The organism is Listeria kieliensis (assembly GCF_003369925.1).
Classification (GTDB): Bacteria; Bacillota; Bacilli; order Lactobacillales; family Listeriaceae; genus Listeria; species Listeria kieliensis_A.
The window spans coordinates 1-57,671 of the sequence record NZ_LARY01000001.1 but is presented as its reverse complement, the minus strand read 5'-3'; the positions used below and the strand labels follow the sequence as shown (position 1 = coordinate 57,671).

Sequence of the window (57,671 nt, the reverse complement as noted above, 5' to 3'; positions counted from 1 at the left end):
TTATGTATTTCTTCTTTAACAATGATTTTCCCTGCTTGACGTTTATCCATGTAGCGTTGCCAGAAATAATGAGCGACCGCCATCACAAGAATCGTTGGAATCGAAATGAGCGCGTGATTTAGGAAGACGTAATCAAAAAGCGAGTATCCCAGTGTCTTCGAAGCAATCACATTGTCCGCTCCAAGCGGCGTTGGTACAACTGTTGCTACAGTCGCAATCACACCGCCGATCGTGAGCGGACTTAATCCTACTTTTCTTAAAACGGGGTAAAGCACAGCCATTAAAATCACCGCTAAACTCGACGAACTTGGAATAAACAAGCAAAGCAAATTCCCTACGAGAAATACAATCGGTATTAATAAATATTTGGCTCGAATTCTTGAAAGTGGTTTGGTTAAAATCCCTACCACTACGTCGGTTGCGCCAAGATAATTCATATAGGAAGCGTAACCGAATAAAGTCATAATCGTAATGCCGACCACGCTAAGCTGGTCAACAAACGTCAATTCAAGTTGCTTAAAAACATCTAAAAAGCCTAATCCTGTTGTTTCTTTCGGTTCCAAAATCGGATTTCCAAGTAACAGTGCAACGAAAAACAAAATGAGTCCGGCTAAAAGTAGTACAAGTGCCGGCTGGTATTTCTTCACAATCAAGTAAAACACCATCGCAACAATGACAACTGCCGAAATAAGTTCAATCACGTGCAACACCCTTGTACTCTTTTTCTTGCTTGATTCTGTTCATTCGCCTCTATTCCCTTCGTTATAAGATGATGAGGGAAAGTCCGATGACCATAATAATACCGATAATCACTGGCACACTTGTCCGTTTGACCACTTCGATTGGATTGACTTTCATCACACTTGCAACCACCATGATAACTGCGGCTACTGGTGAAATCGAGCGTACCAAGTTTGCAATCAGTTGCATTGGTAACGCGAGCAAAATCCCGTCGATGTGTGCACTTGCTGCAATATGTGGAATGAGTTCAATCGTTGCATAGAACATCGCAAGCCCGCCACCACTTACAAGACCGAGTAAGAAAGTTGCACCGCTAAAGATAAATGTCAAGATTGTTCCCGCACTTTGCACATGTTGGACAGATTGTGTCAGCATATCAATTACGCCGATCGTTTGCATCCCCTTAGCAAATAATACACCACCAACGACAAGTACGACAACCTGCGTGAAACCTTGCCCCATTCCCTTAAAGAATTCAAAGGATTGATTGAGCACATCTTTGAGCTTTCTTTTGCGAATAAATTCAATAATCAAAGCAATAAAGAACGAAATAAAGGTAAGAACAACCACATCCGCTTTAATATCGCGGAAGAAAATACCGATAATAACAATGAATAATAAAGGGAGCATTGGTAAGATCGCATAATATTTAGGTGGAAGCTCTTTTTCTTCTTGTTCCACTTTCGACTCATCAATATCTACATAAGCTTTCGCACCTTGGCGTTTATCCATATATTTTTGCCAGAAATAATGCGCCACAGCCATCACAACAAGGGTTGGAATGGAGATGATTGCATGATTTAAGAAAACATAGTCGAACAAATCATAGCCAAGCGTTTTGGCCGCAATGACATTATCGGCTCCTAGCGGCGTTGGCATGATCGTTGCGACCGTTGCAATAACCCCACCAGCCGTCAGTGCACTTAAGCCTACTTTTTTCAAAACGGGATAAAGAATTGCCATTAAAATAACGGCTAAGCTAGAAGCACTCGGAACAAACAAACTTAAAATGTTACCGATGATAAAGACAACGGGAACAAGCACATATTTGGCTTTAATTTTCCCAAGTGGTTTCGTAATCATGCTTACTGCAACATCGTTTGCTCCTAAATAGTTCATATAAGAAGCAAATCCAAACAGCGTCATGATCGTAATCCCAACAACGCTTAGTTGATCAATGAACGTCAACTCAAGTTGTTTAAAAATATCTAAAAAGGCAAATCCTGTCGTGTCCCCACTCCCCAAAATAGGTTTTCCAAGGATAAAAGCCAGTAAAAATAAAACCAGTCCAGCCGAAAGAAGTACAAGTGCCGGCTGATAATTTTTCACGATTAAATAAAAAACAAGTGCAATGACAATGACCGCAAGAATAATCTCAATCATTTTCTAGAAGTCCCCCTTTTATTTTGTTTGTTCGAGCATTTCAAGAAACCATTCTCTAAATTTTTCTACGTGGACATCAAGGGCTACTGTTGAATTTGTTTCCCTATGATACTTCATTTTCAAATCGGCTACCGTTGCCCCATTTGCAGGTCCTTTACCCGTTTCGATTTCAACGAAGGTATCCGCAAAGTCGAACAACTCCGGCTCAACAATCGCTGCTAGTGCACAAACATCGTGCATTTTGAGCCCGGTTTTCATACTGCCGCCGCGATAATGTGAAAAGAGTGCTGCAAACATTTCACCTGCCCGGTTCATCGTCTTGATTTGTTCCACTTCTTTTTGCATCAAGACAGCTCGACTTGTGACATCTAGTCCAATCATCGTGATTTTCACGCCAGATTCAAACAAAATCGCAGCTGCTTCTGGATCAGTAAAAATGTTGAATTCCGCCGCAGTTGTCGTGTTTCCGCGACTTAAACTACCACCCATCAGTACAATTTCTTTCACTTTGCTTTTAGTTTCAGGGTACAGTTTGAATAGTAAAGCGATGTTCGTTAAAGCGGCTATCGGCATGAGCGTAACTGGTTCTTTACTTTCTAATAACGTTTTTCGTAAAGCTTCGACTGCATGCTCAGGAATAACTTTGCGAGTTGGCGTTCCAAAATCAAATCCGTCCATTCCTGATTCACCGTGAATTTCGCTACTATCTTCAAGCGGCTTAAGTAGTGGCTCTTGACAGCCCCGTGCAACCGGAACATCACTTCCAAAAAACTCGACTAGCTTCAAGGCATTTTCCGTCGTTTTGTCAACGCTTACATTTCCAGCAACCGTTGTAATCAATTTTAAATCGACTTTGGGATGAAACATAGCAAAAGAAATCGCGACTGCATCATCAATTCCAGGGTCCGTGTCAATAATCAAAGGTATTTTCCGCATCTTCTTTACCTCCAGTTAAACGTTTAATTTAATAACCAAAAAGAAAGCGCATTCTTTAAAGAAAATAATATCATTAAACGTTTAATTAAACAAGTACTTTTTTTAAATTTTTTATTTCCATAGAAAAACCGCTTTTCTCATTAAGAAGAAAAGCGGCTTAATTTCCTTTACTTACCGAAAAAATCTTGAATCGCTTTTTGATTCGCAGCAATATCAATTCGCAGAACCGATCCAGCCCCAGCAACCCGTTGATTTTCCCAAGTTCCTTTCACTGGAACCGTAAGAGTTTTGAGGTCATCCGTACGACCTAGTACAAAATCTGCTCCTGTTTTTAAAACAAGTGAAGTTGGTAAATCTGTCGATGTGTAACCCTGCACTGTCCCAAGCACGCTTGGCATTTTGAAAATACTTGTCGCAGTGATCGCTTGTTCTTTCACCGCGCTGAGTACTTGTTGTTGCCTACGGACACGTCCGAAGTCGCCTTCCGCATCGTGACGGAACCTAGCATATTGTAACAACGTGTGCCCATCCATTTTTTGCTTTCCAGCCTTGATGTTCGCATCAATGTTTTCCGACATATCCTTCTCCGCATCAATTTCAATGCCGTCTGGCGCAAGGACATCAATAATCTTCGCGAAACTATCAAAATTCGTGACTACATAATAATTACATTTCACACCAAAATTTTCTTCAACCGTTTGTCTAACAAGTTCCGGTCCCCCATACGAATAAGCTGCATTAATTTTGTTTTTTCCGTGCCCAGGAATATCAACATACGTGTCTCGCATCAAAGAAACGAGTTTGGGCTTTTTCGTTTTTTTATCGTAATGCGCAATCATCAGTGAGTCGGAACGACCTTGGTCCGCCCCACGCGAATCACTTCCGATGAAAAGTACATTAATATCATTTCCTTCCGTTTTCGCTCCGTTAAATTCAAAGCTCTTCATTTGACTGGCATTTTCAGCCTTTTTCAAACTTGATTTATATTGGAAAAAGCCGATTACACCAAACACCAACGCTAGAATAAGTAGCAACACTAAAATCGTGCCGAAAACCCGCCCTTTTCTCATTTTTTTTCGCTCAGCATGTCGTGCCATAACTTCCACCTCAACTCATTTTTTGCAAAGCTTTGCATTTTCTTTCTTCATCTTACACTAAATCAAATCAAAAGGTGAACAATAAACTTATAAGAATTATTAAAGAAATTTAAAAATACGCTTTTCTGGGCGGAATTTTGCTATATTATTAGTTGTAAAGAAGAATCGATTCGAAAAAACCAACCATTCAGTTTCTTGAAAAAAGGAGGAAAAACGGGTGAAACAACCAATTTACAAACGAAAAGGCTGGCAAATCACTTTTGGTAGTATCGTGGTCCTTTTGATTGCTGCAGCAGTGCTTTTCTTTGTTTTCTTGAATCAGTCTGCAGACAAAAAGGCCAAGCGAGTAGCGGAATCCTTCACAACGAACTTAAAAGAAGGAAAATATAAGCAACTCGCGCAAGACGTCACTACAGATTCTTTAAAAGAGGTCGGTTTTACGAAAAAACGCCTGCAAGAAAAATATCAAGTCGTGTATGGCGGTGTCGGGGTTCAGGATATTACCGTTAAAAATTTAAAAGTCAAACCTGGCGCGAACAGCCGAATTTATGACCTCAGCTATGAACTTTCCATGCGAACGAGCCTTGGAAAACTAAAAACCCAAACGTATAAAACGACAATTTCGAAAGCCAAAGATGAAGATGAGTGGAAAATCAATTGGAAACCAGCACTCATCTTTCCGGGGATGGTAGCTGACGACAAAGTTCGCCTTGAAACAGATGAAGCTCGTCGCGGTGATATTGTCGATCGAACTGGGAAAAAGCTCGCGACCATGGGGAATTTTTATGAAGTCGGAGTTGTCCCAAAACTGCTTGCAAGCGGTGATGAAAAAGCAAAACGAATCGCCGCAATCAGCAAAGAAATCAAAGTTCCTGGTTCTGAAATCGAAGAAGCGCTCGAACAAAAATGGGTGAAAAAAGATAGTTTTGTTCCGTTAAAAACTGTTTTTGATGGCGTAACCTCTGACTTAACTGGGATTGCTTACTCACAAAAAGTATTGCGCACTTACCCGCTCAATCAAGCCTCTGCTCACTTGCTTGGTTACGTTGGTGAAGTGAGCGCCGAAGATATCGAAAAAAATCCCCAATTAAAAGTTGGTGATGTAATCGGAAAAACAGGTCTTGAGCGTTACTATGATAAAGATTTACGCGGGGAAAGCGGCGGAACTATTAAAATCGTTAATGACCGCACGAAACACGAAACGACCTTGCAAAAAGTGGCAAGAAAAGACGGAAAAACGATTAAACTTACGATCGATGCCGATTTACAGCAAAAAACTTATGCAGGACTAGCCAAAGAAACAGGAGCCGCTACTGTGATTAATCCGCAAAACGGGGAACTGCTCGCTCTTGTCAGCACACCTTCTTATGATGCCAACCAAATGGCAGCGGGAATTCGCACGGAAGATTATAAAAGATACAATGAAGATAAGCGGATGCCATTTCTTGCGCGTTACGCCGCTCGCTACGCACCGGGCTCCACTTTTAAGACGATCACAGCAGCAATTGGACTCGATCTTGGTGTGACTAAGCCAGATAAGGTACGTGACATCAGCGGATTGAAGTGGCAAAAAGATGCTTCTTGGGGCAAATATTCGGTAACGCGCGTGCATGAGAAAGCTCACGTCAATATGGTGGATGCGCTCGTTTACTCGGATAATATTTATTTTGCGCAAGAAGGATTGGAGATTGGTGCCGAGCGATTTGAAAAGGAACTCAAGAAATTCAATTTTGGCGAAAAATATGCTGACTTGCCAATCGAAATGAAAGCTGCCCAAATTTCAAATGAGGGACTGAAATCTGAAATTCTCTTGGCAGACACAGCTTACGGCCAAGGTCAACTCTTGATGAGCCCGATTGAGCAGGCTGCACTTTATTCTGCCATTGCAAACGGAGGCAAAACGGTTTATCCAAAACTCACCGTTTCACAAAAAGCCAAAGCGCCTCAGCAAGCCGTGAAAAAAGAAGCCGCAGATACTGTGAAAGAAGCACTCATTAAAACGGTTTCTGATCCAAACGGAACGGCACATGGCCTTGCGGTAAGTGGCAAGAATTTGGCGGCAAAAACCGGGACAGCCGAGTTGAAGCAAAAACAAGGTGAAGATGGCGATGAAAATGGCTTTATATATGCCTTTAACGCAGATCAGCCAGATGCGCTACTCGTCGGCATGGTTGAAGATGTGAAAGGCCGAGGCGGAAGTAGCCTTGTCATTGATCGACTAAAATTCGTGATTGCAGACTTTTAAAAAAGAAGCGTTCAAACTCACGTTTGAACGCTTCTTTTGGTTTATTTTTCAGCTAGAAATTGGATAATCATTTCTTTGTAGACTTCAATCATATCCGTATAATTTTCGATGGCTACATATTCATCAATTTGATGCGCGGTTTCAATGACACCAGGACCGAAAATAATCACTGGGAACTCTTTTTTCGCTTTAATGAACTCGGCCGCATCGGTTGTTCCGGGTGAAGTGACTAAGTCAATTTTTTGACCTGCTTGTTTTTCATATGCAGCTTGACCAATTTTCGCAATATCCGAATCTTTATCACTAAAGACTGGAAGCTTATCGTAATCCCAAACAAGTTCCAATTTCACATTTTTTTCTGCATTTAACTTATCCACGATTTTCGCAAATACATTTTTAATTTCGTCATTATCTACTTCAGGTATCGTCCGAATATTTCCTTGCATTTTCGCAAGTTCAGGAATACTATTCACTTGGTTCCCGCCGGAAATCACCGTTGCATTGTGCGTAAAGTTTCCAAGTAAGGGATTCGTTTCCTTAACGGAAGCCACAAATTTTTCTACTTCGTTGTAAAACAAGGCTAAATTATCAATGGCATTGACCCCAAACTCTGGCATCGAACTATGTGCATTCTTGCCGTAAGAAGTGACTGTATAATTCATTGAGCCTTTGTGGGCATACCAAATCCGCGGACCGCTTGGTTCCCCAATGACGAGGGCATCCAAATCATCCGCATAACCTTCCGATGTAAGCTGTTCTGCTCCTAGCTCTCCAACTTCTTCCCCGACGGTGGCTAACAGTTTTACCTTTCCTGGTAAATTTTTCTTTTCATCTTTCAGTTCAATCATCGCGATCACCATCGCCGCAAGTCCTGATTTCATGTCTGTTGAGCCACGTCCGTAAAGTTTTCCATCTTTTTCTGTCGCTTCAAAAGGTGGGTACGTCCATTTTTCAGGATCCCCAGCATCCACGACGTCCATGTGACCAGAAAGTCCCAATACTCGGTTCCCGCCATCGCCAATTTCACTGACTAAGCTAGCGCGCTTTTCCGCGTACTGAACTTTTTTCGAGTCAATTCCGTGTCTTGAAAGTAATTCCCCTAAATAGTTGGCCACTGCTTCTTCGTTTCCATTCGTTGAATCAATGTTTATGATGTCCTTTAGAATCTGCAACCTTTCTTGTTGTTCCATGTGATTACCTTCTTTCTTTTAGTCTCCTTTCTACTTCCCCACTCACTCATTTCTAAACCTATTTACCGTATATTTTTTAATGCTTTGCGCAAGAAATAACCGCCGAATTTTTCTAACTTTTTTATATTAGCCAATACGATTTTATTTCTCTTACCTTTGCTGTTTTCAAAGTACTAGCGAATAAATAAACATAACAAAAATCGACCACTTGCTCGTTCGCCAAAAAAAGTTGCCCGTTAATCGCCGATCCTTTCCCATGTGTCAAGACTTGATCTACTTCCACTCGGCGGATTTCATTTGTTCTTTTCTTTCGCAAATAATTAAGTACATCATCAATTCCCACAATCGTTCGTTTTTCATGAAGATATTTAATCTGAATATTAGGAGCTGCGTGTTCCTTGATCGCTTCCTCTGTTTGTTTTAATAAAGCGATCGTAAAGTCAGCCACGATTTTTTTCCGAGGTGCATTTTCACAACTTTTTGGTAAATAAATTTCCATTTTCCAACCCCCTTACTTTCTTGCTATTAAAAAACAGCTTAGAGTTTTTCTAAGCTGTTCGGCGGTTATTTTTGCGTTTTTTAAAGTGTCGAAATAGCCAAAAACATATCAAAGTTCCAACTGTCGCTCCGCAAAAATCTAAAATCACGTCCTGTACAAGCGGCGTTCGTCCACCTGTAAAATGCTGATGAATTTCATCACTTGCCGCAAATAAAAGTGGAACGAGAAGTGCAACAAGAAATGCCAAACGTTTTCTACCTTTTAAGAGATAGATGCCAGCAAATAGCCCCGCTCCCATAACAAAATACGTCATAAAGTGAGCGCCTTTTCGAATGAAGAATTCCAAAAATTTGCTGTAACCTAAGTTCGAAATACTCACTTCTTCTCCAGCGTACATGAATGAGACATGAGACAACGCTCCTTCAAAAGGCTTTCCTGCCAAAACTTTGTCCATCATCGGAACAAGTGATTGCTCATCATAAGTTTGCGAGGAAGACTTCAAAAGTGTGCCCATAATCAATAAAACACAGGCAAAACTTACTATAATCCAAAATTTCTTCGTTTTTAACATCTAATTTCTCGCTTTCAACAGATTCATTTTTTTATTATACCATCTGTTTATGAAAGATCGAGGAAAACTAACTAAATTTTTCTTTTGTTTGTTTGCGTCGGTACACGAAGAAATAAATCGAAAGTGGCCACCATAAGACTCCGAAAATAGGATAGATCGCCCAAATGGTTTCGTGTGAAGTAATCACATTAACAACAATGAAAAAGATACTAAACAATAATGTCGAAATAATCGAATAAGCCAGCAGATACCGTGCAAGCAAGAGCGAAAGTGGCCAAAACAAACTAACAAACGCAGGATAAATCCACCAAATCACATCTGTTGTGACCGTATTGGCAACAATGAAAAACAAAATCAGCCAAATAGTAGCAACGACTGAAAAGCCGCGTGGGAAATAGTTGATGCCGACTGAAAGAGGCCACCACATGATCACGAACGTTGTGAAAATGCTGAAAGGAAAACTCGGTTCGAAATAAACATTTAGCAAAATATAACTAAGGACAAGCAGCAAGCTCGCAAGTGTCGAATAAATAAATGATGCCGCCCGTTCTCCCATTAAAGTGACAAGCGGCCAAGTGAAAACTGCTGGAATCGCATATAGTACCCACAAATAATTTGGTGTTTCTCTTAAATTCGTGATCGTAAGCACTACTAAAATGAGCACACTGCATAAAACAGAAAACAATTTCAAATGACGACTGCCATTAAGCAAAAAGAATAGAGTCGGGATTAAAAGTAAAATAGCCGTATAAAAAGACCAATCTCCTCCAGGAAAAACAAGAAAATTAAGGGCTATCAAAAAAATGGCGACAAGAAATGCACTAAACGCTAAAAATCCTCTTGTGCTTTTATCCATATTATTTCAGCTCCTCTTTTTTGCGATTTAAATAATAAAACATAGCAAGTGGCCACCATAAAACAGCAAAAGTTGGATAAATGAACCAAATCACTTTAGGTGTATAGTAAAAATTGATAAAGACCATCAAAGCAATGATAAGGATACTGCCCCAAATTGAAAACCCTAAGTTTAGCCTTGCAAAACCTAGCTTCTTACTTCCGCCAATTTTTAGTTCCTCTTTAATTTCATCAAAATCACCAAATTCAATAATCACCTTATTGATTGCATCTTCTTGGGATTTACCTTCGTGCATCAAGTCATATACCTTTTCTTCCATGTCTTGCATAATTTCTTCTTTGACTTGCTCAGATCGTTCCGTCTCAGGTACATCATCAAATAACTTTTCTACAAATTCATATATTCTTCTCAATTTTCCCTCTCCTCCAAAAAGACGTTAATCACTTCTTTAATTTCTTGCCATTCTTCAATCATTTCATTCAAATAAAGTTCCCCGCGCCGCGTTAACGAATAATACTTTCGCTTACCGCCATGGCTGCGATCTCCATAATAGCTTTTTATCAAGCCCTTTTTTTCGAGCCGTTGAAAAACCGCATAAAGCGTCGCTTCCTTAATTTGAAATTTTTCTTTCGTCCGATCGCTAATTTCCTTCGAAATCGCATATCCATAGGAATCACCATCCGAAAGAATCCGCAAAATAATCGAATCCACGTGGCCTCTTAAGATATCACTGCGGATTTTGACCACCTCCCCAAATTACTCTTCCACACATTACTCTATCAGATAGAGTTGATAACATAAAAAAGTTTACCATGTATTACTCTATCTGTCAAAGTAATTTTTATTTTCTTTTACATCCCCCTGCTCAAACAGTATCACAACAGGCTTACATACAAAAAAAGCAGAAACCTCAAAAAGTTTCTGCTTCCCATAATAATTATTCACACGGCTTTTTCCTGAGTGGCATCAAAATACTCATGACCAATCTCTAATTTTTGATTCAAAAGCTCACTAACCGTAACAAACTCGTAGCCTTGCTTTTTCAGCTGCTTAAGCGTCTCCTCAAGACCATCCGCCGTTGTTTCGTGGATATCATGCATCAAAATGATTCCCCCATCACGCGCACTTTTTAGCACTTTATTCGTGACAAGGCGACCACTTTTATATTTCCAATCCTCCGTATCGACCGTCCACTGCGCAAGCGGCAGCCCAATAGCAAGCGCCGTATCGTGATGAACCGCCCCATAAGGAGGCCTCATGAGCTCTGGAAAATAGCCCGTTTGTTCATACACAGCCATTTGCGTCTTCAAAACTTGCTCTGAAACCTCAGCGTTCGAAAGCTTCGTCAGTTGCGGATGACTCCACGAATGATTACCGATCTCGTGTCCGGCCATCAGTTCCTGCTTCACAAGCCCCGGATTTTCAACCACCTCAGAACCCAACACGAAAAAAGTCGCTTTCGCATGATATTTTTTAAGCAAAGCAAGAACCCGCGGCGTGACTTTTCTGCTCGGTCCATCATCAAACGTCAGTGCAATTTTCTTCCCCGAATTTGCAGATCTTAGTGGTTTTTCCCCTTCAGTTCCAGGTGCTAAATATTTCGATTTCACATGCCCTGCCAAATAAGAAAGCGGCACAGCGACATGCTTCAACTCCGGATGATTTGGAATCGAAATCGGTAGCGTAAGCGCCTTATCCGTAAGGTTGATACTCGTTTCCGAAAGTCGCTCTGGATACTTCGCCTCTCCCAATTCTGCCATCTGTTCGAGTGATAATTTTTTCTGCGCGATAATGGCTTTCTGCATCGCAAGCTTAAGCTCAAGAAGTGCATCCGGATCTGGGCTTAACACCTCGCCAAGCGTAAGCACCTTGCCCGTATCCGCGTCCACAAGTTGCTGATCGAATTGCCTTTCTGAAGTTCGCTTGTAACCAAAACCAGCTCGGTCATATCTAATTTTCTTCAAGCGATAGCCTTCCACACCATGTCCAGTTCTCTGTCTATCAAAAGTGAAAAACACTAAATTATTTGAGTCATTTTGTTCCTTTTTGGCCGCATCAAGTATTTTCTGTTTCAAAGCTTGATTGTCCGATTTGTCTTTCAAAACCGGGATAAACATCATGGTATCTGAATTTTGCTTATTTGCTTGTTCAACTTTATGAAAATTTCCCCGACCAATTTTTTGATCCATCTCCCGTTCAACTTCTCTCGTGACTTTTTCACGTGCTTTCTCAAGTTTATGATTCTGATAAGCAAAAAAGCCAAATATACCTCCCGCCACAACTACGAGCGTTGCAAGACTCAACCAAAGTATCTTATGATTCATGAATAACACCTCTTCGACTAAATGAGTTCCCCAACCCCATCCCATATTATACAGACTTTCAAACAAAAATCCAGCCATTTTTCGTAATTTAATTCGTGAATTTTTATACATTTGACGAATTGTATATAAAGCACATTTAATCCGGATCCATTTGATTTCATAAAAAACGCGAAAAAGCTCAGCTTTTCCGCGTCTATCTTGAACTTTTTAACCAAGTGCTACATCGAGCACCATCATAACTGCAAAACCAGCCATCGTAGCAGCTGTCGCGAGATCCGTTGAACCTTCCACTTGTGACTCAGGAATAAGTTCTTCCACCACAACGAAAATCATTGCCCCAGCAGCAAAAGCTAGTGCATATGGTAAAATCGGCGTGACAAATACAACAAGAAGTGCGCCAATGACCGCAAAAATTGGCTCCACAATCGCCGACAGCTGACCGTACCAAAAACTTTTTGCTCGACTAAGCCCTTCCCCGCGAAGCGGAATCGAAACAGCCGCACCTTCAGGGAAATTTTGAATGCCGATTCCAAGCGCTAGCACAGCAGCGGTTATGAAGGTCTCCGTATCGCCAACAAGAACAGCACCAAAGGCAACCCCAACGGCTGCACCTTCTGGAATATTATGGATCGTAATCGAAAGGACAAGGAGAATACTCTTATGCAGTTTGGTCTTTGGTCCTTCTTTATCTTTTTCAGGAAACCCGAGATGGAGATGGGGAATTAGTCGGTCTATCAGGCGTAAAAATACGCCGCCCAGCGTAAACCCGACAAGCGCAGGAACAAATGAAAAGAAACCCATTCCTTCGCTCCGCTCAATTGCTGGACTCAATAGTGACCAAAAACTCGCCGCAATCATAACGCCCGCCGCAAAGCCCAACATCACATTGGTCCATTTTTGATTTAAGTCTTTAAAAAAGAAAACAAGAGCTGCGCCTAAAGCCGTGCAGCCCCAAGTGAACAGTCCGGCCAGTAAAGCCAACAAGACTGGATTCAAATTCGAAAAATATTCTAACAAAAAAAGCAACCCCTCTGAACAATTTGCAATTCAAAATTGACTAGCTCTATCCTTTATTCTTTTTCTTGATTTCCTTCAAACCCGCGTTTTAGACCTTTAAAGAAGGCACCGCCCGTTTTTCCGATCACTTTGGCTGCTTCAAGCGAACCATAGAAGGCCAGTTTCGCAGTATCGCCGAGGACTTCCCCCGCTTTTCCTGCCGCGTCCCCTGCTTTTTCTTCTATTTTTTCAGAAACTTCTTTGACTTTTTCTTTATCAAACATTTTTGGTTCTTCGTCATTTCTTGTCATAACTCGTCCCTCCATTCCTCTTTCCTTCATCATAGCGAAAATCACGCCAAGATTCAATCACAAAAAAAGTACCGTTTCAAAAACGATACTTTTCTGCTTATAAATGACTTTCGAAATCAAGCTCGTAACCGGGCTCATCAAAGGCGATCTCAGTTACTTCATAAGTCAAACGCTTAATATAGCTAATCAGCGGTTTCGACATTTCTTCTGCCCGCTCAGCGCCAAGTTCTTCTGCTGCACCAAAAAAGTCGACCACTTGAACGATGCGGCTAATATGACCATTAATTTTAAAGCGATCTAGTACAAGTGAAAACGGCATGTCTACCTTGAAAATTTTACCTTCATCTAAAATCGACTTGTCGTCCCCTGTTGGTTCTACTTCATTTAATTGAACTTGAATGCTATTTTCTGCATTTTCATGTGGCGCTTGAAGCGTTTCAAAGTTAAATTGTTCCACATTGATTTGATTTGCTCTAAATTCCAAATCATTCGTCCTCCGTTTCCAAAATATTTCTTTTCCTAATCCATACTTTCATCATAGCGGTTTTACGTGCGCTTTTCAAATTTCGCTAGTCCTCCCCGTGAATTTGAAGTCCCGCAAAATGGGGGAAGTGTGATCCATCCGTTTTCACAAAAAGATCGCGGCTGCAAGCCAGTATACAACAGCTGCCATACAAGCGGAAACCGGCAGTGTAATAATCCACGTCACAAGCATATTCTTTCCTGTGCGCCAGTTTACTTCTTTCTTGTGATTAGCTGTTCCAACTCCCATGATCGAGCTATCAATGACTTGTGTGGTACTGACTGGAAGGTGTGTCAGTGTTGCGGTCATAATTACGGAAAGCGAGCTAACATCTGCGGCAACTCCTGTGACGGGTTCAATCCGCATGATTTTTGTTCCCACTGTCTTGATGATACGAAATCCGCCGACAGATGAGCCAATCGCCATCGAAGCGGCACACAGAAATTGCACCCAGAAAGGAACGCCCGCACTTTCTTTCAAAAGCCCGCTTGCAACGAGCGCTAAGGTGATCATCCCCATTGTTTTTTGAGCGTCGTTAGTTCCGTGCGCGTAAGCTTGAATAGCTGCTGTAAAAATTTGCGCGACTCGGAAATGACGGTTCGTTTTAACACGTTTACGATTGCGAAAAATCCATTTGAAGGCTGAATAAATCAAATAACCAATAGTAAATCCAAGAATAGGTGAGATAATTAGTGCAATAATGATCGTTCCGAATCCAGCGTAATTTAGCGAAGTGAATCCGGCTGAAGCAATCGCCGCACCAGCAATGGATCCAATCAAAGCATGTGAAGAACTGCTTGGCATCCCAATGACCCACGTTAGTAAATTCCAGATGACAGCTGCCACTAAGCCGCAAAGGACTACAAATTCTCCATTATGTAAAGAAAAAGGATCTACAATGTTTCTTGTTAAACCTTCCGCGACCCCAGTAAAAGAAATGGCTCCTAAAAAGTTCATCACAGCCGCCATCATAATCGCTACACGCGGTTTTAGAGCTCGTGTTGAAATACAAGTTGCTACCGCATTGGCAATATCATGAAAGCCATTGATAAAATCAAATGCGAGCCCAACAATCACAATCAAAATCGTGATCAAAATGATCGTATCCATCCGACATTCTCCTCACCCAAAAGTTCTCTCTTACACTCTATACCCAAATTCACCAAAAAACAAAAGCCCCTACTTTTTAAGGCAGGGGCAATCGTTTAAAATTCATATCCGCTGTCGTCGCTATCAAATCCATCTTCATCATAAAGCTCATAGTTTTTATCATAAATATCTGGATCATGTTGGATTTCATAAAGGAATGAACCGAACAATCCAAGAAGCATAAAAATGCTAAGTATAAAGCTCAGTCCTGTCAAAATACAACCCGTGATGAGAAGCCCAAGCCCTTTTTTAGGTTCAAGCGATGGCTTCTTCGCAAATAGATAAACAAGCAGCACAATAATCGCGCTTGTAAAAATAACTAACAGACACCATAAAATGGGATTCATTCCCCGACGTTCTGCATCTTTATAAATCCAAATCGCAAGAACAGCACGCGCCGCAAGTGACATTAAACTAACAAATAGAAGTCCGAAGCTAAAAAAAAGTATACCCAATTTATTTCCCCCTTCAACGTAAAAACTATAGATGCAACTTATTTTTCGCAAACATTTATGACAAATTTCTTTTTATGCTGCCAAAATTCTCTTTTCATTTGATGTGGCTTCCAAATCTGCAAAAGTTAGCTTGGCAGGCTCCCATTTTCATTTTGTCTATTTTAAGTTTAGCATGCCTTGCCAAAAAAAGCTTCAAAAAATTGACTTTTCTATAAAAAAAACGGCTTCCCAAAATGGAAACCGTTTTTTTCTCTCATTTCACTTGTCCCCGTTCAAATTGCCATTTCAAAAATTCATCAGAAACCATTTTTTTAATGCGCCGCCCAATTTCCTTGTAATCCTTGGTTTCTAGATTAGCTAGCGAAATTCGAACTGACCATTCGCTGCCCCCAAAACCGCTCCCTTTTAATAACACCAAACCGTGTTCTAGCGCAAGGCGCATTAAGAAATTAGTAATGCTCGTTTCTTTTTGAAAATCTAATCCAAATTGTTCACCAAAATGTGTTTTCATCCAATCAAGTAAATCAAATTCACAATAATACGCGGAATCATAATGGTCAAATGGCATTACAAGATCGAGTTCTTCATACAGCAACTTTTGTCTATAGCGGCAAATGGACTGTGCTTTCTTCTTGTATGACTCTTCCTCATCTAACAAGGAAAACAGCGAAAATAAAGCCATTTGTACTTGTTGCGGTGTGGAAAGTCCTGCCGCATGATTCAGCGCGACTTCTCTGCTGTCTGCAACAAGACGATCGATAAACTTGAACTTTTCCGTTTCTTTTGTAATCACTTCATACCTTATTTCGAGCTCCCGTGTAAATTCTTGTGATAACCGTTTTAATTTAGCGTCAAAAACGTTTTTTTCCGCTAAAGCAATTGTCCCAAGGCGCCAACCTGTCGCACCAAAGTATTTAGAAAATGAATAAATACAAGCCGTATTAAATGGTAAGACGCTAAAAACAGATTGAAATTTAGGTACAAACGTCCCGTAAACATCGTCTGTCAAAATCATCAAATCCGGATTATCCATTTGAACGATATCTTTCAACTGAAGAATCGTTTCTTCTTTAAGCGCAGAAGAACTTGGATTACTTGGATTCACCATAAAAACTGCTTTAATTGAGGAATCTCGTAATTTTTCAATTTCCCGCGAATTGAATTGATACGTTAATCTCCCATCAATTAGTTCGGGCGTCGAACGAATTTGAACCACATCAAATCGGTAACGCGATAGTTGTGGAATTTCTAAATACGGTGTAAAAGTTGGAATCATCAGTGCAATTTTATCCCCTGGTTGCAGTAAAAAGTTGCTCACCAGTGAATCAAATAAGTAACAAATTCCTGCCGTTCCCCCTTCGACGGCAAAAATATCGAATGGACGCTTAAGCCCTTTAAAGATTTCTTTTTCTAAATACGCTTTAATGGCTTTTTCAACATAATTTAAGACCCGATCTGGATTTGGATAATTATCTCCCGTAATTGCATCAACAAATTCAAACAACCAGTCATGCTTATCCGCTCCGAGAATGCGCTCTCCTTTTCCCCAAATCCCGACAAGCAAATTCTTTCCCGGCGTTTCTTTTTGTGCCGCTAGAAATACTTCAAATCGACCAAGCATCTCCATACGAGCAGGCATTCCAGAAAGTTCACCTTGCCGAACTCGCTCCATCTCCGAAACTGCAAATAAGCCAAGTAAGAAAAACGCTTCGCGCGGCGCGGCCGCTGTCCAATTCGGGTTCCCCCTGCCCGCATTGAGTGGCACGCTATTTTTCACGGCTTTTTTTGCACTTTTTTCTAGAAATAACCCTAGTTCAAACGGGCTAAGATTTTCCGCTTCTTTTACAGAAAACATTGATCGCTCCTCTTTCCTTTCGGACTAACGCTTTAGTCACCAAAGTAAAATTGTGAACCTAATCTTTTCTCTTCAAAAAAACTCACAATCTTTTTCCAGTCGCCATCACTTCCTCTTCACAAAGATATGTTGAACAGACTAAAAAGTAAGCGCTTTCTCTAAAAACATTATAACTGACATCGAATGTGATGTACACCGAAACCAATCAATTTTCACAAAAAAACTTTGTGAAATCTGTTCACATGAAAAAGCGAGCCATAAAGACTCGCCAATCTAACTTAGCGTGCAATCAAGACGCTACATTTCGCATGTTGTACTAAATAAGAAGAAACGCTTCCCATCATCATTTTTTCCACACGATTTAACCCCGTAGCTCCACAAACGAGCAAGTCCGCGCCAAACAACTCCGGAATTTCTTCTGCGAGCATTTTCTTTGGATTTCCTCTTTCAAGAAAAGTACCTACAGATTGAATTCCTTCCGCTTCCGCTTTTTCTTGAAAGCCTCGAAGCACCGTTTCCATTTCCTCACGAAGTTCCTCTTCCCAGGTTGTTCCCTCTACCGTAAAGCTCGGAAAAGAACGCGTATCAATCACTGCCGCCATCGCAAGAGAAGCTCCCGTATCTTTTGCAAGTTTCACGGCATCCGTAAACGCTTGTTCCGCTTGCTCTGATCCGTCTATCGCCACTAAAATTCGTTTATAACTAGCCATATTAATCTCCCCCACTCATTCATTTTTAACGTTTCATTATTCTATACCTAAAATCGGCTCACTTAAAACGTTACAAAAAAAGCTGACTTCATTAAAAAGTCAGCTAAATCTTTAAATCGAACAGCTTCCGCCTTCACAACCCGGCCCTTGCGTTTCTTTAATTTCCGCTTTCGTTCCGCCTGCGCGCTCAAGCACTGTCACAAAGCTTTCAACAGGTTGCGCACCAGAAACTGCATATTTTTCATCAATCAAGAAAAAGGGGACGCCCGTTACACCATACTCGACCGCCTCAGTTTCATCGACGCGGACTTGTGCAAGATACTCCTTCGAATGGATGATTTCCCGTACTTTTGTTTCGTCAAGTCCTGCTTTACCGGCAAGCTCCACCAAGGTTTCCTCGTCATTTAAAAAGGCCCCTTTCGTGAAGTAAGCATCCATGCCAAGCTCAACAAATTCCAATTCTTTCCCGACCGTTCGTGCATATTGAGCAATGCGATGGGCAAGAAACGTATTCGCAGGTTTCATTCGATCAAAATCATAATGTAACCCCGCCACCTCTGCCATTTCACCAATTTGCGCATTCATTTGTTTTGCTTCATCAAGTGATTTTCCGTATTTAGCCGCAATTGCTTCATGAATGGACTCGTCGGTTTGAATCGGGGCATCTGGATCTAGTTCAAAGCTACGAAAAATGATATCAATATCTTCGCGCCCTGTTTTTTGAATGGCTTTTTCTAAATTTTTCTTGCCAATATAACAAAACGGACATACAAAATCCGACCAAACTTCAATTTTCATCATTTCTCCTCCGTTACAACTTATTTAAAGTAAGTATATAATCATTTATAACTTAAAATACGAAAAGAAACAATTTTTCTGCTTAGAAGTTTTGAATCAAAAGAATGCCCGCAATCATAGCTAGTACGCCGATAATGCGATAGCGGTTGATTGGATGCTTGATTACACCGAAAAAGCCAAAATGGTCAATAATTAGCGCGATCACCATTTGTCCACAAATAGCTAAAACGACGGTCATTGCGGATCCTAAAATCGGCAAAAGTAAGATATTGGATGTCACAAAAATAACACCCATGATGCCACCCGTGAATACCCAAAACGGAATTTTGCCGACGCCACGCACTTTGAAAGTGACTCGTTTTTCGATAATCAAACAAATGAGGAATAACAAAATCGTTCCCACTAAAAATGAGATAAAAGAAGCGAGAAACGGTGAACCAACGGCCATCCGCAGTTTCCCGTTAATCGAGGTTTGTATCGGCGAAAGCATTCCGGCAATAAACCCCATCAGCATAAAAAGAAGCATCGTTTTTGGCGCTTGTCTTTCCATATCGGTCTGCCTCCCTTAAAAGCGTTGCATCAAGAAAACGCCAAAAAACATCAGCGCCATTCCGAGCAGCCGTTCTAGATTTAATTCGTGCACCGGCAAGTTAAACCAGCCAAATTGGTCGATCAAAATCGCCATCACCATTTGCCCGCAAACCGTCACCATCACTGTAAGCGCCGATCCGAGTCGTGGCAAAAGTAAAATATTATTGGTTAAAAAGATAATACCGAGTGCGCCGCCGCCAAACCAAATCCACCACGGATTAGCAGCAATCGCTTCAGGAATGATCCCAAAATTGTGAAAAGTTAGCAGTGTAAGTATCAAAAGCACCGTACTTCCAACTGCAAATGAAATAAAAGAAGCAATAAACGGCGACTGCGTGTAACCTTTTAAACGGTTGTTTACAGAGGTTTGTACGGGGAGCATCATTCCTGCAAGAACCCCAGCCATAACATAGAAAATAATCAACTTCGTGTCCCTTCTTTCTGCTTTGCATACCTTTTCATTTTATCGGGTGAGAGCCGTCTTGGCAACTTAATTTTCCTTTCTAACACACAGAAGTGTTCCAAGCTTTTAGCCTAGAACACCTTAATTGATGATATCCTCATCACGTTTTGCCACCACTTCTAAGTTCTTTTTCCAATTTTCTCGCTCTTCGTTTGTAAGCCGTCTATAATCATTAATTTCTGCAACAATCCTTAACGGATACATACTGCGGTAAGATCTCGTTGGGTTCCCAGGGAACTTTTTATCCGTCACATTAGGATCATCTTCAAAAGCGCCCGTTGGCTCAACTTGATATACGTGTTCCGCTCCTTCTCCGCGTGCTAAAGCCGCTGCAAGACCAGCTCCATCTTTTAAAGCGGTGAAGTAAATATGATTCATGACAACATTGGGGCGGTAATTGGAATGAAAACCTGGACTTAAATAATCGCCGATTTGAAGTTCAGCTTTAGTTCCATGATAAAACGGCCCCTTTTCTTGTATTCGATCTGCCATTTATGTGCTCCTTCCAATTCTCTTACTTATGAAACCACTCTCGTTTGTCTTTTTTTCTCTGTCTTTTTATTATAATCGCCTATCTTTTAAATTTCACGTTTTTATTCACAACAAAAATTGCGCGCTAAAATCCAATAAAAGAAAAAAACGCCTGATTTCTCAGGCGTCTAAAGTCATAGCATTGATTGCTACGATGATCGTACTTAGTGACATCAAAATCGCACCAACAGCTGGACTCAAAAGGATTCCGATTGGGGCTAAGATACCGACAGCTAGCGGAATTGCTAGAATGTTGTAGCCAGCTCCCCACCAAAGGTTTTGAATCATTTTGCTATGCGTTCTTTTAGCTAGACGAACAAATTTCAAAATATCTTGCAAGTTACTATTCGTTAAGACAACATCGGCAGAGTCAATCGCAATATCTGTTCCTGCGCCAATTGCCATACCGATCGAGGCTCTCGCAAGAGCCGGAGCATCATTAATTCCGTCTCCAACCATCATCACTTTCTTGCCCTCATCTGTGTAACGTTTTATGATTTTCTCCTTATCATCTGGCAGTAATTCGCTGTAAAACTCTTTAATATCCAGATAATGAGCGACTGCTTCCGCAGCATCTTTATTATCTCCTGTTAACATCACGGGTTCAATTCCAGCTTCTCGCAAACTCGTAATAAAGTTTTGAGCTTGATCCTTCAAAGTATCTCCCATCGCGAAGAAAGCGACTAACTCATCGTCAACGAGTAGAAACGAAATCGTATTCCCTTGTGCTTGATATTCTTTTAATTTTTCTCGTTCAAAGTTTAGCTTGCGCCGTTCGATTTCTTTTTGGTTAGCTAAAATGACCTCGCGACCTTCTACTAGCCCTTTCACGCCAATACCCTTCAATGTAGCAACATCTTGCGCCTGATAAGCTTCGATTTTTTCAGCTTTCAAGTAATTCATGACGCCGACTGCTAAAGGATGGTTTGTTTGCGATTCCAACGCGCCAATATATTTTAGTGCTTCTGCTTTGTCCATTTCAGCCAAGGTTTCAACACCCGTTACAGTAAATTTACCTTCTGTTAGCGTTCCCGTTTTATCAAGGAAAACATAATCCAATTGATTTCCTTGTTCCAAAGCTTGACGACTTTTTAGTAACAAGCCATTTTTAGCAGCAATCGAAGTTGAACGAGCGATGACTAAAGGAATGGCTAGCCCTAATGCATGTGGACAAGCGATAACAAAAACCGTCACCATTCGGTCTAACGCTTGTGGTAAGTCAGCTGCAATCAACCAAATAATGAAAGCTAAAATCCCTGCAACTAAAGCCACATAAAAGAGCCACTTAGCAACTTTGTCCGAAATCGACTCTAATTTTGATTTTTCTTGTTGTGCTTGTTTGACCATCGTCATCACTTTGGCCAAATAGCCATCTTCACCAGTTCCGGTTACTTTCAATTGAATGGTTCCATCGCCATTAACAGAACCCCCAATCACCGTTTCACCGACGTTTTTCTGAACGCCCTTCGACTCTCCCGTTACAGCGGACTCGTCCACAATCGTTGAGCCATTCGTGATCACACCATCTGTTGGCATCTTATCCCCTGCACGAACAAGTAAAATATCCCCGTGATGAACATCCTGCAATTTCACTTTTTTCGTAGAACCATCTGCTTCGATTTTGTTAACTTCATCTGGCAACAATTCCGCTAACTTCTTAAGCGCATTGCCCGCATTAGAAATAGCATTCATTTCTACCCAGTGCCCTAAAAGCATGATTACAATCAGCGTTGCAAGTTCCCAGAAGAAATCCATCACATGGTCATTCGGATTGACTTTATTCGCAATAAACGAATACAAACTATAGACATAAGCAACCGAGATCCCCATTGCAATCAAAGTCATCATCGCTGGACTCTTCATTTTCAGCTCCATTTTAGCTCCGCTCAGGAATGGTTGCCCACCGTAAATGAAAAGAATCGTCGCTAAAATGAGTACGACCCAATCCGAACCAGGGAAAGTAAATTGGAAAGGTAGCTGCATTCCCATCATTGGCGAGAAAACGATGATCGGAATCGCTAAAATAAGGGAAATCCAAAATTTTTGTTTAAAATTCCCCATGTGCATCGAATGATCCATTCCTCCACTATCCATATCATGGTGATTGTGACCACCAGCTGAATGATCCATCTGGCTGTGATCGTGACCTGCGTGATTCATTTTCATTGTTTCTTCCTTTTGTTTTTCGTGTTTCATCACAAACTCCTCCTACTATTTTTGCTAACTCAAACTACATAATTCATCAACCGCTGAGATAGCCTTATCAACTTGTGACCCTTACTAACTCCCTTTCTTCCCAGCTAAGTTTTATTTTCCTACAGAAAAGTGATTTCATTTCCTTTGCTGCTCGGGAATACAATTGCACTCAATATTTTTGACAGTCTTCTTATTCACCAATTGTTCTTTGATCCGTTCAACATCAGTATCCATTAAATCCGCTTCTACAATTAAATCTATGATTGCTCCTCCGATTCGTTTTGTACATATGTGGGAAACTAAGTTTTCTGTTGCACTTTTGACCGTCTCTCCTTCACTAATAATAGGATGATAGATGTATTTTTTACCAGATGGTTCCGTTCGTACTGCACCTTTTTTCACTAACCGTCCTAAGAGTGTTTTGATTGTGGCTGGTTTCCAGTTCATGCTTTCTCCCAGTATATCTATTATTTCTTGTGCTGTAGACGTTTCTTGTGTCCAGATTACTCGCATAATTTCCCACTCTGAATCACTAATCTTAATTGGCATAGCTGCCATCGACATCAAGCCCACCCCTTCCGTTTACATTTGTAAATCATATCTATAGTCTACAACTGTAGTCGAGTTTCGTCAAGTGTTATAACTTAATCTTTTATAAATCAAATTTCCTTGTGAGGAAATTTGATTTATCCATATATAAAGCCTTTCCCGTTTTCCGACTTTCATAACCTAGTCTATAGTCTTGTATTCTCCCCATTCTCTCTTAGCTTAAAATGAAAATTCACAAATAAGACACAAAAACTCAACAATTCTTTCTTTAAGAACATTTGATATAAAGCAGCTAAGCTAAAATTTACGTATAGTATCATTTAGCAAGTCTTTAGTTCATAAAAAAACAAGTCCCGTGATACCTTACAGAATGAAGCGTGTGTTTTTTTAATGAGCGTTTTTCGAACATCAAATATACCTTTGCTTAAATAAGCATGAAAGTTTGTTTAGCCCTTGCGGTAGGCGAATTTCATGTTTTTATTTTATTTGAAATAATCGTGTGCGAAAAACGCTCATTTTTCGAACATCATATTGAATAAGCTAATAAAAAATAATCGTACTATCTCTCTCGAAAGGTTGATGATTATGATTCATAAAACTGAAGAATTCAGACAATGGCGTTCTATTTTTTGGAAATTAAATCGTTATGAAAACGAGCAGATATGCTATAACAGTAAAGACTCAGATGGAAGTAAAATTTTACTCGTTAAGCAAGGAACACTGCTGGTTCAAGTTTCTACTAGTCAAGATGAAAAAGCTTATACAGAGATTCTTATTGAAGGTGACATCATTAATGTAGAAGCACTCATCGAGCAACAAGCACGTGGCTCTTGGAATGTTTCCAACTTTATTCAGTATCAAGTTGTAGCATTTGGTCCAGCAGAAGTATATGAAATTGATAAAGAATTTTTATTATCTCACCTCTACATTGACCCAAGAAAATATCATGACTTATTTGAAAGAATCATTGTTCAACTAGTAAACATTTCTTTTGCCAGTGTTTTATCGAATAGAGGGACTCAGGCAAAAGTTTCTTGGGCGCTTTTTAGAACAATAAAAAAAGTCGGATATCAGATAGAAGAAGATACAAACATTGTTGGCCTACCCTCTTTTGCGACTCAAACCTTCATTGCACAAATATCACATTCTGGTAAAGCACGTACAAATGAAGCTATTAAAGAGCTTTCCGATCTTGGCATCATCATCCAATGGGGGGCAAAGTGCAAACTTATTAATATGACACAATTGATTCAGTATTTAAAAAAAGAATCGCTCATGCCTTTTTCACACTCTATTATTTAATTGATGCGGTTAAAAAAAGAAACTTATAAATAAACGAAGAAGGGTTTTGTAAACAAAACCCTTCTTCGTTTTAGATGCTTTTTATTTAATTTGCTTTCTTGTGACTTCGTCTTCCTAACCAATAAACTAGAATTAGCAGAACTAAAACAAGAACGGCGCCTCCTATAATGTAATACATTGTGTAATCCTTCTCTAATTCCACGGCACGATCATTATATTTTTTTGCTTCTTTTCGGTCGATCTCAAAATCTTTTGTCCATTTCCATGTCTTTCCTTTCGCTTTAAGTGTCATATGCAGTGTGTATTTCCCTGACTGAAAGGCTTGATTTTCCCAACTGATCCCATAATCAAAATGAGAATTTGGCGCCATTCGCATATGTTCTCGATTCGTCTCAAACAAAACTTTTTTCTTCGCTCTCTTCGTGACATGGGCTTGAATTTCCATATCTGAAATGATGACTGGAACGGGATTGCTCACTTCAGCCTTGAGCACATTACGAAAGTTGATTTGTGAAGGTTGAATTTTTCCAAGCTTAAAAGTAGGTTTTACCTTTTCTTCAGACTCTCGTAACACCACACCGATGACAAAAGCATATTTATTTTCAATTTGAACGCCCTTTTCCTCTTTAGTCTTTGAACGAGGTGGCTCTTTTTCCTTAAAATGTAGGCCCCCTAAAATCACGCCCGAAAAGGGTTGTTCTGGCATAGAAAGGGCTATTTTCACGCGTCGAGTGCCCTTTTTGGGAATCGTCGTATCCGTTGTCACTTTCGCTACCTTCGAAAACGGAACCTTTAATGTTGGATCCATCTTTTTCCCTGTATAACTGTAATCAACGATCCCATTGTCATTTGTTATAGCTGTATTCGCATGGGTCTCTACTGTAAGCTCTCGATCCGAAGCATTAACGAGTTCGACTTCGATGATTTGGTTCTCTCCAGGACGCATCTGTAAATCAAAATACGTTTTCGACTTATCTACTTGGTTATCGGGTAAAACAGCCGAAACAGAAAAAGGCATATTAGTCGCTGCTTCTACTTTCATTTGAAAAACACTAAAAACGAGAAGGAAAGCGACAAAAAAGCCGACTAATCCGACCAATGGTTTAATCCATAGTTTATTCTGCATAACTAAATCTCCTTTATTAGTCAAAAAGAGAGAGGCTCCAAGCGCTCTCTCTTTCGATGAATGGTTCTTATTCTGTAAGCGTCCCCTTATTGCCCCGCCACTGGATCAGCTGTAAGTGTCCAAGTTAGCGTTGACGTATAAGTTCCTGGTAACTTTTTGGTTTCTGCCGGAACATGTAATTTTACATTGGAATTGACTTCCGTTGCACTCGTGCCTGCTGTATTTCCAAAGGCTGCTGTCCAGGTACCCATTCCTTGGTTAGCTTTCGCTTCAACAACCGTTTGAGGAATGCTACCAACGACAAGGTTAGTGACCACAGTCTCTGGTTTGAATTTCGCATCCATTGTCGAAGCAAGCGTTGTCCCTGAAAGTGTCAACTCTGCCCCTTCTAAAACTGCATCCCCATTTTTGAACTCACTCCCTGAAACCTCAAGTGTCCAACCAGCGTTTTTACCGGAGTTATCCGTTACTTGCACATAGCTAGGTACAAAACGGTCAGCTCCTGCTGAGTCCGTTCCTTTTGTGAATTTCGCAAAATAATCTTTCGCTTCCCCAGAAATGGTTTGTTCACCAAAATCAAGTGAAGAAGCAAAGTCAATTCTAAGAGAACCTGTAGTTGGGTTTGGATCTTCTTCGGGAACAAATTCTTCCTCTGGTTTTGTTGGATCTTTTGGTTTTGTTGTTCCTGATTCATCTGATTTAAAGTTTACTTTCGCATTGCTTGTGGTGGAAGCCGCTTCCACTTGATACGCAGTCCCACTCACGAGTAATGCAAAACCTAAAGCACTTGCTGTCATCATTTTTGTTTTTGTCTTCATCAATTTAAACTCCTCTTTTTTAGTATAGTTGACTCTTAAACCGCGCTATCTGTTAATGTCCAAGTTAAAGTCGTTTCATATTTACCTTCGACTTTGGCAGTGTCGCCAGGAACCGTAAGGGAAATACTTTGTTTTCCGCTGTCTTGATCAGCTCCAAATTGATCAAACCATGTTCCCATCCCTTGGTTAGCGTTGGCAATCATCACATCACTCGCTGCACCTGCTGGAGATAGTGTCATTGCTTTAGCAGTGGGGGTGTTTGTAGCACTCTTATTGCTTGATTTAAGTGTTGGGTTTTCAAATTTTAAAACCGCTCCATCTAGTTCAGAACTTCCATTTTTAAATTGCGCTTCTTGCTTCACCGTTAGTTTCCAACCAGCGTTTGTTCCGCGGTCATCTGTAATTTGAACCATATTGGGACGCTCACTAATCGCTCCACTTTCTGCATCCTTCACTTGGTCAAGCGTTGCATAATAGACTTCCGTGCTCCCTGAAATCTTTTGTGTCCCAAAATGAACATTGGAAATATAATCAATACTAAGGGGTCCATTTGTTGGAACTACTGGATCTGGATCTACTGGAATAACGGGCTTCCCAGTATCTGGATCTTTTGGTTTTGTTGTTCCTTTGTTTTTTTCAAATGTAATATCCCCTTTGGAAGTTGTGATTCCTCCGTCTTTAACGGCTTCCTCCGCATATGCTGGAATAGCGACAAGTGAAAGTCCAACTACCGCTGCCAAACTAGTTGCAGTTAATGTCAATGTTTTTTTCATAATTAAAAGACTCCTTTGTTTTTAAATAGGGGAATCATGTAATTCCCATGTTAATGATGTTTGATACTTGCCTTGTTCCTTTGTTACTTCTCCTGGTACGGTAACAGAAATAGCCGTTTGGGCCTCTTGATTGTCTTTTCCAAATAACCCGAGCCAAGTGCCGGCACCAGTTCCTTTCTTCGCTTGAATCACGAGACTACTTTCTTTTCCATCTGGATCAAGCGTTATTTCTTGAAAAGCAATCGGGGGACGTTTAGACTCTCCTGATACCATATGAAGCTTGCTTAATTTTATCTCAGTTCCTTCCAGTTCATGTGCTCCATTTCGAAACTGACCATTTTGCCGAAGGACTAACGTCCAACCACTCAGTGAACCACGATCATCTGTTACTTGAACAAAATTCGGTACTTGTTCCAAGCCTTTCTCATCTGATCGTTGTACTTGGATGAGAGGGGCATAATACCTTTCTTCCTCCCAACTTCCCTTTTGTGCATGAAATTGAATATTGGGTACAAAGTCAAGACTCAGTGGACCTTTTCGATTGGTAGGTCGATTAGCGTCCCCAAAATCAACATTCTGATTCGGATGATAAGGATGCTTAGGTCCCGTCACTACTTGGTCAGGTGGTAAGTAAAAGAGGTCCGCCTTTGATGAAGTCGAAGCCGCTTCCACCGAACAACTTGGCCAGCTAAATCCAACCATCAACAGCCCACACAGGAAAAGAAATCCTTTAGCTTTCCACTGTCTTCTACCTAGGAAGAACATACTTCCTCCTATTAAGAGTCCCCATCCAATCCAAGGAAAAGAAGACGTGTCTCCGGTCATTGGTAGAGACTTCCATGGAAGACGAGAAATGACTTCTCCTGATCCAATTGTTTTTTTAGAAGAGCCACTCAGAGAGGGCTGCTTAGTCTCTTCTTTTTGATCATGTGAAGAAAGCTTCCCCGTGTCTCGTGGTGGAGGCATCCCTTCACTAAATGTTAAGCCAACATCAGAGGTATATGTTGATGTAATTTCATTCGCACTGACAATAGAACTGGAAGAAAACAGCACCCCCCAACAAGAAAGAAAGGCAAGTGCCATCAACAAACTATGTTTTTTCAGCATGATATGTCCTCTCCTCCCTTTCTTATGGGGTATCTTCCAATGTCCAGATAATTTCCCCACGGTATTCTTCATCTACTCGAATATCTCCTGGAATGACTTCCAGCATTATTCCAACATTTCGACCCGCTGAATCCAGATTTTTTACTTCAACAGCTTGATCTCTTGATGAAGTTGAAGATTGTTTCTTAATCAAAACATCATCCTCTGTAGTAAGGGGGCGATCATTTGGTTTACTTTCATTTCCTTCAGAATACTCTCGGTAAATTAAACTGCCAGAAAAACCTCTCCCTTGTGAGTCTCTGATGGGTGTCGACATTCTTGCTTTCAACTTCCACTCCGAATTCATCATTTCGCGTCCATCATGAATACTAAAACTTGCATTTTCCTGTGCTGGCAAGGTTTGCCGATAAGATTTGATTATACCCGTATAAGACAAATTTGCAGTTACACTCGTAAAATCTAAAGTCCCCGTTTCTACAGTCAACTGAAACGCCTTTCTCGTTTTAAGATCCAAATGATCCGCGCCCGTGACTTCATATAACATTGGGTAAGTGCCTGGTTCGTTCCACATCTGATCCATATTTATCAATAGTCGATCCGTATCACTGCTTGGTATTTTTCCTAGTTTGTTTGCACTTGTGCCATCTATTAAATTCCATGCTCTAAGAGATGTTTTTCTAGCAATTGTATCATAGAAAAGCAGTAGACTATCCACATCGACTGGCATATCTTTTGGGAATAAAGTAGCATTTTCTGCGTAGATGGCATACTCATCACCATAACTAAGATTAGGTTCATCTTTCTTATCAAAAATAGGGATAAGGATTTCTGCTGCATTTCCAGCTTCATCTGTAATTTTTACTTTCGCAGGATACATGGTTCCTTTAGGCATATTAAATTCGCTTGGTCGCTCAGTGTACTCAAATCGCAAATTAGCATTACTTGTGACGTTATCAGAAACGTTTTTTAGGACGGAACGCGGGTCAGACGGAAGTGACTCTGGATTAGCAAGAATTTGAACGATTGCATTCGCTTTGGGTGCTGTTCCATCTTTCACGGTTACAACATTTGAAGTTTCACTTAAATTCCCTGATAAATCAACAGCAACTGCATAATATTGTTCCCCTGCATTCAGAGGTAACTTTTCGCTTGGAATACCTATTTTGAGCCGTGTACTTTGATCATCAGAAGAAGTTTGGTGTTCTGCAACTTTTTCTCCCTTAGAATTATAAATTCCGATTTTCAATGGATGTTCCTTAATCGAACTAACTTCAAATTGTGTGCTGCTACTTGTTAAGTTATCTTCTAAAACCGGTTTCTCAGGTGGTGTTGTGTCCGCTACCGTCATCATACTCGTATGTCTTTTACCATGAATTAAGCTCTGTGTTGTCAAGACATCCCCAGCATTAAACCTTTGACCATTTCCAAGTTTTAGTTTGAAGTTCCCCTCACTATCTGATCGAATATGATAAACATCAGTCGTCGGATCTCTCGGATTATCACTAGGCATAGTAGCCGCAGGATTCTCTATCTGCTTTTCATTTTTTTGAAAAACTAACTGAGTGTAGGGCGACTTAGTCTTCCCGATAATAGTTGTACTGTGCTCATCAGATACCTTATCAACTAGCTGCTCAATTGTGAAATCTGGATCCGCAGCAGCAAGCAATTCTTTTGCCCAGTTCATTCTATTCGTTAATGAATCTTTTGCTTCTGGATCTAAAATTAATTTTAACCATTTATCTGCAGCAGTAATATCTTCTTCAACAACATGAAGCTTTAGTTCTGAATAGCTACTATCCGTAAACAAATCATCTGAAATATCGTTTGTCTCAATTACTCCCTGATCTAAGTTTACTAGCATGGGAAAGTTAACTTGTCTCCCAGATCCCTCAGGATGACCTATACTACCCATATCTTCATAAAACTCTATCTGAAAAGTAACAGGTCGACCTGTTCCGAAAAATGTGAGCTGTTCAACACCATCATAGTCACTTCTAAAATCAGGGGTAACTAGAGAATTATTTTTGTCATCCAAAACATCAACATGTGTAATCAAATCTGCTGGAATAGCTGTTGAATATGCTCCCATATCTCGAGACACTTGATACGTTTGCCCTAGATTAGTATTAATCGTCTGTGTTGCGACAAAGCGAACAGGCTTCACCCCTCGCTCAGGTGCCGAATGAAAACCCAGTTGCTCTAGATATCTCTCTCCATAAGTAGGTGAAGAAATCTTTTTAGTTACAACCCGCAAATAGCCAATCCTTTTACCAGCTAAATTGTTTACGACACTTGGTTCGGTACCCCCAGAAGTCGATATATGCCCCAAAGGTTTCAATACTCCTATGTCGTCTTCTTCTTCATAAAAGTAATTCCACTGATTGGCATTACCACCTAATAGATTATTTTGCTGCATTGTAGTTACGTTATCGATCCAATCAAGTGCTGGTTTAGCCACATTCCCTCCGTCTCTTGAAATCTGAGTTTGATTATTTTCTTCTGCTGGAGCTTTTTCAGAAACTTTATCATTATTTATTTTCTTTAGTGCGGAAGCGGCCGTCCCATCAAGAGATTTTTTTGCTGCATCAACTTGAATTTTATGCTTAAAATTCGGAAAAGGAAATGTAAGGCCAATAATTAATACACTGATCAAGCCTAAAACAACAAATTTTCTTTGGAATAACTTCCTTTTTCTCATTCTTTAATTCACCCCCCTTGCAAATCAGTATACCTACATTATCTTTTATTTTTTATCCACATAAAATTTCTTAAAGAATAAAAAACAGCTGTAAATATGTCAAAAAAATGAAAACGTCAATTTTGACAAAATTTATTACTTGTACTCTCTTAAAAAGAGCTTAAACACTGTTTGAAGATTTTTAGCAAAAAAAAGAGAAATTAAAAAATTAATTCCTCAACTGAATTTAGCTCTGATTTATAGTAAAAGGTGGCAACAAACAGTTTGTTAAATCATTGTTATAGTTCTTCAAGAAATAAATCTAGTTTTTTATTCAACAAATGAATTAAAAAAATGTTTGCCTTTATGACTTAACCTAACGGCTCGACTTTTGTTATCCAAAATAATATAGGAATTATTTGCACAAAACTTAAAAAAAGCCTTCCCTAAATTAGCCCCCTAAACGAAAAGTCCTTTCGGTCCAATCTAAGCATGGTTTTACAAATATCCCACTTTGCTTTTTGACGGCTTCAACATCTAACCCCATCTCTTCAAAATAATGAATTCCCGCTTCAGTCAATTCAGTTTGATAATTTTCAAGCCGCACAAAATCATTTTGCCAAGATAAATTTCAAAAAGGAAACTTCACAAAACTATCAGGACAAACTGTACAGACAGTGCGAATTAAAGAATGCCCTATACAACTTGAAATGAAAGTAACTCAAATCACCGATAGAGATAACTTTGTAGTGGTTGAATCGGAGATCCAAAATATTCTTGTAAATGAGCAAATTTCACATGACGACGTCCATATTGATGTTGATAAATGGCAGCCTTTAATTTATAAATTCTGATCGTATACAACAACTAAACACTCATTTGGACAAAACTTCAAATTTCAAGAATTCAAAAAGTAAGCACCTAAACAAATTAAAGAGTCTAAGATGTAACTCTCACTCGATTAAAAACAACTAAAATGGGACTTCCCATTTTAGTTGTTTTTGCATTCTTGATAAAAAGTAGCCACTTACTTACCTGGCAGAACCTGCATAACTGGGCCGCTTTAATTCCCAAGTTAGGGAAGACTAATATTAACATTTTGGCACATGTACTACTTCCCACAAGGAATAACTTATACAAACCTATCTTTAACACCACTTCAAAAGGCATGTTAAGCGATAAAGGCTTTATTGTATCTCACATTTAAGAAAAGAAAACTTTTCAACTGAATTATCCGCCCAATCTTTTGCTTTTATAGATCTTTATATCGGATAGTACCCCAAATTAATCGCGAATCGAATAGTTGGAAAGTATCTCATCCATTTCATGTTTTAATCGTAGTTTAAGATAATCGGGACTTAATATTCTCATATGCTTCCCGTAGGACAATAAGTAATGGACTAGCCAGTTCTGGTCGGGCATAGCAATCGATACAATAGCGGTTCCATCCGGTTGAACAGTTATATCTGCATGATCAAATTCATCAAAGACTCGATATAAAATCTCCTTAGAAAAAGCAAGCGATAAAGAGATATGCTTACTATCCATCTTAGGGGCAGCTATTTTAGGAATAGGAATTGGCTCAAAAGATTCATCACGGATTCTGATAGATTTCATCCGATTAATCTTAAAAATCCTAAAATCTTCTCTATTTGTACAAAATGCTTGCAAATACCACGTTTGCGATTTAAACACTAATTTTAACGGGTTACAAATTCTCTTCTCACATTGATTCGTAGAGCCGATATACTCAAACTCAATTTGTTTCTTATCTAAAATTCCCGACTTAAGAAGTTCAAACGGCGTATCCTTTCCTTCTCGGTACCATGGTGAAAAGTCGACTTCAAGCCAGTTATCGAAAGGAAGCTTAAACAAGGATTGCAATTTTGAGTACGCTTCTTGGCTTATTTTCGGTGTAATACTCTCGATTCCTTTCAAGGCTAATAACAGATTTTCCTGTTCTTTTTTTGAAAGCAATATATTATTTAATACAAATTGATCCAATAAATAGACTCCACCATTTCTACCAGATTCAGTATAAACAGGAATTCCAAGCGAACTAAGCGCATTAAGGTCCCTATAGATAGTTCTTTTTGAGACTTCAAATAACTCAGCTAGCTCACTAGAAGTAGTTCGTTTAGTATTCAGCAAGTGATAAATGATTCCAAATAGACGACCATTATTCAAATTTTTTCTCCTTAAATTTTTTATAAATAATGACAGATGATGTCACCATTTATATAGTACCATTAAAGTATCTTAGAAGGAGGTTTTAAAATGAAATTTTTAATTTCTAACACAACTAGAACAAATAATTTTAACGATCCCGATATTCAAGCAAAATTAATCACTTTGTGGAAAGAAAATGAGTCGTTTGTAAAGCAAACTTTTGGGCAAGGGAAAACAGTGGCCGCAGTTTATCATCATTATGAAAGTAACTATAAAGGAGATTATTCTGTTTCTATTTGTAAGGAAACAGACACCGATGCTGCATTTGACACATCCAAATACCACTGGAAAGAATATGCGGTGGATGGTTCTGATAATTTAGGCATCATCAATACTTGGAAACAAATATGGTCTGATGAAGAAGCCCAGCTAATCAATCGAGTCTATGATTTTGATTTTGAAAAGTATAAGCCAAATGGTGACGTTTCCATCTTAATAGCCGTACAATAACCTTCTCCAGCCATTGATTATCATTAAAAATACGGCATAATAAAAAGACAGCGAATTCTTCTAGTTCATGAATTCGCTGTCTTTCTTGCTTCACCAAATGGCTCTTCACTTGCAGATTGTAGCGCATCACAAGCCATTACAATTCCCTTTCAACTAATCCGCTCTCCTACTTCCCCACTTCAAGCCCGTAATCAAGCATTTTAAAATGAGCTAGGAGTGCACTGCGAGCATTTTCCTCAACCAATTGAAGTACTGCTCGTTTCTCGCCACGTTTCGGCGTTTTCACTTTCACACCTAATTCATCTGCCAACTTTCTCGCATCAACTCTCGCGCCAACGAGCAACTCTTTCGGCAGCAAATGATTGGGATGCTCATAAAACGACTGAATATATGCTTCAACCGTCCCATCATTTATTTCTTCCACTTGCTCCAAAATTTGAGCAAAGCGACCAACGATGGCACCATTTCGCACAAAAAAGATTTGAATCGAAAGTGAACCGTCGTCATAGACAAAATCAATGACATCTCGGTCGTCTCGATCTTTAATCACAACTTTTTGTTTTTCCATCACCTGGTCAAGCGCCGCAATCCATTCTTGGACTTCCTGCGCTCGCTCAAATTGCCATTCACTAGTCGCTAAATCACGCCGCTCTTCAAGCTCGCGCCGAATGGCAAGATGCCCCGCATGGAAAAACCGCTTAATCCGTTCAATTTGTGCTTGATATTCTTCCGGCGAAACTTCCCTCGCACACGGACCAATACACATCCCCAAATGATAGTAGAAACAAGGGCGCCCTTTTTTACCACTACAGTGACAAAGCGGATAAATTTTTTGAAGCAACTCCTTCGTTTTTTCCGCCGAATATTTACTAACGTACGGGCCAAAATACGCCGCACCATCTTTTTTGATTTCGCGCGTCACCTCAAGTCGCGGGTTTTCTTCGTTCGTAATTTTGATATAAGAGTAGTGCACTTCGTCTTTTAAAAGGATATTATAAGGAGGTTGATACTTCATGATGAGCGACATCTCAAGCAAGAGCGCTTCTTTTTCTGAATCCGTCAGAATCAACTCTAAATCCTCGATATAATGAACTAGACGCGCTGTTTTTCCAGTTTGCGTCTTCGTAAAATAAGATTTCACTCGTTTTTTTAAATTTTTGGATTTTCCAATATATAAAATCTCGCCCGCTGCATCTTTGTAGATGTAGCACCCTGGCGACTCTGGAAGTATGCTCAACTTCTGCTTTAACAAAACCTTACTCATAAGGCAACTCCTCCAAGAACAATCGTTCGTGTTTTCATTTTAGCCCTTTCCGTTTCGCTTGTAAAGTTCCAATTTTCATCAGGTTTAACTTGGGATTTTATGTGCAACAAATAAACATATCAATAAAAAAGTTTTTAGAAAAACAAACTTTTTCCTTTTCTGCTACGTCTAATAAGTGGAGATATTTTTAGGAGGCTTCTACCGGTATGAATAAAAATTTACAGGAGCGCTTTTTGGAGTGTGTAACCGAATATAAAGATGATTTTTATCGTATGGCCTATAGCTACACCAAATCACAAGCGGACGCGCTTGATATCATTCAAGAATCTATCCAAAAAGCCTTGTTAAAACTCCCAACCATTCAAAAAAAAGAAAACATGAAAAGCTGGTTTTACAAAATCGTTGTGCGAACTGCGCTTGATTTCTTGAGAAAAAATAAAAAAATCACATTAATGGATCACGAAGTTTTGGCTAGCCTGCAGCCTGGCGCAAGTGATCACTATGAAAATCTCGATTTGAAACATGCACTCGAACGGCTGCCCGTGAAATACAAAACCGTCATCATTTTACGTTATTTTGAAGACCTTTCGATCCAAGAAATTTCTTATATTATTAATAAAAATCTCAGTACGACCAAAACGCGACTTTATAAAGCACTCCAGCTATTGCGTCTTGATTTAGACGAGGAGGATGAAAATACTCATGAATAAAGACTTGAAACAACTCAAACAAGCTTATCAACAAGTTCCTATCCCAGATAAAGAGCTTGATCAAATGATTCAAAACTTGAGCGCAACAAAACCCAAAAAGAAACGCCATCCCATTAGATGGAGTATTGCTGCGACCATTCCCGTTTTATTAGCAATTTTCCTTGTCGTTGTGACAACAAACGAATCACTTGCCCGCGCGATGAGCGACGTTCCAATTTTAAAAAACATCATCACCGTCATCACTGGCAAAAACTATCAAGAAAAAACCAAAACAACCGAAGCCAATATCAAAACGCCCAAATTAAGCGGCATTCAAAACCCCGAACTCGAGAAGAAACTGAACGATGCTTATGATAAAACGGGCGAAGCCCTTTACAAAGAATACCAGCGTTCCAGTCAAAATCACGGTGAGCATTTCTACGTTTCTAGCGATTATCAAGAAATAACGAACACCAAGAAGCTACTCGTCCTTCAGTTTACCGTTCAAGAAACCCGCGCGAGTAGCTACACCGAGCACACATATCTCGTGATGGACAAGCAAAAAATGCAACGCGTCGAGCTTGCGGATCTTTTCAAAAATGACCGCTACGCCAAACTCATCCAAGCAAATATTCAGGAACAAATGAAAAAACAAACTGAAGCCGACCCAAATAAAATTTACTGGGACGAAAGCGAACTAAAAGCCGCACTGAGCAAAAAACACCTAGCCAAAAGATTCTACATCAACGCCAAAAACGAGCTCGTCTTTTCTTTCAACGATTATGAAGTGGCACCTGGTTACATGGGAACCGTTTCGTTTGTGATCCCGACATCACTCATTCAAAACGACTTAAAAAAACCAACCTATCTCAAATAAGGGAGGACCAAAATGCGCAAAAAAAGAAGATATAAAAAACTACGGTGGAAACCCGCAATTCTCGCTTTCCTGATTTTGCTGGGAATAAGCTCCGCTTGCTTGTTACTCTTTGGAAATTCAAACACCAAAAGCGCCACCAAGCAAGCAACTAAATCAGAAAAAATCGTCACTAAGAAGGCTCCCGTACAAAAGGCAAGCGCTAAAAAGCCGCCCAAAAAAGCATCCGAAAAACCGAAACCCGTGACAGAAAAAACCGTTTTCTTAACCTTTGACGATGGTCCTTCTCCATTTTTAAGCCGATTTACTAACTTGCTACAACAAGAAAAAGTCCCTGCAACTTTCTTTTTCATCGGCGAAAACTTAAATCGCATCCAACCCGAAACCGCAAAAGCGATACTCGCATCCGGATCCAACATCGGCTGGCACAGCATGACACACGATGCAAGTTTACTTTACCGCAAAAACAGCCCAACCTTCCTCGCCGAAATGGAACAAGCTCGAGCACTCGGACGCGAAAAGTTGGGCATAACAAGCAACCTAATCCGCGCCCCTTATGGTAGCACCTACTTAAGCAGTGCGCTCCATCAAGAAACAAAAGACAAAGGCTTCACACTCCTTGACTGGAATATCGACAGCAACGATTGGCGCTACAAAACGAATTCTGCTCGCGTCGTTGAAACCGTCTTGCATCAAGCGAACGCCTTAGCCAAACAAAAAGAACCCCTTGTCATTTTAATGCACGAACGAAAAAACACCCTAGAAGCTCTCCCAGCCATTATCCATGCCTTGAAAAAAAACGGCTACAGCTTCCAAGCTTACAAAGAAAACACGCCATTTAAACTAAATTTCAGAGAGCACTAGAACAAAAATGCATTTACACGAGGTGAAACGAATGAAAAAAGTCATTCACGGGGTTACGCTAACACTTTTTATGCTCTTGTTTATCTGGATCTCCGCCCAATTTCTTTCAAGCGGAGATTTCAGACAAGCAGAGTCCACCTTTTATTTTATAATTGAGCAACTAAAAAAATAAGGCTTGTGCGTCTACTCAGAAGACACACAAGCCTTATTTATATACTCACATTAAACAGCTGTATAAGCACCGTCTACTACAAGAATCGTTCCTGAAACAAACGACGCTTCGTCACTTGCCAAGAAAACCACACAATTTGCTACTTCTTCTGGTTTTCCTAAGCGACCCATGGGGTGAAGCGAAATCAATTCATCACGCGCTTTTCCTTGAGCTGCTTCAATGAGCGGCGTATCAATATAACCTGGTCCAACCGCGTTGACCCGGATTCCATGTTCCGCATAAGTTGCGCCAAGCGTTTGCGTTAACAATTTAACGCCGCCCTTTGCAGAAGCATAAGCCGTCACGCCACGTTTCCCAGCAAGACTGTGAATCGAACCCGCATTTACAACCGAACCGCCATGACCTTGTTTCATCATTTGTTCAATCGCATATTTATCCGACAAAAAGACACCATTTAAATTAATATCAATCGTTTTTTTCCATTGATCGTATGGAAGTTGATCAATATCCGCATCACTTGCAATCCCTGCATTCGCGAACATAATATCCAGTTTACCAAAAGATTCTACCGTTTTTTCAATCATTTGTTTAATATCTTCTTCACTCGTTACATCCGTTTTTACAAAAATCGCTTCATAACCAGTATCACGCAATTCTTGTGCAAGCTCTTCCCCTTTATCTGAGAAATCGGCAATCACTACTTTTGCCCCTTCACGAACAAAACGTTCAACCGTTGCCTTTCCGATTCCGCTTGCACCACCTGTAATAATTGCTACCTTGTCTTTTAGTCTCATGACCATTCTCTCCTTCAGTTTAAAATATTTGCGCTTACAAATTAAGTATACGCCCCTTTCAAGATGATAACCAATCGTTTTGCTCGAAATCTCGTTCTCCTGACTAAAATTCTAAAAAAAACGTTTATAAATTCACATCTGTGGTAAAATAAAGCCAAACAACTATATAAAAGGGAGCTATATGAATGAACACAACTAAAAAAAGGAAATTACTACCCAATGATATGACCATCATTGACACCAGCCAAGCAAGAAAAGCCGTTTTCGCAACGGGACTTGGAAACGCGATGGAATGGTTCGATTTCGGAATTTATTCCTACCTTGCCGTCACAATCGGGAAAGTTTTCTTCCCAGAAATGGAAGGAACCCTGCAGCTCGTTTACACCTTCGCCACCTTCGCGATCGCCTTTATTATGCGACCAATCGGCGGCTTCGTTTTCGGAGCACTTGGAGACCGTTTAGGCAGGAAACGCGTATTGACCATTACGATCCTGATGATGGCTTTTTCAACGCTTTGTATTGGCCTTATCCCAAGTTATCAGTCTATTGGCTTAACCGCCTCATTCCTGTTACTCGCTGCGCGTCTTGTCCAAGGTTTTTCAACCGGCGGCGAATATTCAGGCGCAATGACATACATAGCAGAATCCGCGCCCGATAAAAAGCGTGGCATTCTAGGAAGTGGACTTGAAGTCGGAACCCTATCCGGTTACATTGCCGGCAGCGGACTCGTTACACTTCTAACCTTTATCTTAGGCGACCAGGGAATGGTCGATTGGGGATGGCGAATTCCTTTCTTCGTCGCTGCCCCACTTGGGCTGATTGGCTTTTACTTACGAACAAACCTAGATGAAACCCAAGCATTCCAAGAAATTCAAGAATCCGAACAAGACCAAAACGAAACAGAAGAACAACCAACCTTCAAAGATATCTTCCTTTATTTCAAAAAAGAATTGTTCTTGTGCATCGTTATCGTCGCTTTTTTCAACATCACAAACTATATGCTCTTATCGTACATGCCATCCCATTTGAATTCCGTTTTGGGCTATGAAAACTCCAAATCGCTCTTGCTCATTTTGGTCGTCATGGTACTCATGATCCCAATTGTCATTTTAATGGGACACTTAAGCGATAAGTTCGGCAACAAAATCATCACACAAATCGGCCTTGTCGGCTTGATTCTATTTGCCATCCCGGCTTTCTTACTTTTGCGTGATGATAACATCCTAACCGTTTTCCTAGGACTCCTGCTTCTAGCACTGTGTCTATCTTGCTTTGAAGGAACCGTACCATCCATGTTACCAACCTTATTTTTCACAGATGTGCGTTACCGGGCATTATCCGTTTCATTCAACGTATCCGTATCCATATTTGGCGGAACGACACCGATGATCGCCTCTTTCTTGATTGATAAGACTCACAACAATTTGATGCCAGCCTTTTATCTTGTCCTTGTTGGACTGATTGGCATGATCGTCTTTACACTCATGTTCAAGCAAACATCCGGAAAATCACTTCGCGGCTCGCTTCCGGCCGTAGAAACAAAAGCAGAAGCCAAAAAAATGGTAAACAATCCTAAAAAAGCTCTTTGGTGGCGCAAAGAAGCCAAAGAACTACGTAAGAAAAGCCAAGAAGAAGATAAATAATCACTTACAAAAAAACAAGCTTTCAAAACAAAAATCCGTTTTTGAAAGCTTGTTTTTTAATGATTTCACCAGCTAAATTAACCGTTTTTCTTTACAAATTCCGACTTCAATTTCATCGCACCGAAGCCATCAATCTTACAATCAATATTATGATCACCTTCTACAAGGCGGATGTTTTTCACTTTCGTGCCAATTTTAAGTGCAGATGAACTTCCCTTCACCTTCAAATCTTTAATAACCGTTACAGAATCTCCATCAGCAAGCACCGTACCGTTTGCATCACGCACAACTAACTCTTCTTGCGCACTCGCTTCTTCTCCCGGGCTCCATTCAAAGCCGCATTCCGGACAAATCAAAAGCCCTCGATCCTCATACGTATAAGTTGATTTGCACTCTGGGCAATTTGGTAAGTTTGACATTTATCATCTTCCTCCATTCATGAATTACCTCTATTATAGCCCATCTGTACATTTTTTCACAGGAATTTTTTAAGCTGCTACTTAACAAAACAACCAAGACCCGATATAATAAACAAAGAGTCTTTTATCTTATCAAGTTAATATAGAAAGAGAGTGTTCTTAATGGGCCGTAAATGGGCAAATATTAAAGAAAAAAAAGCGTCAAAAGATACAAATAACAGCCGAATCTATGCAAAATTCGGGATTGAAATTTATGTAGCAGCTAAACAAGGCGAACCAGATCCTCATGCAAACCAAAAATTGCGTTTCGTCATTGAACGAGCGAAAACCTACAACGTTCCTAAACACATCATTGATCGCGCCATTGAAAAAGCCAAAGGAACAGGCGATGAAAACTATTCCGAATTACGCTACGAAGGTTTCGGACCAAACGGGTCCATGGTGATCGTTGATGCCTTAACGAACAACGTAAACCGGACAGCCTCTGATGTACGTGCCGCTTACAGTAAAAATGGTGGTAACATGGGCGTAAGTGGAGCCGTTTCTTACATGTTCGACAACACAGCCGTTTTTGGCGTCGCAGGTAAAAGCGCAGATGACCTACTTGAAATCCTGATGGAAGCTGACGTAGACGTGCGCGATATTCTTGACGAAGACGACCAAGCGATCATTTATGCCGAGCCAAGCGATTTCCACCAAGTACAAGAAGCACTGAAAGCTGCAGGAATCGACGAGTTTAGCATTGCTGAAATTGAAATGCTTCCCCAAAACGAAGTCACACTTGACGGAGACGATTTGGTTAAATTCGAAAAAATGATTGATGCCCTTGAAGATCTTGAAGACGTTCAAAAAGTCTATCATAACGTGGACTTGTCCGCCGAATAAAGCGCAAAAAAAGAGACTTGCTCAAGTCTCTTTTTTTGCTTGCAGATAAGCCTTTGCTTCTTGATTTACTTGTTTTAAATCCACGTTTTGTTTTCTAGCTGCAAAAATACAGCCGCAGTAACATTGCCTGTAAATATCATATTCCTCGCACATCTCAACGGACCGTTTGTAGCCGCCTTTTTTCTTAAAATCACTTGGGAGATAGCGCACATCATAAAGTTGTTGCACTTCCGCGCCAATCGAATTAATCAGCGAACTATTTTTGTGCGGGCTAATCGTGAGCGCACTGCCAAAATAGTCGGCATCCAGTTCCTTAGCTTTTAACGCCGCTTGATCAAGTCGCATCTGAAAACAAGCGGAACAGCGTAAGCCGCCTTCAGGCTCATCCTCAAGCCCCTTAACAGCACACAAAAATTCCTGAGGCCGATAAGCTTCCGCGATAAATTCAACATGCTGCCCCGTCTGATTATTAAAAGCCTCAACGAAATCCGCTTGCACTTGTTTGCGTCGTTCAAATTCGAGGCGCGGGTGAATATTCGAATTCGCAAAATAAAGCGTCACATCTGCATACTGCGTCAAATATTCGAGCGTATACGTGCTACACGGCGCACAGCAGCTATGCAGCAAGATTTTCGGACGGACATTTTCTTCCTTCCACGAATGAATCATTTTTTCTAATAAACGATCATAATTGATTTTTTGATCCGGCTGCATTTTTTCAAGTAGTTCCATCAAGTCAGGCATCAACATCTTCAAAAATTCCTTCCTTCATTTCATTTGCTGTAATTTGGCTAACGTTGGATTCGTATCACAAAGAATATCCAAGTTGCGCCAAATCTTATCAGGCGAAAAGTCCCACCATTTGAGCTCAAGCAAGTAAGCAATAATCTCATCATTAAAGCGAGCTCGAATTCGGCGAGCTGGATTTCCACCAACAATCATATAAGGCGGGACATCCTTTGTCACGACCGAATTGGCCGCAATAATCGCCCCATCTCCGATCGTAATCCCCGGCATAATCGTAACATCTTGTCCAATCCAAACATCATTTCCGATCATCGTATCACCTTTAAAAGGCAGATCCGCTAAACTAGGCGTTGCTTTCTCCAAACCATGCCCCAAAATATTAAATGGATACGTCGCCACAGAATCCATCCGGTGATTCGCTCCATTCATAATAAAACGAATCCCCTTAGCAATCGCACAAAAGTTCCCGATCACAAGCTTATCAGAAAGAAAGTCATACAAATGCTCGACATGATCCTCGAAGCCTTCCGGATTTTCAGGATCATCATAATACGAATAGTTCCCAGCAATGATATTCGGATTTTTCACACAGTTTTTAATAAAAACAAGCGACGGAATAGCTTCATTCGGATAAAGCGCATCTGGATTTGGTCCAAGCATGTGACTTCAACTCCTTTGATTAGAATTGCTTTTAAGTATACCACACTTTCAGATGCCACTAAAGCTTGCGCAAATGCTGCTTCAAAAGGCGCAACGCTTCATCCGGATACCGCTCAGACAAAAGCCCCATCATCTGGAGCACATAATCCTGGTCCAAAAATAACGTCGGATTTTCCGGCAAAAGTTGCCTAGTATCCATTCGGTCCGTCGCCGCTAGAAGCACACGATTCGGGTTGCCACTATGCGTTAACACCCCACCAGTTCCGATAACCGCCTTCAAATAGCGCAAATCCTTCCCCGTTTGTTCAAACACATAACGAGTAGGCGTTGCCACCTTTTTCAAGAAACCCGAGTGTCGCTCTACCGCCTTTTGAATCGCACTACTCGCAATTGCGTCGTCCAAATGGCGCTCTGCCTCACTTTGTGGAATAAAATCCGGATGCGCCTCCCGAAACAAACAGCCCTCCCGAATGAAAGAAGCATCTCCCGCGAAGTACCTTGCAATCTCAGACTCCCCAACCGCTTGATACAAGCTGTACGCCGAGTAGCGCATCCCAAGATCCCCTTCAACCGTTCGTTTCAAAACAGGTTCCGCAAGCCCCGTTAAAATGATATCCGCTTCCTTCACAGCTTGCTGTTTACTGACCGAGTGAACATCCGTTGTCGCCCCGCCGACATCCACCACCATCAATTCGCCAAGCCCAGCTTCCCGTTTCGTGCCATATGCAAGTAGTTCAGCCGCCTTCAAAACAGCCGTGGGAGTCGGCAAAACAATCCGCCCGATCCGCTCAGAAACCGCTTCAAATCCGTTTGCTTCCACAATCTTTTTCATAAAAATTTCGCGTAACACTTTACGAACGGGTTCCGTTACTAAAACACCTGCTTTTGGCATCACATTTTCAGTCAAATAATACTCGAGATGAGATTCCTTCAAAATGTGCTCAATTTCCGTATTGGCTCGCTTATTCCCTGCCACAACAAGCGCTGCATTTCGCTCGAGCTCAGTTAACTTTTTAGCATTTTGTATAATATAAGACTGATTGCCGCCATCCGTGCCGCCCGCAAGCAAAATCGCATCAGGCTCAAGCTCTGCCATTTCCTGCAAATCTTGATCTGTAATAAGCGGAGCATAAACTTTTAAAATGCGCGCTCCCGCTCCTAAAACCGCTCGTTTCGCAGCTTCCGTTGTCAAGCTTTGCGTAAGCCCAATCACGACCAACCTAAAGCCACCACGTGCAGAAGAACAAGCTAAACGCTTTTTAAAATCCATTTTCCCAATTTGTTGTTCCATTTTTGCAAGCGCTCGCAAATAACCAGCTTGAATATCCGTTTGCACCGTTGTTTCACTTTGCGTCGCCGCAAGAATGGCCGGGCGATCCAAATCCACTGCAACCAGTTTTGTAAACGTACTCCCAAAATCAATCAATAAAATCGGCTGCATTTTTCTCTCTCCTCTCCAAAAAAGCGCCGGTTCCTCACCCGGCGCTTCCTCTAAAAAACCACTTATTTAACTTGCAACTCAAGCGAAACAACTTGTTCCACAGCTTCCACCAAACGTCCGCTCGTCAGAACTTCTGTCGCTTTTTCTAGTTCATCATAAATCTCGATGTCGCGATCATTTTCAATGAAGTCCGAACTCTTACGGAACACATCATAAGCCGCTTGTGTACCCTTGCCGAGCTTCCCAGCTTGTTTTTCATCAAAGTCTAGTGCTTGGCAAGCAGCCATAATTTCAGTTGCAACAACACGCCGTGAGTTGTTCACAATGTCACGAGCTTTCCGAGCCGCAATCGTCCCCATGCTGACAAAATCTTCTTGGTTTTCACAAGATGGAATCGAGTCAACACTTGCCGGATGCGCGAGCACTTTATTTTCCGAAACAAGCGCAGCCGCCGCATATTGCGTAATCATGAAACCAGAGTTAAGTCCTGGATGTTTAACAAGAAACGAAGGAAGTCCACTTAACGAGTGATTGACAAGGCGTTCCACCCGACGTTCAGAAACATTACCGATTTCTGATGCGGCAATGCCAAGAAAATCAAAAGGTTGCGCAAGCGGTTCCCCGTGGAAGTTCCCGCCTGAAATGACCTTCCCGCTCTCCGTTACAATCGGATTATCCGTTGCCGAATTAATTTCAATCTCCACTTTTGCTTTTACATAGCTAACACTATCTTTATTCGCTCCATGGATTTGCGGAATACAACGCAATGTATACGGATCTTGAACACGTTCAGCTGAAGCATGCACCACTTTTGTGCTGCCTGCCACCAAATTCCGCATATTTTGTGCAGTTGCCAGTTGTCCGTATTGTGGACGAATCCGGTGAAGCGCTTCGTCAAATACGTCGACAATCCCATTATGGACTTCAAGCGACAACGCCCCAGCAATATCAGATAGCTTAACAAGCTCAACCGCATCATAAGTAGCAAGCGCTCCAATCGCCGTCAAAACGGTTGTACCATTGATGAGCGCAAGACCTTCTTTGGCTGCCAAATGGATCGTATCGATTCCTGCCTTCTGCATTGCTTCTTTCCCTGAAAGTAGTTCGCCAGAAACGTAAGCGCGGCCAAGACCAAGCATTGGTAAAACCATGTGCGCAAGCGGAGCCAAATCTCCAGAAGCCCCAAGCGAACCTTTCTCTGGAATAAACGGTACCACATCTTTGTTGAGCATCGCTAGTAAAGTTTCCACCGTGCTGAGTCGTATTCCTGAACAGCCTTTCACTAGTGAATTAATGCGAATTAGCATTGTAGCGCGAACTTCTTCACGTGAAAGTGGATCTCCAAAACCGCTCGAATGCGTTCTAATCAAGTTTTCTTGCAATTCACTTGCATCTTCTGGCGGAATGCTAACGCTTACAAGAGAGCCAAAACCAGTCGTAACTCCATAAGTTACGCGGTTGTTTGCGATAATATCATCAATGATCTCACGTGATTTTTTCACCGCTTCGATCGCTTCTGCTGAAATTTTCACTGGCCAACCTTCTCTTGCTACACCTACAACATCATCCAAAGTTAAATCATTTCCTGTTAAAATTACTTCTTTCGCCATTTTTCCACACCTCTTCATGTTTTAATTAACTAGTCTTCCACTTTTTCGCTTTGCCGTCCTTTTTTCCCGTACATGACAAAATAAAGAATACTCGTGATACAAATAGCACCAATTGTAAAGATAATATTGATCAAGCTTGAAGATGACATAATCCAAAGACTGACGATAACACTTAAAACCGCAATAAAAGGTCCGAAGCGCATCTTGAACCCTGGATCTTCGAGTCCTTTTTTGCGCAGTGCAATAACAGAAAGCGCAGTTGGAATATATTGAATAAACCTCATCAACACACTCAATTGAGCCAATTGCTCAAACGAACCACTCATAACCAGAAGTACGGCTAATACACCAGAAATGACAATCGAAAAAATCGGTGCTTCATGTTTATTTTTTTTCGCAAAAACTTTTGGTAATAGACCATCCTCAGCAATTGAACACGCATAACGAGGAATCATCATCGAATCCCCTGTATTTAAGCCACCTACTGAAATCAAGGCACCAATCGTAATGATAAATCCGCCAACCGGACCAATTATTTTAGTAAATGCATCTTGCACAGGCGTATCCGTGTTCAAAATCCCATTTCCAAGTTGAGCAATCGTCCCAGCAATAATTAAGAAATAAAGCAAGGACACAATGATGATCGACATAATAATCGCTTTTGGAACGTTCTTTTTAGGATTTCGCATTTCGCCAGCAACAACTGGCAATGCTTCAAATCCGATAAAAGCATAGAAAACCACTAGTGCAGATGAGCTCATTCCTTGTAGGAAGTTTTTCCCCGGTTCAAGTTGAACAAATGGTGTAAAGTTGCCCGCATTAATCCCGCCTTTAATGAAGAAAATAGCAATCACAACAAAGGCAACGATTGGAATTAATTTCGCAATTGTAATCGTAATCGTAAAAATCTTAGATGTCTTCACACCGAAGCTATTAATAATTGAAAGTAAAACAATCAATACAACAGCAATCCACATTTCAAAAGGCTTAAATGATGGAACAAGTGCGACGAACAAGCGTGCAAATCCGGCTGCCATGGCGCCCCATGCAATAACAGTGACCGCCCAGCCAAGCACGCCGACATTAAATCCGACAAAATCTCCAAAAGCCGCTTTTGAATACTGAAAAGCTCCGCCATTTTTATCAAAATAGCCTGCGACTTCTGCAAAGCAAAGTGCTAAAAGTAATACCAACAATACATCTACTAACATTGCAACTAAAGATGCTGGTCCAAGTCCTTCATAAATGGTTCTGGGTAATAAGAAGATTCCTGAGCCAATCACGGCATTGATTCCATACAATGTCGCTCCACTCAAACTGAATTTCGACTTTTCATTTGACGTTTGTGTAGCCATTTTCTGTCCCCTCTCACTATGACGGGCATGACTATACACGTTTTCGTATCATCTTTTTATATTGCTGATTTTTGCTTCGATCGCAATAATGTCAGAAGAAGAATATGTATTTGCAACAGGCTGCATCGTCATTTGGTTAACAGCTTGAAGAAATAGACTGTCCCCTTTCCCTAGCACGGCAACTTGACCGTCTGAAAAACGAATCTGCATCTCTTCGACCAAAGAGTAGTAAAAATAATCCGCCCCTTTTTCCACTTCATATTTTTCTTCCGGTTTTATCAAAGATAATGATCCGGTATAGGTAGGTGTATAAATTAAATTAAAATCTGTACATTGCCCGTAACTTGTCGTAGTCTCTGCCCCGCTAAAGCTATCTTGTTCAAAAACAGAAAGTTTAACTTCTCGTTTTTGCGTAGCATTTTCGTGAAGCAGCTCAATCTCACCATCTAGAATCATCAGTTCTCGCCAATAAGAAGACAAGGAGGTAAAAGTCGAAGTTGGCAAATTAACAGTCGCCGTTGAAATCCGGTACTTAAAATTACGTTCTTCATACAGCGCTTTTTCCGGCCAAATCAAAAGTTCTGTTGTCGTTCCACCAGGCCAAATGCTCTTTTTATACTCTGATTTCCGCTTAATTACCATTTCCATAACTTTCCCTCCTTCTCCTTCATTTTTACTTAGAATAAACCAGAAATTACACCATTATCGTCCACTTGAATGTTTTCAGCAGCTGGAACTTTCGGAAGACCCGGCATTGTCATAATGGCTCCCGTAAGCGCTACAACGAAACCAGCACCCGCAGAAATCTTAACGTCTTTGATTGTGATCGTAAAGCCTTCTGGACGGCCAACCTTTTTCGCATCATCTGAGAATGAATATTGCGTTTTTGCCATACAAATTGGTAAATGCCCGTAACCCATTTCTTCGATGTGTTTTAATTCTTTTCGAGCAGCTGGTGTCAACTCGATCCCTTTTCCGCCATAAACTTTCGTTACGATTTTTTCCAATTTTTGTTCAAGCGAATCTTCGTCGTCATAAACAAATTGGAAATGATTAGGTTGTTCCGCAAGCCGAACGACTTCTTTTGCAAGTTCAGCTCCTCCGTCACCACCATTTGCCCAAACATCTGAAAGGACAACATTCGCACCATATTTTTGGCAAGCATCTTCAACCGCTTTCAGTTCAGCATCTGTATCTGTAGGGAACTTATTAATCGCAACCACTGCAGGAAGCCCATAAACATTTTGGATATTCTCAAGGTGTTTTTCTAAGTTCGGCATTCCTTTTACAACTGCATCCACATTTTCAGTACCCAGATCTTTTTTCTCAACGCCGCCGTGCATCTTAAGCGCACGAACCGTTGCCACAAGAACAGCTGCATCAGGTTTCAAACCAGATTTACGACATTTGATGTCAATGAATTTTTCAGCACCGAGATCTGCACCAAATCCAGCTTCTGTTACTACGTAATCAGCATATTTCATCGCTGTTTTCGTAGCTAGTACACTATTACAACCATGTGCGATATTAGCAAACGGACCACCATGGATAAAGGCTGGCGTATGTTCTAAAGTTTGTACAAGGTTAGGCTTGATCGCATCTTTTAATAGCGCAGCCATTGCCCCATCTGCTTTTAAATCCCCCGCCGTAATCGGATCATTATCACGCGTATAGCCAATAATAATTCGTTTTAATTTTTCTTTTAAATCATGAATATCATTTGCAAGACAAAGGATAGCCATCACTTCAGAAGCAACCGTGATATCAAATCCATCCTCACGAGGAACACCTTGCGCTTTTCCACCAAGTCCGTTCACAATATGACGGAGCTGACGATCATTCATATCAACAACACGTTTCCAAGTAATTCTGCGATTATCAATTCCAAGCTTGTTTCCTTGTTGGATATGGTTGTCAATTAAAGCCGCAAGTAGATTATTGGCCGCACCAATTGCATGGAAATCTCCCGTAAAATGTAGATTGATATCTTCCATTGGTACAACTTGTGCATAGCCCCCGCCAGCTGCTCCACCTTTCACACCAAAAACTGGTCCAAGAGAAGGCTCACGCAAAGCGCTGATCGCTTTCTTTCCGATTTTACGAAGTCCGTCACTAAGACCTACAGAAGTCGTTGTTTTCCCTTCACCAGCTGGCGTTGGGGTGATCGCTGTAACCAAAATTAATTTTGCTTTGCTATTTTCTAAGTTGTCGACGGCTACTTTAGCTTTGTAGTTCCCGTAAAGTTCAAGTTCTGATTTTTCAATTCCTACTTCTTTTGCAACCTCTTCAATTGGTAATTTTTCACTTTTATGAGCAATTTCAATATCTGAAAGTGTCATGCTGAAAACTCCTTTTTTACACGATTTCTAAAATCGCTTGATAAATTTCATCGGCTCTATCACAGCTTGCTTGTAGTAATGCTTCTCCATCTTGTTTATATTTTGCAACAAAAGCTTCATCTTTAATTCCTGACAGGTTGATTAAGACGTTTAACCAAGCTCCTTGTGTCCCAGATTTGAGATTGAGCGCCGCAACACCCAAATCACTGGCAGCATTAACATTCGATTTCCCAACTGCTTTTCCCGTAATAGTAATCGCCTTACTCGCTAACACCATGATGTCGTAGGGAGCTTCAGCAGCTAGTTTGAGCGCTTTTTGCATCGCTTCTTTGCGCGCCGCTTTTTCTTCTTCCGTTTCTTTCGGCATAGAAAAGACAGCTGAAACTTGATTAAACGCTTCTGTATCTTTATCAATCGCTTCAAGTAAAGCTTGATTCACTTCCGTCGCTTCTTTTAATACTTGTTTCATCAACTCACCATATTCAGCGTATTTCTTTTTACCAATTGTTAATTGCGCAACCATCATCGTAAGCGCCGATCCCACACTTGCAGCAAGTGCTGAAGCAGAACCACCACCTGGAGCAGGTGCGTCTGAGCCAAGCACGTCTACGAATTCCGTAATTCCCATATCAACTAATTTCATCTTGCACTCCCCTAACCTAGTAAATGATTTTCTAGAACTTGTTTTTTCTCATCAAAGTCTTCAATTTGCAAATAATATTCGGCGCAATCAATTAATGCCTTTGCAGGAGTAAGACCGATCACTTCACTACCAATAATACCTACACCATAACGTTTAGCTTCAAAGCGAATCGTTTCAAAAGTCCGATAAAGTGGTGTCCCTTCATAGTTCACCATATTCATAGACACTTGTGCAATGTTGCGATCTTCAAGTAAAAGGCCGATTCCTTTACAATATTTAAATCCGCCACTTGAACCACGAACCACTTTCGCGATTTTCTTCGCGATTTCCACATTATCCGTATCCAAGTTCACATTAAATGCCACAAGAGGCATCCGTGCCCCAACCGCTGTAATCCCAGCTGTCGGATGAATCTTACGTTCCCCGTAGTCAGGCGCCCATTCCGGTTCCTTTAATTTTTCAGGCATTCCTTCGAATTGACCCTTACGAACTTTCGCTAAATTCTTCCGGTCCGGCGTTGCTGCAGATTCTTCATAAAGGAAAATTGGAATCGAAAGTTCACGATTGATACGTTCCGCCACTTTTTTCGAAATCTCGATGCACTCTTCCATTGTGACATCTTTGACAGGAACAAAAGGTACCACGTCCGTTGCTCCCATCCGTGGATGTTCACCGTGTTGCTTTGTCATATCAATTTTTTCGCTTGCGAATTTTACAAGTTGAAAAGCTACCTCTTGAATTCCATTTTCATCTCCAACGAGTGTAAATACACTGCGGTTATGACTCGGATCTGACGAATGGTCAAGTAAGGAAACACCAGGAATGCTCGTTGCTGTTTTGACTAAGCCGTCAATCACTTCTTGATTTTGACCTTCACTAAAATTGGGAATACATTCAACTAATTTTGCCATGGTTTCTTTATCTCCTTTTTAAATCATTTGACGATTCTTAACTACCAGTTCGCCTTTTTTATACACATCCGTTACAAGGTTTGTCGCAAAGAAATAAAGAGGATAATCAATATTTGGTGCATCAAACAGTGTAATATCTGCTAATTTCCCTTCATCTAAGCTTCCAATAGAATCTCCGCGATCCACTACATAAGCCGCGTTGATTGTCACCGCATTGAAAACTTCAATCGGTGTCAATTTGTCCGCAAAACAGCCCAGTTGCATAATAAATTGCATGTTCGCTGTCGGACAACTACCCGGATTACTATCTGTCGAAAGAGTGATTGCCATATCGTGATCCAACATTTTCCGAGCTGGCGCATACGTATCCTCCATCAAACTAAACGTTGTTGCTGGAAGCAAGTTCCCGATCACATTTGCTTGGCTAAGTTTGTCAATATCTTCGTCTGTAATCACCATCAAATGCTCAGCACTCGTTGCACCTAGATCAGCTGCCACACTCACGCCACCGATCGATTCGATTTCATCGGCATGGATTCGCAATTTAAAACCTTGTTTTTTCGCAGCACTCAATAATTTTCGTGACTGTTCAGCCGTGAAAACACCTGATTCACAGAACACATCGCAAAATTCTGCCAGATTTTCTGCTTTTACCTTTGGAAGCATCTCTTCGATGATTAAATCAATAAACCCATCAGGACTATCACGATATTCTTCTGGAATCGCATGTGCCGCCATAAAAGTTGAAATAATATCGACTGGCAAACGATGATCGAGTTCGCGAGCCACCTTCATCTGTTTTTCTTCCGTTTCCCAGTCTAGACCATAACCACTTTTAGCTTCAACCGTTGTCACACCATGTACAAGCATATGTTCAAGGAGCTTAGCCGTTTTCTCATAAAGCTCCGTAAAGCTAGCAGCACGAGTGGCTTTCACCGTACTTAGAATACCGCCGCCTTCTTTCAAAATATCCAAATAAGCCACACCATTCAATTTCTTAGCAAACTCATTTTCACGCGTTCCGCCGTACACAAGATGAGTGTGCGAGTCAATTAAACCAGGAGAAGCCGTTTTTCCAGTGCAATCAATTAATTTCGTGTGCTCTCCTATGAGAGAAACTGGGGGATTCCCTTCAGCTACGCGCAAGATTTTTCCTTCACGAATCGCGATAAAGCCTTGTCGAATGATGTTCGCTTCACCCATTTCGCTTCCCCGCAAAGCTCTTCCTTTGTCGATCGGACAAAAGATTTGATTTAAATTTGTTAGGATCTTATCAGCAATCATCAGTATCCGCCTTTCATTTTACATATTTCGAAACTGCTTCACGAATCGCTTTATCATCCGTCAAATACGGAATCGTGATGTGATCCGTGCCTTGTTTTTCCTCATTGAAGGCAATGGATGTTTCCATCGAATGTTCATTTCTAGCCCAGTTCCGTCTTGCAACACCGCCCATAACGTCCCAAGAAATCGCCGAACGAATAATATCATCAACTAATTCACTGCCATCCAGTACGAGACCAAAACCGCCATTCACTGACTTACCAATCCCAGTTCCGCCACCGTTATGAAGGGCGATCAAGCTCATTCCACGTGCCGCATTCCCTGCATAACACTGAACAGCCATATCCGCAGTAACATTGCTACCATCACGAATATTAGAAGTTTCACGGAATGGCGAATCCGTCCCAGAAACATCGTGGTGGTCGCGGCCAATCATGACAGGACCAATCTTCCCTTCGCGGACAAGTTCATTAAATTTGAGCGCAACATCAATCCGCCCTTGCGCATCTTGATAAAGAATCCGAGCTTCCGTCCCAACTACCAATTGGTTCTTCTCCGCATCACGAATCCAGTTATAATTATCCCGGTCTTGATAACGTCTTTCCGGATTAATTGCTTCCATCGCTGCATGGTCCGTTGCTACCAAGTCTTCATGTTTGCCACTCAAGCAAACCCAGCGGAATGGACCATATCCATAGTCAAACAACATCGGCCCCATAATATCTTCTACATAAGACGGCCAGATAAATCCATCCTTGTCATCCCGTCCATTCTTCGAGATCTCCATCACGCCTGCATCAAAAATGGCTTTCATGAACGAGTTTCCATAGTCAAAGAAGTAAGTCCCTTGGTCAACCAAATGCTTAATCGCATTAAAATGCCGTACCAGCGTCTTATTGATCAATTCTTGGAATTTAGGCTGATCTTCTTTAAGTAGCCGTGTCCGTTCCTCAAAACTAACACCAACTGGACAGTAGCCACCATTATAGGCATTATGACAAGAAGTTTGGTCACTTAAAAGATCCACATGCACTTTATGTTTGTCTACATATTCCAATAAATCCACAATATTTCCGTGATAAGCAATCGACATGGCTTCTTTTTTCGCCATAGATTCTTGGGCTAATTTTACAGCCTCTTCTGGAGTCTGAGCTAGCTTCGAAATCCAACCTTGTTCAAGCCGCGTATCAATCCGTGACTGATCCACTTCAGCAATAATCGCTACCGCATTCGCAATCTCAGCCGCTTTTCCTTGCGCACCACTCATGCCACCAAGACCAGAAGAAATAAATAGTTTCCCAGCTAAATCGCCGTCATCCGGAACCCCTAGTTTCAAGCGTCCAGCATTTAAAAGCGTATTAAACGTTCCATGAACAATTCCTTGCGGTCCGATGTACATCCAGCCACCCGCAGTCATTTGCCCATAATTCGTAACGCCCATTTCCTCAGCAATTTCCCAGTCATCTAAATTATCATATTCCCCAATAAGTAAGCCATTCGTGATGATAACACGTGGAGAATCCTTTTTAGACTTGAACAAACCAACCGGGTGACCTGATTCCACAACAAGCGTCTGTTCATCCGTCATCACTTCCAGATATTTCTTGATCAGGCGATATTGCAACCAGTTTTGGCAAACCTGCCCCGTTTCTCCGTAAGTAACCAGTTCATACGGATAAAGCGCAACATCAAAATCGAGGTTGTTATCAATCATCACTTGCATCGCTTTTGCTGCAGTAGAATTACCTTTGTACTCATCAATCGGTTTTCCATAAAGCTTTCCTTCAGGACGCCATCTATACGCATAAATTCGTCCGCGTGTTGTCAGTTCTTCTAAAAACTCAGGGATAACTTGTTCATGAAATCTTTCAGGGACGTAGCGTAAAGCATTCTTAAGCGCAATTTCCGTTTGTTCTTTTGTAAGCCGAAATCCGCGATCTGGTGCCCGTCTAATTCCTTCAGCAAAAGAAGGCATTTCTGGCAAAATATCATCTAACTTAATGGTCATCGATTTTGCAATTGCATCATTCTTTATCATGTTGACATACATTCCCTTCTAATCATTTCTCCGCTTTCTCGTTCCAAGCCCTTCCTTAATTTTTACAACTCCACTCCTTTCTCTTTTCATAGAACAAAAAAACGTGGCACTATAATTAAGCGCTTTCTTTTCATTGGACAAACCATTGATATCGCTGGATTTAATCGATGAAAGCATCAAAAACCCAAAGAAGATTCACAGCGAAACCCCTTTCATTCTTTACCAAGATAAAGAATATTTTTCATTTCAAGAAACCGCTTACATTACGCCCTAACTATATCTGATTGTGAACCATTTGTCAATACAAATTCTTTACATATTTATGAAGTTGTCAATACGACTCATATTGTGTATGATTGAATAGATAACCATTGCTAGGGGGAAATAAGTTTGTACATTATACTTGACCAAAAAGACTACAAAACCATTGAATGGAGTGGCGGTGATTCCATTGAAATCCTAATTTTCCCTTACGACCGCTCATTCCAAAACAAGGATTTTGATTTACGCATTTCGCGCACCAAATTATACCAAAAAGAATCGCGCTTCACCGACCTTCCCGGTTACACACGGGACCTAATCAGCTTACACGGCAACGTTACATTATGCCACCAAGAAAATTCGACCGAGCGCATCGTTAAAATGGCCCCATTCAAGCTTGACCATTTTAACGGCAGCGCCAAAACGACCAGCCTAGGTTCCGGTGAAGACTTCAATTTTATTTACCGTGATGGACTCGCGACAAAAATCGAAATTCTCCATCAAAACCAGACTAAAAATTTTCTAATCGAGCCTTACTCATTCCAGCTGATCCATGCAATTTCCGACTTAATCGAAATCCAAATTGAGCCTGAGAATGACTATTTACGCGACGAGTTGGTATTGAAAAAAGGGGATAGCTTACTTGTTTTCAATGAAACCGCCAAGTTTACATTCCAAAATGCTTCCATTGCATCAAACAGCGAGCTAGCCATTTTATGTACCTTTGATACCTTACACAATCGCGAATACTATCAAAACTTTGTGGATGGCATCCTAAGCGACCATTCTTAAGTCTAAAGACGCCAATGTTATTTAGGACTGGACGAGGCAGAGAAGGCAGAGTTTCTTGACACGATTAATTTCGGTTAAATCACTGAAAAGCAATAAAAATGGTTGAAAACTCAATTTATTTTTTGTCGTCAAAATTATCCAATCTCCGTTCTACTTCTAGGATACTACTTCTTTTTCAGCTTACCTAAATAACGACTTTAGCGATATAATTTGTCCAATAGCTTCTTTGAAAAACTTCAAAATAATAATTTGTAGAGTTTTCAAAGAAATTTTTTATCTTTTATAATGGACATAAAGATAGTAAACATTAAACTTTACAGGAGGAATTAACATGATAGAAGGTATAAGCCATGTGACTTTTATTGTCAAAAATTTAGAAAAGACAAAACATATGCTAGAGTATATATTTCAAGCTAAAGAGATATATTCCAGTGATGGTAAAAATTTTTCAATATCGAATGAAAAGTTTTTTATTGTTAGTAATATATGGATAGCCATAATGGAGAATAAAAATGAGAGCTTAAATAGAACTTATAATCACATTGCTTTTAAAATTAGAGATGATGATTTTGAAAACTATATCAAAAAGATAAAACATCTAGGACTTGAAATAAAAAGCTCCCGTACAAGGATCAGTGGCGAAGGAGTATCCATCTATTTTTATGATTATGACAATCATCTGTTTGAATTACACACAGGTACTCTAGGCGAAAGATTAGAAACATATAAAAATTCGATGCAAAGTAAATTAATTAGCTAATTATAAATAGAAGAACTTCAAGTAGAGTGAAGCTTTTTCTTTCTAATCAGTGGGTACACCAATACAGAACCTAATATGGAGTAATAAACAATTATTCGAATAAATTTAAATCAGGTAGCTTAAAAAATGCTTTGTAATTCCAGTTTGAAAATATCCTTCACTAATTCTACTTTTCACATAATGGTCAATCTGTTTTATTGGAGATAATAAATGGACATGATGTTATAGCATAGATATTCCAATTTTCATATGAGACAAAAAGAAAAACCCTAATGTACAATACACATACACTAGGATTCTTTGTGATACCGGCGGCCGGGGTCGAACCGGCACGTCCTCAACGGACACTGGATTTTGAGTCCAGCGCGTCTGCCAATTCCGCCACGCCGGCATATCATAAAACATTATAAACTTTTTCTTTGCACAAATCAAGCAAATGGAGGCGCCAACCGGATTTGAACCGGTGATGAAGGTTTTGCAGACCTCTGCCTTACCACTTGGCTATGGCGCCGCATTTTAGATTTTAAGAAAAGAAAAAGCGGAAGACGGGGTTCGAACCCGCGACCCCCACCTTGGCAAGGTGATGTTCTACCACTGAACTACTTCCGCAATTTTAAAGACTGGGCCAGCTGGATTCGAACCAACGCATGATGGAGTCAAAGTCCATTGCCTTACCGCTTGGCTATGGCCCAATAATATAAAAATTATAATGGGGCGGCTGATGGGAATCGAACCCACGAATGTCGGAACCACAATCCGATGCGTTAACCACTTCGCCACAGCCGCCATTATGCAATTAATAATACTATATGGCAGGGGCAGTAGGAATCGAACCCACACTGGAGGTTTTGGAGACCTCTGTTCTACCGTTAAACTATGCCCCTAAAATAGAAATAAAATGGTGGAGGGAAGTGGATTCGAACCACTGAACCCGAAGGAGCGGATTTACAGTCCGCCGCGTTTAGCCACTTCGCTATCCCTCCATATATGTAAAAAGTGGCTTGGGACAGAATCGAACTGCCGACACCTTGAGCTTCAATCAAGTGCTCTACCAACTGAGCTACCAAGCCAAATGGCGGTTCCGACGGGATTTGAACCCGCGATCTCCTGCGTGACAGGCAGGCATGTTAACCCCTACACCACGGAACCACGATTGCGGGGACAGGATTTGAACCTGCGACCTTCGGGTTATGAGCCCGACGAGCTACCAGACTGCTCCACCCCGCGACAATAATATGGTGGAGGTTAACGGGATCGAACCGCTGACCCTCTGCTTGTAAGGCAGATGCTCTCCCAGCTGAGCTAAACCTCCATAAATAACATTTTAACGTAAATTTGGCAATTTGTCTAAAAAGAATAAAGTGACCCGTACGGGATTCGAACCCGTGTTACCGCCGTGAAAGGGCGGTGTCTTAACCGCTTGACCAACGGGCCATATCAATATAATAATTAAACTATCTTGGAAACGGAGAGCAAGGGATTCGAACCCTTGAGACGGTTGCCCGCCTACACGGTTTCCAACCGTGCTCCTTCGGCCTCTCGGACAGCTCTCCAAGAAAGATATGGCTCCACAGGTAGGACTCGAACCTACGACCGATCGGTTAACAGCCGATTGCTCTACCACTGAGCTACTGTGGAATAATAATATCTTGCCCGGCGGCGACCTACTCTCACAGGGGGAAGCCCCCAACTACCATCGGCGCGGAGAAGCTTAACTACCGTGTTCGGGATGGGAACGGGTGTGACCTTCTCGCCATAGCCACCAGACAAGGAAT

General features: G+C 40.9%; 55 protein-coding genes, 14 tRNA genes and 1 rRNA gene (1 of these 70 running past the window's edge). 10 read left to right on the top strand and 60 right to left on the bottom strand.

The features are described 5' to 3' along the window. From dcuC (UR08_RS00355) to UR08_RS00340, 4 genes are all read right to left on the bottom strand, one after another. Positions 1-701, bottom strand: the 5' portion of a protein-coding gene (gene dcuC, locus UR08_RS00355) for a C4-dicarboxylate transporter DcuC (RefSeq protein WP_115752665.1). Its footprint begins 661 nt before the window's first position; the window shows 701 of its 1,362 coding nt (coding positions 1-701); the start codon lies at positions 699-701; its stop codon lies beyond the left edge, outside the window. A 61-nt stretch (positions 702-762) separates the two neighbouring features. After that, complete coding sequence (gene dcuC / locus UR08_RS00350; RefSeq protein WP_115751697.1) at positions 763-2,124, bottom strand: C4-dicarboxylate transporter DcuC; 1,362 nt, start codon at positions 2,122-2,124, stop codon at positions 763-765. Between the two features lie 18 nt (positions 2,125-2,142). After that, the gene (gene rihC / locus UR08_RS00345) at positions 2,143-3,060 is read right to left on the bottom strand and encodes a ribonucleoside hydrolase RihC (protein ID WP_115751696.1); all 918 of its coding nucleotides are present in this window, start codon (positions 3,058-3,060) and stop codon (positions 2,143-2,145) included. A gap of 167 nt (positions 3,061-3,227) precedes the next feature. Then, on the bottom strand, positions 3,228-4,157 hold the full coding sequence (locus tag UR08_RS00340; protein WP_115751695.1) for an LCP family protein: 930 nt from the start codon (positions 4,155-4,157) through the stop codon (positions 3,228-3,230). Between the two features lie 217 nt (positions 4,158-4,374). Between UR08_RS00340 and pbp4 the strand changes: the two genes are divergently transcribed. Further along, a complete protein-coding gene (gene pbp4 / locus UR08_RS00335; protein WP_115751694.1) occupies positions 4,375-6,402 on the top strand; it encodes a penicillin-binding protein PBP4(5) in 2,028 nt (675 codons plus the stop codon). Positions 6,403-6,443: 41 nt separating this feature from the next. On the opposite strand, the gene UR08_RS00330 is transcribed toward pbp4, so the two are convergent. From UR08_RS00330 to UR08_RS00235, 20 genes are all read right to left on the bottom strand, one after another. Next, positions 6,444-7,592, bottom strand: a complete 1,149-nt coding sequence (locus UR08_RS00330) for an ArgE/DapE family deacylase (protein WP_115751693.1) — start codon at positions 7,590-7,592, stop codon at positions 6,444-6,446. A gap of 121 nt (positions 7,593-7,713) precedes the next feature. Then, a complete protein-coding gene (locus UR08_RS00325; RefSeq protein WP_115751692.1) occupies positions 7,714-8,091 on the bottom strand; it encodes a hypothetical protein in 378 nt (125 codons plus the stop codon). Positions 8,092-8,140: 49 nt separating this feature from the next. Then, positions 8,141-8,662 carry a VanZ family protein gene (locus UR08_RS00320; protein WP_115751691.1) on the bottom strand — a complete coding sequence of 174 codons (522 nt, stop codon included), beginning with the start codon at positions 8,660-8,662 and terminating at the stop codon, positions 8,141-8,143. Between the two features lie 67 nt (positions 8,663-8,729). After that, the gene (locus UR08_RS00315; RefSeq protein WP_115751690.1) at positions 8,730-9,518 is read right to left on the bottom strand and encodes a hypothetical protein; all 789 of its coding nucleotides are present in this window, start codon (positions 9,516-9,518) and stop codon (positions 8,730-8,732) included. 1 nt (position 9,519) lies between these two features. Continuing rightward, the gene (locus UR08_RS00310; protein ID WP_115751689.1) at positions 9,520-9,930 is read right to left on the bottom strand and encodes a permease prefix domain 1-containing protein; all 411 of its coding nucleotides are present in this window, start codon (positions 9,928-9,930) and stop codon (positions 9,520-9,522) included. Next, the gene (locus UR08_RS00305; protein ID WP_115752664.1) at positions 9,927-10,256 is read right to left on the bottom strand and encodes a PadR family transcriptional regulator; all 330 of its coding nucleotides are present in this window, start codon (positions 10,254-10,256) and stop codon (positions 9,927-9,929) included. Before UR08_RS00305 ends, UR08_RS00310 begins: the two co-directional genes overlap by 4 nt. Before the next feature lie 203 nt (positions 10,257-10,459). Further along, the gene (locus UR08_RS00300; protein ID WP_165849920.1) at positions 10,460-11,842 is read right to left on the bottom strand and encodes a polysaccharide deacetylase family protein; all 1,383 of its coding nucleotides are present in this window, start codon (positions 11,840-11,842) and stop codon (positions 10,460-10,462) included. 207 nt (positions 11,843-12,049) lie between these two features. Then, positions 12,050-12,859, bottom strand: a complete 810-nt coding sequence (locus UR08_RS00295; RefSeq protein ID WP_115751687.1) for a ZIP family metal transporter — start codon at positions 12,857-12,859, stop codon at positions 12,050-12,052. 53 nt (positions 12,860-12,912) lie between these two features. Beyond that, positions 12,913-13,149: a hypothetical protein gene (locus UR08_RS00290; protein WP_115751686.1), complete on the bottom strand. Its 237-nt coding sequence runs from the start codon at positions 13,147-13,149 to the stop codon at positions 12,913-12,915. A gap of 97 nt (positions 13,150-13,246) precedes the next feature. Continuing rightward, positions 13,247-13,633: a DUF1149 family protein gene (locus UR08_RS00285; protein ID WP_115751685.1), complete on the bottom strand. Its 387-nt coding sequence runs from the start codon at positions 13,631-13,633 to the stop codon at positions 13,247-13,249. A 144-nt stretch (positions 13,634-13,777) separates the two neighbouring features. Beyond that, positions 13,778-14,782 (bottom strand): inorganic phosphate transporter, encoded by a 1,005-nt coding sequence (locus UR08_RS00280; RefSeq protein WP_115751684.1) that lies wholly within the window; start codon positions 14,780-14,782, stop codon positions 13,778-13,780. 95 nt (positions 14,783-14,877) lie between these two features. Beyond that, positions 14,878-15,276: a peptidase gene (locus tag UR08_RS00275; RefSeq protein WP_115751683.1), complete on the bottom strand. Its 399-nt coding sequence runs from the start codon at positions 15,274-15,276 to the stop codon at positions 14,878-14,880. A gap of 253 nt (positions 15,277-15,529) precedes the next feature. After that, the gene (aspD, locus tag UR08_RS00270; protein ID WP_115751682.1) at positions 15,530-17,131 is read right to left on the bottom strand and encodes an aspartate 4-decarboxylase; all 1,602 of its coding nucleotides are present in this window, start codon (positions 17,129-17,131) and stop codon (positions 15,530-15,532) included. A gap of 278 nt (positions 17,132-17,409) precedes the next feature. Further along, complete coding sequence (locus UR08_RS00265; protein ID WP_115751681.1) at positions 17,410-17,841, bottom strand: universal stress protein; 432 nt, start codon at positions 17,839-17,841, stop codon at positions 17,410-17,412. A 111-nt stretch (positions 17,842-17,952) separates the two neighbouring features. Next, the gene (locus UR08_RS00260) at positions 17,953-18,639 is read right to left on the bottom strand and encodes a DsbA family oxidoreductase (RefSeq protein WP_115751680.1); all 687 of its coding nucleotides are present in this window, start codon (positions 18,637-18,639) and stop codon (positions 17,953-17,955) included. An 82-nt stretch (positions 18,640-18,721) separates the two neighbouring features. Beyond that, the gene (locus tag UR08_RS00255) at positions 18,722-19,189 is read right to left on the bottom strand and encodes a DMT family transporter (protein ID WP_115751679.1); all 468 of its coding nucleotides are present in this window, start codon (positions 19,187-19,189) and stop codon (positions 18,722-18,724) included. 15 nt (positions 19,190-19,204) lie between these two features. Further along, positions 19,205-19,636, bottom strand: a complete 432-nt coding sequence (locus UR08_RS00250; protein ID WP_420812308.1) for a DMT family transporter — start codon at positions 19,634-19,636, stop codon at positions 19,205-19,207. 138 nt (positions 19,637-19,774) lie between these two features. After that, positions 19,775-20,185, bottom strand: coding sequence for an NAD(+)--rifampin ADP-ribosyltransferase (gene arr, locus UR08_RS00245; RefSeq protein WP_115751677.1), 411 nt, complete (start codon positions 20,183-20,185; stop codon positions 19,775-19,777). A 159-nt stretch (positions 20,186-20,344) separates the two neighbouring features. Beyond that, positions 20,345-22,420 (bottom strand): heavy metal translocating P-type ATPase, encoded by a 2,076-nt coding sequence (locus tag UR08_RS00240; RefSeq protein ID WP_115751676.1) that lies wholly within the window; start codon positions 22,418-22,420, stop codon positions 20,345-20,347. 135 nt (positions 22,421-22,555) lie between these two features. After that, positions 22,556-22,984: a CopY/TcrY family copper transport repressor gene (locus UR08_RS00235; protein ID WP_115751675.1), complete on the bottom strand. Its 429-nt coding sequence runs from the start codon at positions 22,982-22,984 to the stop codon at positions 22,556-22,558. Between the two features lie 570 nt (positions 22,985-23,554). Here UR08_RS00235 and UR08_RS00230 point away from each other — a divergent pair. Continuing rightward, positions 23,555-24,271, top strand: a complete 717-nt coding sequence (locus UR08_RS00230; RefSeq protein WP_115751674.1) for a cyclic nucleotide-binding domain-containing protein — start codon at positions 23,555-23,557, stop codon at positions 24,269-24,271. An 85-nt stretch (positions 24,272-24,356) separates the two neighbouring features. Here the strand turns inward: UR08_RS00230 and UR08_RS00225 are convergent, their stop codons facing one another. The 7 genes from UR08_RS00225 to UR08_RS00190 all read right to left on the bottom strand — a co-directional run bounded on the left by UR08_RS00225 (position 24,357) and on the right by UR08_RS00190 (position 32,959). Further along, positions 24,357-25,397: a WxLIP family cell surface protein gene (locus UR08_RS00225; RefSeq protein ID WP_115751673.1), complete on the bottom strand. Its 1,041-nt coding sequence runs from the start codon at positions 25,395-25,397 to the stop codon at positions 24,357-24,359. A gap of 86 nt (positions 25,398-25,483) precedes the next feature. Further along, the gene (locus tag UR08_RS00220) at positions 25,484-26,215 is read right to left on the bottom strand and encodes a WxL domain-containing protein (protein WP_115751672.1); all 732 of its coding nucleotides are present in this window, start codon (positions 26,213-26,215) and stop codon (positions 25,484-25,486) included. 35 nt (positions 26,216-26,250) lie between these two features. After that, positions 26,251-26,976, bottom strand: a complete 726-nt coding sequence (locus UR08_RS00215) for a WxL domain-containing protein (RefSeq protein WP_420812307.1) — start codon at positions 26,974-26,976, stop codon at positions 26,251-26,253. Positions 26,977-27,009: 33 nt separating this feature from the next. Continuing rightward, entirely contained in the window at positions 27,010-28,095 is a 1,086-nt protein-coding gene (locus UR08_RS00210; protein WP_165849919.1) for a WxL domain-containing protein, read from the bottom strand. Between the two features lie 22 nt (positions 28,096-28,117). Then, positions 28,118-30,793, bottom strand: a complete 2,676-nt coding sequence (locus tag UR08_RS00205) for a toxin Cry1Ac domain D-VI-related protein (RefSeq protein ID WP_115751669.1) — start codon at positions 30,791-30,793, stop codon at positions 28,118-28,120. A gap of 705 nt (positions 30,794-31,498) precedes the next feature. After that, positions 31,499-31,636 carry a hypothetical protein gene (locus UR08_RS12960; protein WP_165849918.1) on the bottom strand — a complete coding sequence of 46 codons (138 nt, stop codon included), beginning with the start codon at positions 31,634-31,636 and terminating at the stop codon, positions 31,499-31,501. A 420-nt stretch (positions 31,637-32,056) separates the two neighbouring features. Beyond that, the gene (locus tag UR08_RS00190; RefSeq protein WP_115751668.1) at positions 32,057-32,959 is read right to left on the bottom strand and encodes a helix-turn-helix transcriptional regulator; all 903 of its coding nucleotides are present in this window, start codon (positions 32,957-32,959) and stop codon (positions 32,057-32,059) included. Between the two features lie 90 nt (positions 32,960-33,049). Between UR08_RS00190 and UR08_RS00185 the strand changes: the two genes are divergently transcribed. Next, positions 33,050-33,451, top strand: coding sequence for an effector binding domain-containing protein (locus UR08_RS00185; protein ID WP_115751667.1), 402 nt, complete (start codon positions 33,050-33,052; stop codon positions 33,449-33,451). A 166-nt stretch (positions 33,452-33,617) separates the two neighbouring features. Here UR08_RS00185 and uvrC read toward each other — a convergent pair whose 3' ends face one another. Continuing rightward, on the bottom strand, positions 33,618-34,715 hold the full coding sequence (gene uvrC / locus UR08_RS00180) for an excinuclease ABC subunit UvrC (RefSeq protein ID WP_115751666.1): 1,098 nt from the start codon (positions 34,713-34,715) through the stop codon (positions 33,618-33,620). A 206-nt stretch (positions 34,716-34,921) separates the two neighbouring features. On the opposite strand from uvrC, the gene UR08_RS00175 reads away from it, so the two are divergent. Genes UR08_RS00175 through UR08_RS00165 form a run of 3 tightly spaced genes read left to right on the top strand, consistent with a single transcriptional unit; the run spans position 34,922 to position 37,142 of the window. Beyond that, the gene (locus UR08_RS00175; protein ID WP_115751665.1) at positions 34,922-35,425 is read left to right on the top strand and encodes an RNA polymerase sigma factor; all 504 of its coding nucleotides are present in this window, start codon (positions 34,922-34,924) and stop codon (positions 35,423-35,425) included. Further along, a complete protein-coding gene (gene rsiV / locus UR08_RS00170; RefSeq protein ID WP_165849917.1) occupies positions 35,418-36,281 on the top strand; it encodes an anti-sigma-V factor RsiV in 864 nt (287 codons plus the stop codon). Before UR08_RS00175 ends, rsiV begins: the two co-directional genes overlap by 8 nt. A 12-nt stretch (positions 36,282-36,293) precedes the next feature. Continuing rightward, entirely contained in the window at positions 36,294-37,142 is an 849-nt protein-coding gene (locus UR08_RS00165; protein WP_115751663.1) for a polysaccharide deacetylase family protein, read from the top strand. Positions 37,143-37,364: 222 nt separating this feature from the next. On the opposite strand, the gene UR08_RS00160 is transcribed toward UR08_RS00165, so the two are convergent. Then, complete coding sequence (locus tag UR08_RS00160) at positions 37,365-38,108, bottom strand: SDR family NAD(P)-dependent oxidoreductase (RefSeq protein ID WP_115751662.1); 744 nt, start codon at positions 38,106-38,108, stop codon at positions 37,365-37,367. Between the two features lie 185 nt (positions 38,109-38,293). Here UR08_RS00160 and UR08_RS00155 point away from each other — a divergent pair, with 185 nt between their 5' ends. Further along, positions 38,294-39,751, top strand: coding sequence for an MFS transporter (locus UR08_RS00155; protein WP_115751661.1), 1,458 nt, complete (start codon positions 38,294-38,296; stop codon positions 39,749-39,751). A gap of 77 nt (positions 39,752-39,828) precedes the next feature. Here UR08_RS00155 and UR08_RS00150 read toward each other — a convergent pair whose 3' ends face one another. Next, positions 39,829-40,170, bottom strand: a complete 342-nt coding sequence (locus tag UR08_RS00150; RefSeq protein WP_115751660.1) for a zinc ribbon domain-containing protein YjdM — start codon at positions 40,168-40,170, stop codon at positions 39,829-39,831. 162 nt (positions 40,171-40,332) lie between these two features. Here UR08_RS00150 and UR08_RS00145 point away from each other — a divergent pair, with 162 nt between their 5' ends. After that, positions 40,333-41,055 carry a YebC/PmpR family DNA-binding transcriptional regulator gene (locus UR08_RS00145; RefSeq protein ID WP_115751659.1) on the top strand — a complete coding sequence of 241 codons (723 nt, stop codon included), beginning with the start codon at positions 40,333-40,335 and terminating at the stop codon, positions 41,053-41,055. 21 nt (positions 41,056-41,076) lie between these two features. Here the strand turns inward: UR08_RS00145 and UR08_RS00140 are convergent, their stop codons facing one another. The 11 genes from UR08_RS00140 to UR08_RS00090 all read right to left on the bottom strand — a co-directional run bounded on the left by UR08_RS00140 (position 41,077) and on the right by UR08_RS00090 (position 54,083). Then, the gene (locus UR08_RS00140) at positions 41,077-41,799 is read right to left on the bottom strand and encodes an epoxyqueuosine reductase QueH (RefSeq protein WP_115752663.1); all 723 of its coding nucleotides are present in this window, start codon (positions 41,797-41,799) and stop codon (positions 41,077-41,079) included. 24 nt (positions 41,800-41,823) lie between these two features. Continuing rightward, entirely contained in the window at positions 41,824-42,462 is a 639-nt protein-coding gene (locus UR08_RS00135; RefSeq protein WP_115751658.1) for a Vat family streptogramin A O-acetyltransferase, read from the bottom strand. Between the two features lie 58 nt (positions 42,463-42,520). Further along, positions 42,521-43,903: a methylaspartate mutase accessory protein GlmL gene (gene glmL / locus UR08_RS00130; RefSeq protein ID WP_115751657.1), complete on the bottom strand. Its 1,383-nt coding sequence runs from the start codon at positions 43,901-43,903 to the stop codon at positions 42,521-42,523. A 62-nt stretch (positions 43,904-43,965) separates the two neighbouring features. Further along, the gene (gene hutH, locus UR08_RS00125; RefSeq protein ID WP_115751656.1) at positions 43,966-45,513 is read right to left on the bottom strand and encodes a histidine ammonia-lyase; all 1,548 of its coding nucleotides are present in this window, start codon (positions 45,511-45,513) and stop codon (positions 43,966-43,968) included. Positions 45,514-45,542: 29 nt separating this feature from the next. Continuing rightward, complete coding sequence (locus UR08_RS00120; RefSeq protein WP_115751655.1) at positions 45,543-46,868, bottom strand: APC family permease; 1,326 nt, start codon at positions 46,866-46,868, stop codon at positions 45,543-45,545. Between the two features lie 48 nt (positions 46,869-46,916). Further along, positions 46,917-47,516: a HutD/Ves family protein gene (locus UR08_RS00115; RefSeq protein ID WP_115751654.1), complete on the bottom strand. Its 600-nt coding sequence runs from the start codon at positions 47,514-47,516 to the stop codon at positions 46,917-46,919. A gap of 29 nt (positions 47,517-47,545) precedes the next feature. Then, entirely contained in the window at positions 47,546-49,207 is a 1,662-nt protein-coding gene (locus UR08_RS00110) for a formate--tetrahydrofolate ligase (RefSeq protein WP_115751653.1), read from the bottom strand. Positions 49,208-49,223: 16 nt separating this feature from the next. After that, entirely contained in the window at positions 49,224-49,850 is a 627-nt protein-coding gene (locus UR08_RS00105) for a cyclodeaminase/cyclohydrolase family protein (RefSeq protein WP_115751652.1), read from the bottom strand. Positions 49,851-49,861: 11 nt separating this feature from the next. Continuing rightward, positions 49,862-50,761: a glutamate formimidoyltransferase gene (gene ftcD, locus UR08_RS00100; RefSeq protein ID WP_115751651.1), complete on the bottom strand. Its 900-nt coding sequence runs from the start codon at positions 50,759-50,761 to the stop codon at positions 49,862-49,864. Between the two features lie 18 nt (positions 50,762-50,779). Next, on the bottom strand, positions 50,780-52,045 hold the full coding sequence (gene hutI / locus UR08_RS00095; RefSeq protein WP_115751650.1) for an imidazolonepropionase: 1,266 nt from the start codon (positions 52,043-52,045) through the stop codon (positions 50,780-50,782). A gap of 13 nt (positions 52,046-52,058) precedes the next feature. Next, positions 52,059-54,083, bottom strand: coding sequence for a urocanate hydratase (locus tag UR08_RS00090; RefSeq protein WP_115751649.1), 2,025 nt, complete (start codon positions 54,081-54,083; stop codon positions 52,059-52,061). A 390-nt stretch (positions 54,084-54,473) separates the two neighbouring features. Here UR08_RS00090 and UR08_RS00085 point away from each other — a divergent pair, with 390 nt between their 5' ends. Further along, complete coding sequence (locus tag UR08_RS00085; protein WP_165849916.1) at positions 54,474-55,136, top strand: HutD family protein; 663 nt, start codon at positions 54,474-54,476, stop codon at positions 55,134-55,136. A 331-nt stretch (positions 55,137-55,467) separates the two neighbouring features. Continuing rightward, a complete protein-coding gene (fosX, locus tag UR08_RS00080; RefSeq protein ID WP_115751647.1) occupies positions 55,468-55,896 on the top strand; it encodes a FosX/FosE/FosI family fosfomycin resistance hydrolase in 429 nt (142 codons plus the stop codon). A gap of 306 nt (positions 55,897-56,202) precedes the next feature. Here the strand turns inward: fosX and UR08_RS00075 are convergent. The 15 genes from UR08_RS00075 to rrf form a co-directional block, all read right to left on the bottom strand. Next, positions 56,203-56,287: transfer RNA gene (locus UR08_RS00075), tRNA-Leu, on the bottom strand. Between the two features lie 46 nt (positions 56,288-56,333). Next, a tRNA-Cys gene (locus UR08_RS00070) sits at positions 56,334-56,407 on the bottom strand. A gap of 26 nt (positions 56,408-56,433) precedes the next feature. Next, positions 56,434-56,505 (bottom strand) — tRNA-Gly (locus UR08_RS00065). A gap of 11 nt (positions 56,506-56,516) precedes the next feature. Then, positions 56,517-56,588: transfer RNA gene (locus tag UR08_RS00060), tRNA-Gln, on the bottom strand. 18 nt (positions 56,589-56,606) lie between these two features. Continuing rightward, positions 56,607-56,682 (bottom strand) — tRNA-His (locus UR08_RS00055). Between the two features lie 24 nt (positions 56,683-56,706). Next, a tRNA-Trp gene (locus UR08_RS00050) sits at positions 56,707-56,780 on the bottom strand. 15 nt (positions 56,781-56,795) lie between these two features. Further along, positions 56,796-56,879: transfer RNA gene (locus UR08_RS00045), tRNA-Tyr, on the bottom strand. Between the two features lie 14 nt (positions 56,880-56,893). Further along, positions 56,894-56,966: transfer RNA gene (locus UR08_RS00040), tRNA-Phe, on the bottom strand. A 3-nt stretch (positions 56,967-56,969) separates the two neighbouring features. After that, positions 56,970-57,045, bottom strand: a tRNA-Asp gene (locus UR08_RS00035). A 4-nt stretch (positions 57,046-57,049) separates the two neighbouring features. Next, positions 57,050-57,123 (bottom strand) — tRNA-Met (locus UR08_RS00030). 9 nt (positions 57,124-57,132) lie between these two features. Continuing rightward, positions 57,133-57,208 (bottom strand) — tRNA-Val (locus tag UR08_RS00025). Positions 57,209-57,258: 50 nt separating this feature from the next. After that, positions 57,259-57,330: transfer RNA gene (locus UR08_RS00020), tRNA-Glu, on the bottom strand. A gap of 32 nt (positions 57,331-57,362) precedes the next feature. Further along, positions 57,363-57,449 (bottom strand) — tRNA-Ser (locus UR08_RS00015). A gap of 10 nt (positions 57,450-57,459) precedes the next feature. Beyond that, positions 57,460-57,534: transfer RNA gene (locus UR08_RS00010), tRNA-Asn, on the bottom strand. A gap of 13 nt (positions 57,535-57,547) precedes the next feature. Continuing rightward, a 5S ribosomal RNA gene (gene rrf, locus UR08_RS00005) occupies positions 57,548-57,663 on the bottom strand. Positions 57,664-57,671 lie beyond the last annotated feature (8 nt).

Bases quoted from the DNA above. Each gene is read 5' to 3' on its own strand.
- UR08_RS00330 (WP_115751693.1), bottom strand. From the start codon at position 7,592: ATGGAACAACAAGAAAGGTTGCAGATTCTAAAGGACATCATAAACATT.
- ftcD (WP_115751651.1), bottom strand. From the start codon at position 50,761: ATGGCAAAATTAGTTGAATGTATTCCCAATTTTAGTGAAGGTCAAAAT.
- UR08_RS00165 (WP_115751663.1), top strand. From the start codon at position 36,294: ATGCGCAAAAAAAGAAGATATAAAAAACTACGGTGGAAACCCGCAATT.
- UR08_RS00120 (WP_115751655.1), bottom strand. From the start codon at position 46,868: ATGGCTACACAAACGTCAAATGAAAAGTCGAAATTCAGTTTGAGTGGA.
- fosX (WP_115751647.1), top strand. From the start codon at position 55,468: ATGATAGAAGGTATAAGCCATGTGACTTTTATTGTCAAAAATTTAGAA.
- hutI (WP_115751650.1), bottom strand. From the start codon at position 52,045: ATGATTGCTGATAAGATCCTAACAAATTTAAATCAAATCTTTTGTCCG.
- UR08_RS00265 (WP_115751681.1), bottom strand. From the start codon at position 17,841: ATGGCTAGTTATAAACGAATTTTAGTGGCGATAGACGGATCAGAGCAA.
- glmL (WP_115751657.1), bottom strand. From the start codon at position 43,903: ATGCAGCCGATTTTATTGATTGATTTTGGGAGTACGTTTACAAAACTG.
- UR08_RS00185 (WP_115751667.1), top strand. From the start codon at position 33,050: ATGAAATTTTTAATTTCTAACACAACTAGAACAAATAATTTTAACGAT.
- UR08_RS00115 (WP_115751654.1), bottom strand. From the start codon at position 47,516: ATGGAAATGGTAATTAAGCGGAAATCAGAGTATAAAAAGAGCATTTGG.
- UR08_RS00160 (WP_115751662.1), bottom strand. From the start codon at position 38,108: ATGAGACTAAAAGACAAGGTAGCAATTATTACAGGTGGTGCAAGCGGA.
- hutH (WP_115751656.1), bottom strand. From the start codon at position 45,513: ATGGCGAAAGAAGTAATTTTAACAGGAAATGATTTAACTTTGGATGAT.
- uvrC (WP_115751666.1), bottom strand. From the start codon at position 34,715: ATGAGTAAGGTTTTGTTAAAGCAGAAGTTGAGCATACTTCCAGAGTCG.
- dcuC (WP_115751697.1), bottom strand. From the start codon at position 2,124: ATGATTGAGATTATTCTTGCGGTCATTGTCATTGCACTTGTTTTTTAT.
- UR08_RS00300 (WP_165849920.1), bottom strand. From the start codon at position 11,842: ATGAATCATAAGATACTTTGGTTGAGTCTTGCAACGCTCGTAGTTGTG.
- UR08_RS00110 (WP_115751653.1), bottom strand. From the start codon at position 49,207: ATGACACTTTCAGATATTGAAATTGCTCATAAAAGTGAAAAATTACCA.
- UR08_RS00225 (WP_115751673.1), bottom strand. From the start codon at position 25,397: ATGCAGAATAAACTATGGATTAAACCATTGGTCGGATTAGTCGGCTTT.
- UR08_RS00150 (WP_115751660.1), bottom strand. From the start codon at position 40,170: ATGTCAAACTTACCAAATTGCCCAGAGTGCAAATCAACTTATACGTAT.
- UR08_RS00140 (WP_115752663.1), bottom strand. From the start codon at position 41,799: ATGCCTGACTTGATGGAACTACTTGAAAAAATGCAGCCGGATCAAAAA.
- UR08_RS00230 (WP_115751674.1), top strand. From the start codon at position 23,555: ATGATTCATAAAACTGAAGAATTCAGACAATGGCGTTCTATTTTTTGG.
- UR08_RS00260 (WP_115751680.1), bottom strand. From the start codon at position 18,639: ATGAAAATTGAAGTTTGGTCGGATTTTGTATGTCCGTTTTGTTATATT.
- arr (WP_115751677.1), bottom strand. From the start codon at position 20,185: ATGGCAGATCGAATACAAGAAAAGGGGCCGTTTTATCATGGAACTAAA.
- UR08_RS00315 (WP_115751690.1), bottom strand. From the start codon at position 9,518: ATGGATAAAAGCACAAGAGGATTTTTAGCGTTTAGTGCATTTCTTGTC.
- UR08_RS00320 (WP_115751691.1), bottom strand. From the start codon at position 8,662: ATGTTAAAAACGAAGAAATTTTGGATTATAGTAAGTTTTGCCTGTGTT.
- rsiV (WP_165849917.1), top strand. From the start codon at position 35,418: ATGAATAAAGACTTGAAACAACTCAAACAAGCTTATCAACAAGTTCCT.
- UR08_RS00135 (WP_115751658.1), bottom strand. From the start codon at position 42,462: ATGCTTGGACCAAATCCAGATGCGCTTTATCCGAATGAAGCTATTCCG.
- UR08_RS00250 (WP_420812308.1), bottom strand. From the start codon at position 19,636: ATGGCTGGGGTTCTTGCAGGAATGATGCTCCCCGTACAAACCTCTGTA.
- UR08_RS00280 (WP_115751684.1), bottom strand. From the start codon at position 14,782: ATGGATACGATCATTTTGATCACGATTTTGATTGTGATTGTTGGGCTC.
- UR08_RS00205 (WP_115751669.1), bottom strand. From the start codon at position 30,793: ATGAGAAAAAGGAAGTTATTCCAAAGAAAATTTGTTGTTTTAGGCTTG.
- UR08_RS00175 (WP_115751665.1), top strand. From the start codon at position 34,922: ATGAATAAAAATTTACAGGAGCGCTTTTTGGAGTGTGTAACCGAATAT.
- UR08_RS00240 (WP_115751676.1), bottom strand. From the start codon at position 22,420: ATGAAACACGAAAAACAAAAGGAAGAAACAATGAAAATGAATCACGCA.
- rihC (WP_115751696.1), bottom strand. From the start codon at position 3,060: ATGCGGAAAATACCTTTGATTATTGACACGGACCCTGGAATTGATGAT.
- UR08_RS00325 (WP_115751692.1), bottom strand. From the start codon at position 8,091: ATGGAAATTTATTTACCAAAAAGTTGTGAAAATGCACCTCGGAAAAAA.
- UR08_RS00145 (WP_115751659.1), top strand. From the start codon at position 40,333: ATGGGCCGTAAATGGGCAAATATTAAAGAAAAAAAAGCGTCAAAAGAT.
- UR08_RS00090 (WP_115751649.1), bottom strand. From the start codon at position 54,083: ATGATAAAGAATGATGCAATTGCAAAATCGATGACCATTAAGTTAGAT.
- UR08_RS00290 (WP_115751686.1), bottom strand. From the start codon at position 13,149: ATGACAAGAAATGACGAAGAACCAAAAATGTTTGATAAAGAAAAAGTC.
- UR08_RS00235 (WP_115751675.1), bottom strand. From the start codon at position 22,984: ATGTCGATGGCAGCTATGCCAATTAAGATTAGTGATTCAGAGTGGGAA.
- UR08_RS00155 (WP_115751661.1), top strand. From the start codon at position 38,294: ATGAACACAACTAAAAAAAGGAAATTACTACCCAATGATATGACCATC.
- UR08_RS00340 (WP_115751695.1), bottom strand. From the start codon at position 4,157: ATGGCACGACATGCTGAGCGAAAAAAAATGAGAAAAGGGCGGGTTTTC.
- UR08_RS00105 (WP_115751652.1), bottom strand. From the start codon at position 49,850: ATGAAATTAGTTGATATGGGAATTACGGAATTCGTAGACGTGCTTGGC.
- UR08_RS00210 (WP_165849919.1), bottom strand. From the start codon at position 28,095: ATGCTGAAAAAACATAGTTTGTTGATGGCACTTGCCTTTCTTTCTTGT.
- aspD (WP_115751682.1), bottom strand. From the start codon at position 17,131: ATGTTTTCTGTAAAAGAAGCGGAAAATCTTAGCCCGTTTGAACTAGGG.
- UR08_RS00255 (WP_115751679.1), bottom strand. From the start codon at position 19,189: ATGGAAAGACAAGCGCCAAAAACGATGCTTCTTTTTATGCTGATGGGG.
- UR08_RS00220 (WP_115751672.1), bottom strand. From the start codon at position 26,215: ATGAAGACAAAAACAAAAATGATGACAGCAAGTGCTTTAGGTTTTGCA.